This window comes from Kribbella soli, from assembly GCF_004331345.1.
In the GTDB taxonomy this organism is placed as follows: domain Bacteria; phylum Actinomycetota; class Actinomycetes; order Propionibacteriales; family Kribbellaceae; genus Kribbella; species Kribbella soli.
Genome location: NZ_SJJZ01000007.1, coordinates 1 through 57,671 on the forward strand (window position 1 = coordinate 1; position 57,671 = coordinate 57,671).

A 57,671-nucleotide genomic window follows, 5' to 3' on the forward strand; every position below is an offset into this window, starting at 1 on the left:
TGGCGTCGCAGGAGAAGTACACCGGGGACGCGTTCGTGGACGGTACGGCGGCGATGGCCGTGGTCGGTCCGTGGGCGATCGCGACGTACAAGGGCAAGGTCGACTGGGGCGTCGTACCGGTGCCGACGTCGTCCGGTAAGGACCCTTCGGAGATCCATACCTTCAGTGATGCGAAGAACGTCGCGATGTACTCCGCGTGCAAGAGCCGCGGGACCGCGGGGGACGTGCTGAAGTTCGCGACCAGCAAGGAACAGGACGGAAAGTTCCTGGCCGCGACCGGACAGATGCCGCTGCGCAAGGACGTCGCGTCGACGTACGCCGACTACTTCGCCAAGAACCCCGACTACCAGACGTTCGCGGACCAAGCCGCGCGGACAACTGACGTGCCCAATGTGCCGAACTCGATCACGATCTGGCAGACCTTCCGGGACGCCTACTCCAAGTCCGTGATCTTCGGTCGGCAGGACCCGGGCTCAGCCCTCGACGGCGCCGCCCGGACGATCGATGATCTCGCTTCGCAGCCATGAGTCTGATGATCAGAACCGCGGCCGGCAGGAGGTCTGTCGGTAGGACCGCGCGTGGCGGGCATCCCGTCAGAAGATCCCTGCTCGACCGAATCCTCGGCAACCAACCGATCGGTACTGCATTCGTCACCCCGTATCTCGCCTTCCTTGCGGCGATCTTCGCCTATCCGCTCGGCTTCGCGGTGTACATGTCGTTCCACGACTACTTCTTCGCGGCGCCGGGAGCGATCGTGGAGCGGCCGTTCGTGGGCTTCGAGAATTACACGGCGGTGCTGGCGGATCCGGCGGTACGGCGGGCGTTCGGAAACGTTCTGGTGTTTCTGGTGATCAATGTTCCGCTGACCGTCGTGCTGTCGCTGCTGCTGGCGAACGCGCTGAACGCGGCGATCCGGTGGCGGACGTTCTTCCGGGTCAGCTACTACGTGCCCTATGTCGCGGCGAGTGTCGCCGTGGTCGGGGTGTGGCTGTTCCTGTTCAACTCGAACGGACTGGTGAACTCCGTCCTCGGTCCGCTCGCGCCGGATCCGTCCTGGCTGGTGAATACGTCGCTGGCCATGCCGACGGTTGCCGTCTACGTCACCTGGAAGCAGCTCGGCTTCTTCATCCTGCTCTACCTGGCTGCGCTGCAGAATGTCTCGAAGGATCTGTACGAGGCGGCGTCGGTGGACGGTGCAGGGCGATGGAAGTCCTTCTGGAATGTCACTGTTCCCGGGGTGCGGCCCGCCAGCACCCTGGTGGTTCTCCTGGCGACTGTAACCGGCGCGAACCTCTTCACCGAGCCCTATCTGCTCACCGGTGGCGGCGGCCCTGACGGAGCGTCCGCGTCGCCGGTACTGGTGATGTACCAGCGCGGCATCGAGCAGGGCAACCCGGACGCCGGCTCGGCGATCGGCGTACTGCTCGTCATCGGAGTGCTCTTGCTCGCATTGGTCGAACGGCGTTTCGTAGGGAGGGAGGAGTCGTGAAGCTCAAGTTCGTCGGATTGCTGATCGGGGCCTTCGTCTTCCTGTTTCCCTTCTACTACATGCTGATCGGCTCGCTGCAGGCCGAGCCGGACCCATCGGTCGGCGGAGCGTTTCCGTCGCCGGGGAACCTGACCGGCCGCAACTACGGCGAGATCGACGCCGCGATCAACCTGGGCAGATCCCTGCTGAATTCGGGGATCTTCACCGGCGGGGTCATCCTCGGGACGCTCGTCTTCGGCGTACTCGCGGGCTACGCGTTGGCCCGGCTGCAGTTCCGCGGGCGGGGTGCGGTGTTCGGCCTGATGGTGCTGGTGCAAGTGATCCCGTTCCAGCTGCTGACCATCCCGCTGTACGTGCTGATTGTGCGCAGCTACGGACTGGCGGACTCGTACCTCGGAATGATCGCACCGTTCGCCATCAACTCCACTGCGGTGTTCGTCTTCCGCCAGTACTTCTTGCAACTCCCGCAGGAGCTGTTCGACGCAGCCCGGATCGACGGCGCGAACGAACTGAACATCCTCTGGCGGGTGGCGCTGCCCTTGGTCAGACCCGCCCTGCTGACCGGGGTGCTGATCACCTTCATCGGTCCGTGGAACGAGTTTCTGTGGCCGTTCCTGATCACCAAACAGCACGACCTGCAGCCTCTCGCCGTGTCCCTGTCGAACTATCTGACCACCGTGTCCGCACGGGCAGCCAACCCGTTCGGCGCGGTCCTCGCTGGGGCCTGCGTGCTGGCCGCACCCGCTGTAGGGCTGTTCGCAATCTTCCAGCGCCGCTTCATCTCCCAGGGCATCGAGTCAGGGATCAAGGGCTGACCATCCGAGAAAGGCTTTGCTGCTGTGACCATTTCCTACACGCTGACCCGTGTCGGCGTCCTGATGACGCCCGAACCCGGCAACGATCTGGAGATCGAAGGCGTGCTCAATCCGGCCACCGGCCATACGCCGGACGGCGCTCTGTATCTGCTCCCCCGGCTGGTTGCTGCCGGCAACGTCTCCCGGGTCGGGCTGGCGAAAGTCGAGCTCACTGATGGTGTACCGACCGGTGTCTCCCGCGAGGGAATCGCGCTCGCTCCCGACAAGGGCTGGGAGCGCGGCCTGAACAACGCCGGGGTCGAGGATCCACGAGTTACCTGGATCCCGTCGCAGGGCAGGCACGTGATGACGTATGTCGCGTTCGGACCGCTCGGGCCGAAGCCGGCACTCGCGGTGTCGTCGGACCTGCTGAGCTGGGAGCGGCTGGGGCCGCTGCACTTCGAGTACCAGCCTTCGTTGGATACCGACTTGAACCTGTTTCCGAACAAGGACGCGGTGTTCTTCCCCGAGCCGGTGCCCGGGCCGGACGGCGAGCCGTCGTACGCGATGCTGCACCGGCCGATGTGGGACCTCGGCTGGTTCCGCGAGGGCGAGGGCGTCCATCTGCCGGCCGATGTCACCGATGGCCGGCCGGGAATCTGGGTGTCGTTCGCACCGGTCGCTGACGTCGAGCGTGATGTGCGGAACCTGGTGCATCTGCGTAATCACCGGCTGGTGGCGATGCCGGAGTACCCGTTCGAGGAACTGAAGATCGGGGCCGGTCCCCCGCCGCTGCGGGTTCCGGAGGGGTGGCTGGTGATCCATCACGGAGTCACCGGTGAGCAGCCAGAAGGGTTCGACCCGACGACCCAGCAGGTCATCTACGCGGCCGGGGCGTTACTACTGGACGCCTCCGATGTGACCAAGGTCCTCGACCGCACCGCAGAGCCGATCCTTGTGCCGGAAACTGACGACGAACGGATCGGTACGGTCGGCAACGTGGTGTTCCCGACGGCCATCGAGCAGGTCGGCGACGTGCACTACGTGTTCTACGGCATGGCCGACTCCAAGATCGGCGTTGCCAGGCTGGACCGGTCCTCATGAGCGCCATGCGAGACCTCACAAGCCTGATCAGGGCGTACGACATCCGCGGCATCGTGCCGGACCAACTCGACGCCGACTGGCGTACCAGATCGGCGCCGCGTTCGCACACCTGAGTCGTGCGGACCTGATCGCGGTCGGACACGACATGCGAGTGTCGTCACCCGAACTGGCCGAGGCCTTCGCGGCTGGCGTCAACAGCCGCGGTATCGACGTACTCGCAATCGGGCTGGCCTCCACCGAGCTGCTGTACTTCGCCTCCGGGTCACGTGATGTTCCCGGCGCAATGATCACCGCCAGTCACAACCCACCTGCCTACAACGGCATCAAACTCTGCCGCGCCGGCGCGAGACCTGTCGGGCAGGACAACGGCCTCGCCGAGATCAGGATCCTGCTGACGACCGGACTGCCTACGTACCACGGCCCGGCCGGAACCTCGCAGTCCGAGGACTTGTTACCTTCGTACGCCAAGTACCTCCACAGCCTCGTCAGTCTCGCCGGCAGCCGCCGGTTGAAGGTCGTGGTCGATGCCGGCAACGGCATGGCCGGACACACAGCACCCGTCGTACTCGACGATCCCGCCCTCGAGATCGTGCCTCTCTACTTCGATCTCGACGGCACCTTCCCCAATCACGAGGCCAACCCGCTGAATCCGGCCAACTTGGTCGACCTGCGCGCTGCGGTCCGACTGCACGACGCCGATATCGGCCTCGCGTTCGACGGTGACGCCGATCGGTGCTTCTTCGTCGATGAGAACGGCGACACCGTCTCTCCCAACAACGTCATCAGCCTCATCGCCGCGCGAGAACTCGCCCGGCACCCCGGCTCCGCGATCGTCTACAACGTCGTCTCCAGCAAAGCTGTCGCCGAGCAGATCACCGAGCGCGGTGGCACACCCGTGCGCAGCCGAGTCGGGCACTCGTTCATCAAGCAGGAAATGGCCAACCACGACGCCGTATTTGGGGGGGAACACTCCGGCCACTACTACTTCCGCCGGTTCTGGCGCGCCGATAGCGGCATGCTGGCCGCGCTGCACGTGCTCGTCGCCGTGGGAGAAACCGATCAGCCGCTGTCGGTGCTAGCTGCCCAGTTCTCCCGATACGCCGACAGTGGCGAGATCAACCGCACTGTCGCCGATGTCCCTGCCGTTCTGGACCGAGTCGAAGCGCACTACACAGCGCGCGGCGCGACCGCAGACCGACTGGACGGCTTGACGATTACCGTGCCCGAGGGAGCGTGGTTCAATCTGCGCCCCTCCAACACCGAACCGTTACTCCGCCTGAACGTCGAGGCAGCGGACCACGGCAGGATGACCCAACTCCGTCAAGACGTAGTGACCCTCTTGGACCAATGAGCCGATCAGCGCGACCTACGCGAAAAGGCGTCTGGACGGCACTCGTCGTTCGCCTGGCCTAGTTCGTCCCCGCGCGCTCAGTGCAAGGCAACGGTGAGCAGCAGGACGGATGGCTCCGGGGCTTCGACGTCATGGCATCGCGGCGGTACGGCGACCAGATCACCTGGACCGAGCTCCACTGCCGCTCCCGGCATCTCAACGGACTCGCGAGAGTGACGAGTCCAGCTCAGCCGTCGAGCTGGATGCGTGTGGTTCAGGTGCGTGTTCGTCCTCGGACACGCACATTAACCACGCCGTCGACCGATGCATGAGCGCCTCGTCGCCAATCTGCACCACTTGATGAGGTATCAGCGAAGCCAGACGGCTGACCACTGACCGACAGTCCGCGGAGCTAGCCCGGGCACAGGCCGGAGCGCCTTCTCGGCATGAGGTCGTGGGGTTCAGGCGCTTGGTTATGCGTGGTTGCCTTCATAGGCGCGTCAGATCAGGCAGCCCACGGGGCGTCCAGACCCAGGCTTCATTCTCCGGCTGTACACCCACATGCTTCCGTCCTCGCACGAGCGGGCGCGGAAGGCGGTGGACGCCCGACTGGCCCGCCTCTTCTCCACTTTCTGTCACGGAACACGCCGCCGACCGCTCCCCCACTGCACCTTGGGAGCCCGACGGCGGAATCTATCCATATGGGCCTGGAATCAGTCTCTGACCTGCGGAAACGTCAGCGGATCCGCATGCCTGAGATGGCTCGGGCGATGACCAAACGCTGGATTTCGGAGGTGCCTTCGAAGATGGTGTAGATCTTGGCGTCTCGGTGCATTCGTTCTACTGGGTATTCGCGGGTGTAGCCGTTGCCGCCGAGAATCTGGATGGCTTCTTCGGTTACCTTGACGGCTACTTCGCCGGCCTTCAACTTCGCCATGGAGCCTTCGCCGTGGCGGTAGTCGGGGGTTTCGCCGCGCATGAGGGCGGCGGACATGTTGGCGGCTCGCCAGACCAGCAAGCGGGCGGCGTCGATCTCCATGGCCATGTCGGCGAGTTTGAAGGCGATGCCCTGGTTGTCGATGATCGGGCGGCCGAACTGTTCGCGGGTCTTGGCGTAGTCGAGGGCTACCTCGTAGGCGGCGCGGGCGATGCCGATGGCTTGGGCGCCGACGATGTGGCGGGTCATTTCGAAGGTGGCCATCGAGGCGTTGCGGCCGGCCGAGCCCGAGCCGGCAGTCCCGTTAGAGGCGGCGGTGCGGGATTCGTGGGCTCGGGCTATGCGGGCGTCTAGCTTTTCCTTGCCGCCGAGGACGTTTTCGGCGGGGATGCGGACGTTGTCGAAGAAGACGTCGGCGGTGTGGGAGGCGCGGAGGCCGTGCTTGCGGAGCTTGGTGCCCTGCTCCAGGCCGCGGACCTCCGACTTCGGTACGACGAACGCAGCCTGGCCCTTCGTACCGAGCGACGGGTCGACGGTCGCGACGACGACGTGGATGTCAGCGATACCGCCGTTCGTCGCCCACGCCTTCTGCCCGTTGATGACCCACTCGGAGGTCCGCTCGTCGAAGACAGCGCGCGTACGGATCGCGGACACATCGGACCCCGCACCGGGTTCGGACGAGCAGAACGCGGCCACGCGTACGTCGTCCGGCGTGCCGTAGCACCGCGCCATCCACTGGCTCCACTGCTCGGGCGTACCGTTCGAGAAGATCGCGGACGACGCGAGACCGGTCCCCTTCAGCGACATCGCGATGCCGGCGTCGCCCCAGAACAGCTCCTCGTGGACCAGTGGCATCAGCAGGCCGGTCGGGTCGACGAACAGGTTGATGTTCATGTCGAGGCCGTAGATACCGACCTTGGCCGCTTCCTGGATGATCGGCCAGGGGGCTTGCTCGCGTTCGTCCCATTCGGCCGCAGCGGGCCGGATGACGTCGGCGGCGAACGTGTGCGCCCAGTCCCGGATCTCGCGCTGGTCGTCGTTGATCGCCAGCGAGAAGGTGCTCCAGTCCGGCTTCGAGCGCTCGGCGCCGAGTTCGCCGGCCAGAGACATCACGTCTGCGGACACCACAGGGTCGCTCATCAGGTCCTCACAAATGCGGGGATGTTACCGACGAGTGTAACTGTCGTTTGCACCAAGAGGTACCACTGTGGCTAAGATCGATTCATGAGCTCCGCGCTGCTCGCGATCGGACGCCGCCGCACCACGGCGGAGCGTCGTCGCGACCGCGAGCGGGACATCATCCGCGCCACCCGCGAGATCTTCGACGAGCGCGGCACGATCGACGCCCAGATCGACGATATCGCCAAGCGGGTCGGGATCAACAAGGCCCTGATCTACCGGCACTTCGCCGGCAAGGAAGAACTGTTCGCGCTCACCCTGGTCGACTACCTCGGCGAGCTGGACAGTCAGCTCGAGGCAGTCGACAATCCGCGCCGGGCGCCGCTCAACCGGTTGAAGGCGCTGAGTGAGACGTTCGTCGATTTCTGCCTCACCTACCCCGCCTTCACCGACTGCGCTATGAGCCTGCTCCGAAGGACCGGCGAACAGTTGTTCGGCGAGATCACCGAGCCGGTGATGGTCAAACTAGGTACGGCGATGGCCGCGCCGCTGGACCGCATCGCGGTGATCCTCAAAGCCGGCCAGCGTGCGGGCGTGTTCGACGAGGTCGACACGGCGTACCTGGCGAACCATCTCTACACGCAGACGCTCGGATCGTTGCACATGGCAAGGGTCGGGCTGATCGTGTCGGGCAGCCAACCGGGGCACCCGGTGGTGCATCATGCCGATGTCGGCACCGTCCGGTCGACCGCGATCACCGCGACACTCGCCACCGCGGTGGGACAGAAAGCCCTGACAACCAAGAAGACCCGCTCCGCTAGAGCAGGAGACATATCGTGACCGAACCGCGCAAGGTGGCCGTGGTCGCCGGCAACCGGATCCCGTTTGCCCGGCAGGACAAGACCTACCGGCACGCCTCCAACTCCGACATGCTCACCGCCGCCCTGAACGGTCTCGTCGACCGCACCGGCCTGGGTGGCCAGGAGGTGGGTGAGGTGGTCGCCGGAGCCGTCCTCAAGCATGCCCGCGACTGGAACATGGTGCGCGAGGTGGTCCTCGGGTCCAAGCTCGCCCCGACCACCCCGGCGTACGACATCCAGCAGGCCTGCGGCACCGGTCTCGAGGCGGCCATCCTGGTCGGCAACAAGATCGCGCTCGGCCAGATCGACGCGGGTATCGCGGGTGGTGTCGACACCGCCTCCGACGCGCCGCTCGCGGTCAACGACCGCCTGCGCAACGTCCTGCTCGACCTCAACCGCGCCAAGACGTACCCGGACCGCTTGAAGGTCCTCGCCCGCGTCCGCCCGAAGGACGTCGTACCGGAGATCCCGCGCAACGCCGAGCCGCGCACCGGCAAGTCGATGGGCGACCACGCGGCGCTGACTGCGCTCGAGTGGGGTATCACCCGGGAGGCGCAGGACGAGCTCGCGTACAACTCCCACATCAACCTCGCGAAGTCGTACGACCGCGGTTTCCAGAACGACCTCATCACGCCGTACCTGGGCCTCGAGAAGGACCAGAACCTGCGCCCCGACACCACGCTCGAGAAGCTCGCCAAGCTCCGGACCGCGTACGGCAAGGGCGAGACCGCGACGATGACGGCCGGTAACTCGACCCCGCTGACCGACGGCGCGTCGGCCGTGCTGCTGTCGACCGACGAGTGGGCGCAGGAGCACGGTCTGCGACCGCTCGCCTACCTGACTCACTCGCAGACCGCCGCGGTCGACTACGTGAAGGGTGCCGAAGGTCTCCTGATGGCCCCCGCGTACGCCGTACCGCGCATGCTCGCCCGCGCCGGAATCAGCCTCCAGGACTTCGACTACTACGAGATCCACGAGGCGTTCGCGTCCCAGGTGTTGTCCACCCTGAAGGCGTGGGAGGATCCGATCTTCTGCAAGGAGCGGCTCGGCCTGGACGCGCCGCTCGGGGAGATCGACCGGGCCAAGCTGAACGTGAACGGCAGCTCGCTCGCCGCGGGTCACCCGTTCGCGGCGACCGGCGGGCGGATCGTCGCCGCGCTGGCCAAGCAACTGGACGAGAACGGTGGCGGCCGGGGCTTGATCTCGATCTGCGCCGCGGGCGGCCAGGGTGTCGTCGCCATCCTCGAGAAGTAGGAGCTGAGATGACGGATCGCTACCAGACCTTCACCACGACGCCGCTCGGCAAGACGCTGGTGAAGAACCTGGGTCTGCCCGACCCGACGCCGCTGCCCCGCTGGACCGAGGGCTCGCCGGTGATCGACGGGCCGGTCGTCTTCGGCGCGATCGGCGAGACCGACGCGGGCAAGGCGGTGCAGGCGCTGCTCCGCGACATCGGCGCCGCGTTCAGCACCGTGACCGAAGGCGTCGCGTCGAGCACGATCCGGCCGAAGGCGATCGTCTTCGACGCCACCGGCGCCACCTCGACCGCGGACCTGACCAGCCTGCAGCGCTTCTTCTCCCCCGTGGTCCGCCAATTGGCCCCGGCCGGTCGCGTCATCGTCGTCGGCCGTACGCCGGAACTCGCGAGCTCCCCCGAGCAGCACATCGCGCAGCGTGCTCTCGAGGGCTTCACGCGAAGCCTCGGCAAGGAGGTGAAACGCGGCGCCACGGTCAACCTCGTGTACGTCGCCCCGGACGCCCACGAGCAACTCGACTCGACGCTCCGTTTCTTCCTCTCCCCCAAGTCGGCGTACGTCGACGGCCAGGTCGCCCGGATCGGGACCGGTCCGCTGGTCAGCAACGACCCGAGCCGCCCGCTCGCGGGCCGTACGGCGCTCGTGACCGGCGCCGCCCGTGGTATCGGTGCCTCGATCGCCGACATCCTGGCCCGCGACGGCGCGACGATCATCGGCGTCGACGTACCGCAGAACGCGGACCCGCTGCGCAAGGTGATCTCCAAGATCGGCGGCACCGAGCTCCTCCTCGACGTCACCGCGGTCGACGCGGCGCAGCGCATCGCGGCGCACGCGCAGGAGCAGCACGGTGGGCTCGACATCATCGTCCACAACGCCGGCATCACCCGCGACCGGCGTCTCGTGAACATGCGCACCGACGCGTGGGACGCCGTACTCGACGTGAACCTGCGCGCACCGGAGCGGATCACCAAGCACCTGGTCGAATCCGGGGCGCTCCGGGACGGCGGCTCGATCATCGGGGTGTCGTCGATGGCCGGGATCGCGGGCAACAACGGCCAGACGAACTACGCGACCTCCAAGGCCGGCGTGATCGGTCTCGTGCAGGCGCTGGCGCCCGCGCTGGCCGAGCGACAGATCCGGATCAACGCGGTCGCGCCCGGGTTCATCGAGACCGAGATGACCGCGAAGATCCCGTTCACGATCCGCGAGGTCGGGCGGCGGATCAACTCGCTGCAGCAGGGTGGTCTGCCGATCGACGTGGCCGAGACGATCGCCTGGTTCGCGGATCCGGCCTCGGCCGGCGTGACCGGCAACGTGGTCCGGGTCTGCGGCCAGAGCATGCTGGGCGCCTGACATGCCGACCCGACGGTACGACGACTCCCCCGGGCTCGGCTCGCTCTACGCGCGGACCGTCCGGGCCACGCTCCGACGGGCCGACTACGAGCCGGACGCGGACGGGCTGACGCTCGAGCTGCCCCGGTCGGCGATCGACCAGGACCACCTGACCGCGTACCGCGAGGTGACCGGGTTCGCGGCAGGTCCCGCGCTGCCCCCGACGTACCCGCACGTCCTGGCCTTCCCGCTGCATCTGGACCTGATGTCCGACCCCTCGTTCCCGTACAAGCCGATGGGGATCGTGCACCTGTCCAACACGATCACCCAGAAGCAGCCGATCCCGCTGCACGCGGAGCCGGCGATCCGCGTGCACAGTACGGCGGAACGGCCGCACCCGAAGGGCACCGTCTTCGACGTGATCAGCGAGGTCTTCGTCGATCACGAGCTGGTGTGGAGCGATCTCACCACCCTGCTCAGCCGCACGTCCGGGACGGAAGGTGCGCACGCCGACCTGCTCACCGACCCGGTGCTGAGCCCGAGCGCGTGGTGGGACCTGCGCGGCAACCTCGGCCGCCGGTACGCCGCCGCGTCCGGCGACCGGAACCCGATCCACCTGTTCAAGCTGACCGCTCAGGCGTTCGGGTTCCCGCGCCAGATCGCGCACGGGATGTGGGCCAAGGCTGCCGCGCTGGCGTCGATCCAGCGGGCCGGCGCCTTGCCGGACGCCTTCACGGTCCGCGTGGACTTCCGCAAGCCGCTGCTGCTGCCGTCCCGGGTCGGGTTCGGGTTCGAGCAGTCCGGCAAGACCACCGACTTCGCCCTGTACGACGAGCAGCACGAGCTCACCCACCTGATCGGACAGCTCCAGGAACACTGACCGGTCCCACCGCCACCCGCTCGACTCCGCCGAGGAAGTGGAGGACACTCCGAACCATAGGAGGGGTGGACATGATAGGAGCATTGCTACTCGGCTTGGTCTGCGGAATTCTGGCCCGGATGCTCGTCCCAGGTGACGCCTTCCGGCACATGAGCGGGCCGAAATCCTGGCTGGTTTCGATCGGGCTCGGCCTGCTCGGCGCCCTGCTCGGCTACCTGATCTTCACGCTGGGTCTCGGCATCGGTGACGACGACATCTTCGACTGGGGCGGACTCCTGAGTGCCCTGATCGGGACCGTCATCGTGGTGCCCGTCGCAACCATGATCCTGCGACGGCGCTCCCACCATCCGACCTGACCCGTCATCTGAGGTCACCCGCACGTCGGAGCGCGGGAGACTGGCAGCTGGCCCGAAGGTCGTCGAGGACGGAGGAGATCGAGGCCGGCTCGTGCTGGCGCCCGCCGCGTTCCCGCAACGCAAGCTCGCCCGCCTCCGCCTCGCGGGAACCGATGACGGCCTGGTACGGCGCCAGCCGGTTCTCGCGGATGCGTGCGCCCAGACTGCCCTCGTCGGCGTGCGCGACCTCGACCCGGAGACCGCGATCCGATGCTCTCCGGGCGACCTCCGCGGCCAGTTTCTCCTCGTCGTCGGAGATCGGCAGTACGACGACCTGTACCGGGGCCAGCCACGCCGGGAACGCGCCGCCGTGCACCTCGATCAGCTGAGCAACCGCTCTCTCGATGCTCCCGACGATCGCCCGGTGCACCATCACCGGACGGTGCTTGTTGCCGTCGGCACCGATGTACTCGAGGCCGAACCGCTCCGGCTGGTGGAAGTCGATCTGGACGGTCGACAGACTGAACTCGCGGCCGGCCGAATCCTCCAGCTGGATGTCGATCTTCGGCCCGTAGAACGCCGCGTCGCCCGGCGCGTCCTCGTAATCGACGCCCGCGTTCTCGAGCACCTCGCGGAGCAGTTCGACGGCCTGCGCCCAGCTCGCCGCGTCACCGACGTACTTGCTCGCCGGGCTGTTGAACTCCGCATCAAGAGACGGGAGCGCGAGGACGTAGCGCGACGCGCTGATGCCCATGTCGGCGTACGCCTGGTTGATCAGCTTCAAAGCCTCGGCAGCCTCACCTGCGACCTGGTCCAGGCGGCAGAAGATGTGCGCGTCGTTGAGTTGCATCGCGCGGACCCGGCTCAGGCCGCCGATCGCTCCGGAGAGCTCGGCGCGGTACTGCCCGCCGAGCTCGGAGAAGCGGAGTGGGAGTTCGCGGTAGCTGTGTGAGCGGGATCGGAACATCAGCGCATGGTGCGGGCAGATGCTGGGGCGCAGGACCAGTTGCTCACCGCCCATGTCCATCGGCGGGTACATGTCCTCGTGGTACTTGGCCCAGTGGCCCGAGATCTCGTACAGCTCGCGCTTGCCGAGGACCGGTGAATAGACCTGCTGGTAGCCGGCTCTTCGTTCCACTTCGGCGATGTAGCTCTCCAAGGCGTGCCGGACGGCGGCACCGGCGGGCAACCAGTAGGGCAGTCCCGCTCCGATCAGCGGGTCGGAGTCGAACAGGCCGAGTTCGCGGCCGAGTTTGCGGTGGTCGTACATGATTCCTCCATGGGTTGAGGCGAGCAACCCACGGAGCACGACCAAGCCCCGGGGCACTCGCCCCGGGGCTTGGTCAGACAGTCAGATGTCAGCGCGCCAGGACGAGGTCCGGCGTCGTCGTGACTACTGCGCGCTGCAACATGTCTCCACGGTATCAGAGGAAACGGGAAAGGAAAGTACGAGTTCGCTCGTGCTGCGGATTGTCGATCACCTGCTCCGGCGTGCCCTGCTCGACGACCTGACCCGCGTCCATGAAGACGACGCGATCAGCGGCCTCACGGGCGAAACTGATCTCGTGCGTCACGACGACCATGGTCAGACCGGCGCTGGCGAGACGCTTCATGGTGGCGAGTACCTCTCCCACCAGTTCCGGGTCGAGCGCCGAGGTCGGCTCGTCGAAGAGCATCAGCTTCGGGCGCATGGCCAGCGCTCGGGCGATCGCGACGCGTTGCTGCTGGCCGCCGGACAGCTGGCGCGGATACGCCTTCTCGCGACCGGCCAACCCCACTTCGGCCAGCAGCTCGACGGCCCGTGCCGTCGCCTCCCGGCGGCCCTCCCCCAGGACCGCGATCGGCGCCTCGATGATGTTCTCGAGCGCGGTCATGTGCGGGAACAGGTTGAACTGCTGGAACACCATCCCGATGTCGCGGCGCCGGCGGGCGATCTCGTTCGGCGACAGCTCGTGCAGTCTGCCGTTGCGTACGTCGTATCCAACATCGCGACCGTCGACCGTGATGCGGCCGGCGTCCAGGGACTCGAGCAGGTTGATGCAGCGCAGGAACGTGGACTTGCCGGATCCCGACGGGCCGAGTACGACGACCGTCTCGCCGGAGGTGACATCGAGGTCGATCCCGGACAGTACTTCGGTGTGCCCGAAGCTCTTGCGGACAGCGCGCGCTTGCAGAACCGTGCTCATGCGGCCACACCCTTCGGCCGGATCCGCAGGAAGTCCCAGAAGCTCGGCGTCTGGTGACGTGCTCCCCGGCTGTAGTGCCGTTCGATGAACGACTGGACGACGTACAGGACCGAGGTGACCGCGAGGTACCACAGGCAGACCACGATCAGCATCGGGATAGTCTCGAAGGTCCGGTTGTAGATCGACTGCGCCGTGTAGAGCAGGTCGGACAGCGCGATCACGCTGACCAGCGCGGTGGCCTTCACCATGCTGATCACCTGGTTGCCGGTCGGCGGCACGATGAACCGCATCGCCTGCGGCAGGATGACCCGCTTCATGATCCGGGAGTTCTTCATCCCGAGCGCCTGCCCGGCCTCCCGCTGGCCGGGATCCACCGACAGCAACCCACCGCGGACGATCTCGGCCATGTACGCGCCCTCGTTCAGGCCAAGACCGAGGATCGCCGCGAGCAACGGTGTGATCAGAGTGTTCGTGTCGACGCTCGCGAACACCGGTCCGAACGGGATGCCGAGGTTCAGCTTCGGCAGCAGCGCCGACAGGTTGTAGAAGAAGATCAGCTGCACGAGGGTCGGCGTACCCCGGAAGAACCAGATGTACAGGCCGGCCGCGCCGCGCAGCAGCGGGTTGGCCGAGATCCGGCAGACCGCGAGCAGTACGCCGAGAACGACGCCGATCACCATCGCGACCACGGTGAGCATCAGCGTGATGCCGAGACCGCGGACGATCGACTCGGCCCGCAGCCAGCTCCAGACCACGTCCCAGCCGAAGTTCTCGTTCGTGACCAGCATCTTCACCAGTTGCGCGGCGAACACCAGCACGATGAACGCCGATAGCCAGCGCCATGGGTGCTTGCGGTGTGCCGCGTTGCGAACGTCAAGCTCCAGACCGGCGGCCGGAGCGTCCCGCACCGTGGTTGCCATGGTCAGCTCTTCCCGAGGTTGAGGCCGGGTTTGGCCAGTTTGTTCTTCTCCAGCCCCCACTTCGCCATGATCGCGTCATAGGTGCCGTTGGCATGCAGTTTCTCGAGCGCACCGAGCAGTACGTCGGCCAGCGGCGACCCGATCGGCACGAGCGCACCCTGGAACAGGTCGTCGAAACCGTTGCCCTTGCCAACGCCGGCCAGTTCCAGCTTGCCACCGGACTGCGCGACGAAGTAGGTCAGCGGCGCCTGCGACGAGAAGAACGCGTCGGCACGGTCGGACTGCACCGCGAGGATCGACGACGGCTGATCCTTGTACGACTGCACCTCGACCGCGGGCTTCCCGCCGGCCACGCACTTCGTCGACTGCGCCTTGATCACCTTCTCCGCCGATCCCGCTGCCTGTACGGCGATCCGCTTGCCGCAGGCGGTGTCCAGACCGTCGATGCCCTTCGGATTCCCCTTGTGCACGGCGAAGACGACGTACTCCTGGACGTAGTCGATGAAGGTCGCCTGCTTCTGCCGTTCGACGAAGTCACCGGTCGGGCCCAGGTCAAGGTCGTACCGCTTCGCCTGCATCCCGGACAGGACGCTGGCCAGTCCGTCCACGGTGGTGTGCTCGATCTGGATGCCGAGCAGCTGGCTGATCGCCTGGGACAGGTCGGCGGTCGCGCCCTCGATGGACGTGTCCTTGTCGGTGCCGACGATCACGTACGGCGGGAACGAGCCGTTGTTGACGGCAACGATCTTGCCGGCGGTCTTGATCTTTTCCGGCAACTGGTCGTGCAGGGTCTGGTCGACCTGCTGCTGCGGGATCGCGGCGGCCGGCGCCTTCGCGTTGGCATTGGTGCTGGTGTCGACCGGGTCTGCGGTGCAGGCGGTCACGCCGAGCAGACTTGCGGCCAGTACGGCGAGAGTGGTGCTGCGGGGGATGGACACGACTACTCCTACGGCTTCAGCTGGTGGAGACGGCTTCGACCGGTCGAGGGGTGGGGCTGACGGAGAAGCGCCGGTTGGTCAGGACCGGCAGGCGGCGGCGGGCGTCGGTCAGACGCTGCGTGGAGACGACGGCCGTGATGGTGGCCGGTTCCTCTGCTGCTTGGGCGAGCGGGACACCGAGCGGGTCGACGATGAGGCTCTGGCCGATGTTGCGCTGACCGCATTCACCACTCGCGACGACGTACACGGTGTTCTCGAGCGCGCGGGCGGTGACGAGAGTCTGCCAGTGGTGTTCCTTGAGCGGACCTTTCACCCAGGCGGCCGGCAGCACGAGTACGTCGGCGCCGTCGAGGGCGAGGAGGCGGGACAGTTCGGGGAATCGGACGTCGTAGCAGGTCATCAGGCCGACCTTGAAACCGTTGACGTCGATAAGCTCGGGGACGACGTCGGCCGGGGTCACGTTGTCGGACTCCAGTTGGCTGAACGCGTCGTACAGGTGCAGTTTGCGGTAGAGGCCGGTGATATCGCCGTCCTTGAGGACGACGAGCGTGTTGAACGGCTTGTCGTTGTCCGACTTCTCGTGGATGCCTACGACAACGGTCAGCTCGAGGCCTTCAGTGGCTTTGCGGAGGCCGGTGACGAAGGGTCCGTCGAGCGGCTGGGCGTGCTCGCGGATGCGTTCGCGTTCTTCGATGAAGCGCGCGAGCACACCTTCGGGCAGCACGAGCAGGTCGATGCCGTCGGCATCCGCCTGCTTGATCAGCTGAGTCGCCGTGTCGAGGTTCTCCTGCCAGTCGATGCTCGCGACGAACTGCGCGGCCGCGACCTTCAGCGTACTCATGCGGTCTTCTCCAAAGGGTCGATCTGATACGGGAAGAGGTCGTCGGCGGGGACCGGATGGTCGAGCAGTTCCTGAGCGACGAGTTGTTCCTGGAACGCGGCGACCATGCGGCGGTCGGCGGAGACGCCGTACGGCATCCAGTCGGGGCCGAAGATCCTGCTGGTGATGCCGACCTCCTCGTTGTGCCAGGGCGTGATGTCCATCAGCTTGTTCCGGCGCTGGAAGCTGAGCTGCTTCGCCTGCTCGAACCGGTCGATGAGTTGCTGAGCGATCTCGGGGCGTTCCTGGAGCACCTCCTTGCGGAGGGCAAGGAGATGGATGCCGGGGACGAAACCGTGGCGGCCGTAGTACTCGCGCTCCTCGGCGCGGGTGTCGCGGAAGAGCGTGCGGTACGGCGAGTCCTGGTCGTGGAAGCCGGGTGGCATGAAGGGGGTCATCACGGCGTCGAGCTCCCTGGCCAACAGCAGATCGACGAGCCGTGCACCGTCGGTGGTGTGGCGGATGTTGTTGCTGACAGCAACGCCGCCTATGCGGTCCACGACCGGGTGGGCCTGCGTGAGCGGGCCGACCTGCCAGTCGGCGTCGTGGATGCCGACGCCCGCCTCGGCGAGGATTGCCCGAGTCCAGGTGTTTCCGCTGTCCGGCCAGCCGGTCAGGCCGATGCGCGCGCCCTTCAGGTCAGCGGCCGTCTCCGCGGCCGAGTCCCGGCGCACGATGATGCAGCGGTGCCGGAAGCCCCGCATCAGGAAGATCGGCAGTGCGACCACGCGATCATCACCTGCCGCCCGGGCCCGAACGTAGCGGCTGAACGAGGTCTCGCCGCCGTCGTACTCCGGTGAGCCCCACAGATCTGGTGTCGCCTCCAACCGGCTGACGGTCGGTCCGGGTACGTCGCCGAGAGCCAGCGGGATCACGTGATCCCAATGACGAACGCCGAGGTGAAGCTTCACGCGCTGAGGTTCCTTCGCTGCCGGGACGCTCTCGTGGGGTCCGGGTCGGTCCGCGACGTCGCTGTCGCGAGCTGGAATACGCGGTAGCCTATGTTCAGCGCAATGCCCGAACAATGATCTCGAATGTTACTGATCAAAAACTGGGGAATCGCATGACCGAAGACGTCCCGCCGCAGGACGGGCCGGCTGTGTCGTCCGCCTGGCTTGCCGAGCAGATCGCCGAGTCCAGTGCGGCCGGTATCGCAGCGGCAATCGCCCGGCTGGTGCGGCATGGTGAGCTCGCGCCACAGACCCGGCTGCCGACGGTCCGGGCGCTGGCTCCGCGGCTCGACGTGAGCCCGGCGACCGTGTCCGCAGCCTGGGCCACACTGCGCAAGCAACGCGTGGTCGCCGGCGGCGGACGGCAGGGCACCTGGGTCCTCGGCGGCCTCGCGGTCCCCCGACCGGCCCGCTACGAGAACATCTCCCGCTTCTGGCCCGACCAGACGCTCAACCTCTCGCGCGCGGTCCCGGATCCGGCACTGCTGCCGAGCATGACCGACGCGTTCGTCCACGCGCTCCGCGATCCGGAAGTCCACTCCTACGAGGTGGTGTCGATCAGCAACCCCCTGCGCGAGGCCGTCGGACAGACCTGGCCCTTCAAGACCGACAACTGGATGTGCGTGAACGGCGGCTACGAAGGTCTCCTGCTGCTGATGCGTACGACGGTCGTCCCCGGCGAACACGTGGCCATCGAAGAGCCCGCGACCCCTCGCCTGCTGGACATCCTCGACAACGTGGGCGCGCGGCCGGTGCCCGTCGCGACCGACGCGGAGGGCCCGATCCCGGCGTCGCTGCGGGAAGCGCTCCAGCATGATCCCGTCGCGTTCGTGTACGAGCCGCGCAGCAGTTCGCATCTCGGCGCCTCGGTCACGCCATCACGCCGCGACGAATTGGCGGCCCTGCTGGCCGGCACCGACACGCTCGTGGTCGAGGACGACGGTCTCGGTGACCTGAGTTCGTTCGACTACCACGGGGTCGCGGAGGTCTTGCCTGATCAGAGCGTGCTCGTCCGGAGCTATTCCAAGTCCCACTCCCCCGATCTGCGCCTCGCCGTCATGGCCGGAGCCGCGGAGCCGATCGAGCGAGTGCGGGTTTATCGCCAGTTCGGCTCGGGGTGGACCAGTCGTCTCCTGCAGAACGCGCTCGCATGGCTGCTCCAGGACGAGCTCTCGACGTCCACAGTCGCCACTGCGCGTACGACGTACCGCGAACGCCGCGAGGACCTCACCGGACTGCTGGCCGCCCGCGGCCTTGAGGCGACCGGTGTCGACGGCCTCGCGGTGTGGATCCCGGTCCGGAGCGAACACGAGGCGCTCCTCGTCCTCGCGTCACACGGCATCGCCGTCGCCGGCGCAAGCGCCAGCTGGACGAAACCCGGCCCACCCGCCATCCGCATCGCCACCGGCCTGCCCATCCCCGAGCCCGAGCGAGTAGCCGACGCGGTCGCCCGCGCCGTACAGGCCCGATGACCCCGATCGGCTGGGACTAGTAGATCAGGACGCTATTGATCCTGCGGTTCGGCCAGATCGAGGCCGACCGGACGGATCAGGCCCTCCTGAGCGACGGAGGCGACCAGGCTGCCGGCCTCGTTGTAGAGGCGGCCGGTGGCGAAGCCGCGGGCTCCGGAGGCGGACGGCGAGGACTGGTCGTACAGCAACCACTCGTCGGCGCGGAACGGCCGGTGGAACCAGAGCGCGTGATCGAGCGAGGCCGGCTGGATGCGGCGGTCGCCGATCACGATGCCGTGCGGGAGGAGGCTGGCCCCGAGCAGCGTCAGATCGCTGGCGTAGGCGAGAACGCAAGCATGTAAGGCGGGATCGTCGGGAAGCTTGCCGGCGGCCCTTATCCAGAACTGCCGGCCGGTGACTCCGGCCAGGCGTACGTCGAGGGCGGCCCACTCCCTGTCCCAGTCGTTGGCCGGCCGGCCCGACCGCGCCTCGAGGACGGTCGCGAGTCGCGGCGCCTCCTCCGGCGGTACGACGTCGTCCGGCATCGGATCCTGGTGATCCAGACCCGCTTCAGGACGCTGGAACGACGCGGACATGTAGAAGATCGGCTTCCCGTTCTGCGACGCGACCACGCGCCGGCTGCTGAACGAGCCACCGTCCCGGGTCGGCTCCGGGCGATACACGATCGGTACGGACGTGTCGCCGGCGCGCAGGAAGTAGCCGTGCAGCGAGTGCACCACCCGCTCCGGGTCGACGGTGCGGCTCGCGGCGGCCAGTGCTTGTCCTAACACCTGACCGCCGAACACCCGTTGCATCGAGGTCTGCGGCTGCCGGCCCCGGAACAGGTCGACGTCGATCATCTCCAGGTCGAGCAGCTCGACCAGATCCTCCAGCGACTCAGGCATGCCTCATCCTGACAGCCCCGGCCGCCGCGCAACGACGTACCCACTGTGGAAACCGTCACGTACGCCCATCGCCCCGTCCCAATTTGCCTGGCAGACCCATCAAATGGGGGGTTCCTGACCCTGGCTAAGGGTCACAAACCCCTCATTTGATGGGTCCACCAGGCAAATTGGTGGGTCTGCCAGGCAAATGGGTGGTGTGACACGGCGACTGCGGGTTGAAGTGTCGGCGTGGCCCGCCCCGGGGGGCGGAGGCGGGGGCGGGGGGCGGAGGCGGGGGGCGGGGGGCGGGGGCTAGCTAGTCGTTGTCTTCGCGGTTGAGTTCGGCGAGGAATTGTTCTACTTCCGCGCCGAGCTCGTCTGCGGAGGGGGTGGAGTCGGCGAGGAGGCTCTTGCGGGTGAGGGAGCCTTCGGCGGCGTCGTACTGCGTTTCCAGCGCCTTGACGACTGCGCTGGCGTCATCGGAAGCCTCGACCTGCTCGTCGACCAGCCGGCCGGTGACGGCAGCCTCGTCGAGCAGGGCCTTGCTAGGGAGCAGCAGACCGGTCGCGGCCGAAATCGCGTGCACGAGGGCCAGTGCGGCACCCGGGAAGCGGTTCTCGGCGAGATAGTGCGGCACGTGGACCGCGAAGCCCATCGCATCCTTGCCCGCCTCGCCGAGACGGACCTGCAGCATCGTCCCCGCGCTCGCGGGCAGCCGCATCTCGCCGTCCCAGATGTTCGAGCGGGTGACCAGCTCGGGTCGCGTCGCGTGCGCCGTCAGGCCGAGCGGCCGCGTGTGCGGCACACCCATCGGGATGCCGTGCACACCGACCGTCAGCGTCACGTTGTAGAGGTCGTTGAGCTGCCGGATCGCCCCGGCGAACCGGTCCCAGTGGTTGTCCGGCTCGGCGCCCTCGAGCAGCAGGAAGTCGACGCCCGCGTCGTCGGTCACCAGATGCAGGCTCAGGTGCGGCGGGTCGTAGTCGGTGAACCGGTCCTCGGCGAACGTCACCTCGGGCCGCCGGGCCCGGTAGTCGTGCAGAAGGTCGATGTCGAACCGCGCCAGCAGCCGGTGGTCCAGCACCTCGAGCAGGTGGTCCGCGGTCACGCGCCCGGCCTGGCCGGCGTCCATGAATCCGTCCAGCGAGTGCACCAGGACCTTCGGCGTCGCCGCCGGGCCGGTCGCCACCGACTCGTCGACGATCTCGTAGAGGTCGTCCGGTCGCAGCATCCTCGTCTCCTTCGCAACTTCCAACACAGCTGACAGGCAGTTCTACCTGAACCAACGCCGGGACGTCGCGGACAAATTCCGGGCCCGGGGAAGTTGCCGGAAAGATTCAGGATGTTCCAAGACTCGGCGGTCGGCGCGACAGCGGTGGAAAGCGCTTGCTAGGTTGTCGTCGTGAGCCGCGAACCAGATTCCGCCTTGACCGTCATGCTGGCGATGAACGACGCCAGCCGGGAGCGCGTCCTCGTGCCGCGGGTCCGGCAGCGCCTGGACGCGATCGCCACCGTGCTGCTGGTCGGACCCGGAACCAGTTTCCTCGCCGACCCCGCCGTACGGGCGGCGCTCCCGGACGTCGACGTACTGCTCACCGGCTGGGGCTGCCCGCGGATCGGGCCGGAGGTTCTCGAGGCGGCGCCGAAGCTGCAGGCGATCCTGCACGCGGCCGGCTCGGTCAAGGCGATCGTCGATCCGGCCGCGTTCGACCGCGGGATCCAGGTCTCGTCCGCGGCCACGGCGAACGCGCAGCCGGTGGCCGAGTTCACGGTCGCGGCGATCGTGCTGGCCGGGAAGCGGGCGTTCCGGCTCGCAGCGCAGTACCGGCTGGAGCGGCGCAAGGCCGACCCGCACGGGATGCCGGGCAGCTACGGTACGACGGTCGGCCTGCTGGGGGCGTCGCGGATCGCGAAGATGGTCGCGGAGCGGTTGCGCGGGTTCGACCTGGAAGTGCTGATCAGCGACCCGTACCTGACCACTGACCAGGCGGCGGCGCTCGGTGCGGAGCTGGTCGACAACGACACGCTCTTCCGCCGCAGTGACATCCTCAGCGTGCACGCGCCGCTGCTCCCGGAGACGGTCGGCCTGGTGGACGCGCGGCTCCTCGGACTGCTGAAGGACGGCTCGTCGCTGATCAACACGGCCCGCGGCAAGATCATCGACTCCGACGCCCTGATCCGCGAGTGCGCGACCGGCCGGATCGACGCGATTCTCGATGTCACCGACCCGGAGCCGCTGCCGCCGGACTCGCCGCTGCTCGACCTTCCGAACGTCTTCGTCACCCCGCACGTCGCCGGTGCCGTCGGCAACGAGATCGCCCGCCTCGGCGAACTCGCCGTCAGCGAACTCGAACGCCTGGCCGCCGGCCAACCCCTCGAACACGCCATCAGCCCCGCCGAGATCGGGAGACTCGCATGACCCGCTTGATCCTGCCGGACACCGACCGTGAGCTGTCCCGTCAGACCGGATGGGTGCGGGCGCACTGGGAGGCGCTGGCGGACCATCTGCTCGACTCCCTCGTTCCGTACTTCTCCCCCGGCGCCTCCCTGGTCGAGCTCCCGGGCCGGCCGAGCCGGTCGGGTACGGCGTCCGACGCGCTGGAGGGATTCGCCCGGTCGTTCATGCTCGCCGCGTTCCGGATCGCCGGCGTCCAGGGCAAGGGCTGCGAGGAGCTGATCGAGCGGTACGCGCGGGGCGTCGCGAACGGCGCCAACCCGGACCACCCCGAGGCGTGGCTGCGGCTCACCCCGAGGTCGCAGCAGATGGTGGAGGCCGCGGCGATCGCGGTGTCGCTGCACGAGACCCGCGAATGGATCTGGGACCGCCTCGACACGCGGGCGCAGGAACACGTCGCGGAGTGGCTCGGCGGTTTCAACGGGTCGACGACGCACGACAACAACTGGCGGCTGTTCCAGGTCGTCAGCGAGCAGTTCCTCGCATCGGTCGGAGCGCCGTACTCGCAGGAGGACATCGACGGCGGTCTCGACCGGATCGAGGACTGGTACGTCGGCAACGGCTGGTACTCCGACGGCGACGGGCAGAACTTCGACAACTACATCGGCTGGGCAATGCACCTGTACCCGGGCCTGTGGGCGCGGATGGCGGCCGCGACGCCGGGAGCGCAGTACGAGGACCGGCTGAAGCTCTACAAGGAGCGGATCAAGCTCTTCCTCGAGGACGCCGTACACCTGGTCGGGAACGACGGGGCGCCGATCTACCAGGGGCGGTCGCTGACGTACCGGATGGCTGCCGCGGCGCCGTACTGGATGGGCGCGCTGCTCGACTCGACGCCGTTGACGCCAGGTGAGACGCGACGGCTGTGCTCGGGGATCGCGCGGCATTTCGTGCAGCACGGGGTGCCGGACGAGCGTGGCGTGCTGACGCTCGGGTGGTACGACACGTTCCTGCCGACCACGCAGCAGTACTCCGGTCCGGGCTCGCCGTACTGGGCCTCGAAGGGGTTCGTTGGGTTGATCCTGCCGCCGGAGCACCCGGTGTGGGCGGACCCGGAGGACTCGATTCCGCTGGACAACGCGGATCAGCTCCGAGCGATGCCGGAGCCGGGGTGGATCGTGCACGGGAGCCGTCACGACCAGGTGGTGCAGCTGGTGAACCACGGCGCCGACCATGCGCCGGTGGCCGAGCCGCAGGGCGTGGAGCCGGCGGGTGATCCGCACTACAACCGGCTGGCGTACGCGAACCATGCAGGCCCGGACCTGTCCGATCACGAGCCGCACGTCGACAACCTGATCTCGATGGTCTCCCCCGAGGGCCTGGCCAGCGGGCGCGGGCGGATCCGTCGGCTCGGCGTCGACGGCAGTACGGCGTCCTCGTGGCACAACGCCTGGCTCGGCTCGGAAGGACCGTGGGCGATGGAGATCACGTCGCTGGTGCACAGCGGCTGGGAGATCCGGTGTGCCCTGGTAGAAGGGCCCGCCGGAGCGTTGGTGCGTAGTGGTGGGTTCGCGGTCGCGGGCGATTCCTTGCCGGAGGCAACAGTCAACGAAGGAGCCGCCTCGGCACGCAATGCCGACGGGTTGGTGTCGGCGGTGGTCGGCCTGCACGGGTACGACGAAGCGGGTGTGCATCGCGGGCTGGGAGTGAACCCGTACGGCGCGCACTCGGCGACGCCGTACCTGACGGCTCCGCACCACGGGGAGCCGCTGGTGCTCGTGAACGCCGTACTGCTGACCCGGGACGCGCTCCGGCCGGAGGCGCTTGCCGAGGGCATCGATGTTGCCGTGGACGGTACGACGGTGCGGATCAGCCTGCCCGGAGGCGGTGCCGAGGTGGTCGAACTGGGACGGAATCGAGCCGGTTAGGTCAGGCTCGCCAAGGGTGTGGATTCGGCGGATGGCCGTTAGATTGACGGAATGAGCACGTACGAGAAACTCCTGCAGGAACAGATCCGTAACGAATTCACGGCCGCCCAGCAGTACGTGGCAGTTGCTGTCTGGTTCGACGACCAGGACCTGCCGCAGCTGGCCGCGCACTTCTACAAGCAGTCGCTGGAAGAGCGCAACCACGCGATGATGATGATCCAGTACCTGCTCGACAAGGACATCCGGCCGCACATCCCGTCGGTCGGCGAGGTCGAGTCGGACTTCAAGACCGCGCTGGAGCCGCTCGAGCTCGCGCTGGCGCAGGAGGTCACGGTCACCAAGCAGATCGAGATGCTCGCGCGCACGGCACGTGACGAGAGCGACTACATCGGTGAGCAGTTCATGCAGTGGTTCCTCAAGGAGCAGGTCGAGGAGGTCGCGGCCATGAACACCCTGGTCAACGTCGCCAAGCGCGCCGGCGACAACCTCTTCCACCTCGAGGACTTCCTGGCCCGCGAGACCGTCGGCGACGTCGGCACCGACCCCACGGCTCCCACCGCCGCGGGTGGAGTGGTCTGAGCGACCACCTCCCCCTACCAGCTGCCCCCGCCACCGCCGCCTCCTCCGCCGCCTGAGGACGACGAGGACGAGCTGCTGGAGGAGAACCCGGAGGACGAGCCTCCTCCGGTGGACGGCGAGGGCGGCTCGGCGAACGTGCTGGAGACCGTCGTGGAGATGCTTGCGGCGGTCCAGCCGGAGTCGTAGTACGAGCTCGAGCCGGAGTACCAGGCCGGAGCGGCCGTCAGGCGGCCGGCGTCGACGAGCTGGCGGCAGACCTGTTGCCAGCGGTCGGCCAGGCCGAGGACCAGAGCCCACGGCAGATACTTGCTGAAGATGTCCTCACCATCCTCGAAGCGCAGCTGATCCGCCTCGGCGGTGGTGAGGTACTGACGGAACCCGATCACCTGGTCGGTGATCGCGCGCCCGAGCGCATCGCGCCGCCCCTTACGATTCTGAAGAATCAGGTCGACGACGGCGTTCAGCACCGCCAGAACGGGCAACGCGACGGCGATCGTCGGCCCCAGCCAATACGGCGCGCCGAACTTCACCATCCACACGATCAAGCTGATCAGCCCGACTAGCACTGCTAGGAAAACCCCGCAGCCCAGCGGCACCCAGCCGTACCCCGACGACTCCACCACCTTCGGGCGCCGCGGCATCCGCACGTACCACTTCCGCTCCTCGGCACGCTGCCACAGCGCTTCGCCCACCCCCTCCGCTGCCCGTTGCGGCAGCGTGTCCCCGACCGCCGGCGCCACCAGCCGCACCTCGGCACCGGGTTGCTGCTTGGGAAACAGCCCCTTCAGCAACGCATTCTCATGCGTCGCCGTGGCAAGCTCGGCGTCGACCAGCACAGCTGTCCGTACGTCGTTCTCGCCCTCGATCCGGATCGCCCCGCGAACGGCCAGGTCCACCAGGGTCGCCGCGACCTCGGTCGTGTCCACCTTGCCGTCAAGCAACAGACCACCTTCCGCGGCGGTGATGTCCGGCGGCGCGAACGCGACCGGGATCTCCTTCTCCGCCAGGCGATCGCGCACGGTCGGCACCGTCAGACCTTCGGGCGGCACGGTTCCCGGCGGCATCCCGTCGTACCGGCGGTCTCGCCGGGACCGCACCAGGACCTTGCCGCCGGCGATCACCAAGGCGGTCAGGATGACCGAGACGATCGCGGCCGGCCAGCTGACGCCGTACCGGGCGAGAAAGCCCGGTGGGTCCACGACGATCGGCAGGTCGTTGCTCACGGCACCGGACTTGAGGCCCGCGACGATCGTCATGCCCTCGTCGCGGACGACGTCGGTCTCCTGCGTGAAGATCGCCTTGCCGCCGACGATCTGCTTCTCGTTGCAGCTCTCTGTCGACCCGGGCGGGCCCTCGTTGCACGCGACCCTGGTCACGCCTTGCGGCACCGTGACCGTGATGGTCACGTGGTCCAGCGGCGCCTCCCAGCTCGACCCGGTCGCGTCCCAGTACAGCTCGCTGTGGTCCGGGAAGTGCCGCAGCGCGCCGCGGACGTCGTAGCTGATCCGGTACGTCGCGTCCTGGCCGGGAACCGTGTCGCCCGACGATCCGATCTTGATCCGCAGCACCTGGTTGCGGGCCTTGTTCGTCTTCGTCGTCGACAGGTCGAACTCGGACGGGGCCGTCGGCGACGACACCTGGACGTTCGTCACGTCGTACCGCTGGTCCTTCGACGGATCGTCGGCGTACGGCTCCCGGACGACGAGATCGCGGAAGATCCCGTGCCGGTCGGTGTCGCCGAAGTGGTACTCGATCGTCTCGGTGACGTGCAGTACGCCGTCCGCGCTGACGTCGTAGGCGATCGCCATGGACCGCACCCGGTCCCCGATCGCGGCGGACGCGGGTACGGCGTACCCGGCCAGCGCGATCCCGACGGCGAGCATGCTGACCAACACCCCGAGCGCACGACGCATGCGCGCGACATTACCGAGCGTAGAGGTCGTGACTACCAGCTGCCGCCGCCACCGCCGCCTCCACCGCCGCCCGACGAGCCCGAGGACGACGAGGAGGAACCGCTGTACGAGCTGAAGCCGGACGAGCTACCGCCACCGGATCCGGGAGCGGGCGCAGGAGGTGGTGGCGGCACGAACGTGCTCTGGACCGCGGTGCTGATCGAGCTCGCCGACCAGTTGGAGTGGTAGTACGACGGGCCGACGTACCAGGTCGGATCGGGCGTCAGCCGGCCCGCCTCCACCAGCTCCGCGCAGACCCGCTGCCAGCGGGAGGCGAGACGGAAGGCGATCGCCCAGGGCAAGTACTTCGAGAAGATGTCCTCGCCCTCCTCGAAGCGCAGCTGGTCCGCCTCGGCGGTCGCGAGGTACTGCTGGAACCCGATGACCTGGTCCGTGATCGCGCGACCTTCCGCGCTCCGCTGCCCGCGCCGCTTCCTCCCGATCCACATCCACAGCAGCGTCAGCAGAGCGCTGCCGGGGATGATGATCGCGATCACGCGGCCCGCGGTGGCCGGGCCGGACCCGATCTGTGCGGCGCCGAAGCAGAGGATGGCGAGGGCGAACGTGAGCATCCAGCCGAGGGCGGTCGAACCGTCGCCGTTTCCGGACGAGGCCGGCAGGCTGAGGTACCACTTCTGCTGCTTGATGCGGGTCCACACGGCGTCGTACATCTTGTCCGCGGCCTGCACCAGCGTGTAGTCGCCGACCTCTGCTCGTTCGAGCAGCCGCTCCTCGCCCGGCTCCTGCTTCGGGAACAACCCCTTGAGCAGCACCTTCTCGTGCTGCGCCGTCGCGACCTTCGGATCGACCAGCACGGCCTTGCGCGCGCCGTCGTCCGAGTTGTCGAGGCGGATCGCGCCGCGGACGGCGAGGTGAACCAGCGTGGCCGCGACCGCGGTGGACTTGTCGGCCGCATCCGCCATCACGGCGCCCTCGGCGACCGTGACCTCGGGCGGCGCGAACGCCACCGGGATCTGGTCCGCGGCGAGCCGATCCTTCCCGATCTGCGCGCTCTCGCCCGCGGGCGGGGCGGTCCCCGGCGGCATGCCGACGTACCGCAGATCGCGGAGGCCGTGCCGGTTGTAGAGGAACGCGGCGACGATGCCGGCCGCGGTCGCCAGCACGGACCCGGCGAGCGCGAGCCAGGACAGCCCGCTGCGCTCCAGCCAGTTCGGCGGGTCGACCACGATCGGTGTGTCGTTCTGCACGGCGCCGGCCTTGATCCCGGCAACGATCGTCAGCTGGCTCCCGCTGAGGAGCTTGGAGTCGGTGAAAAGCCCGATGCCCCCGGCAACGGACTTTTTCTCGCAGGGGCTCGTGGAGCCGGCCTTGCCGCTGTAGCACTCGACCTGCTGCACGCCCTCCGGTGCCTGGACGCTCACGGTGACCTTCGTGATGTGCGCGTCCCACGCCGAGCCGGTGGCGTCCCAGTACAGCTCGCTGTGGTCGTCGAAGTGCCGGAGCGCGCCGCGGACGTCGTACGAGATCACGTACTTCGCGCTGTCCGACCAGATCGTCTGGTCCTTCGAGCCGATCTTGATCCGCAGCGTCTGGTCCCGGTCGAGGTTGTACTTCGCCGTCTCGGTCGTGAACTGGTCCGGCGCGGTCGGCGACGACACCAGAATGTTCGAGACCTCGTACTTCTGGTCCTTCGTCTCGTCGTCGGCGTACGGCTCGCGGATCACCAGGTCGCGGTAGATCCCGTGCCGTCCGGACTCCGCGAAGGTGTAGTCGATCGTCTCCGTGACATGCAGTACGCCGTCCTCGGAGACCGTGTAGGCGATCGTGAACGACTCGATCTCGTCGCCGTACGCCACGGTCGCAGCCTCGGCCGGTACGGCGAAACCTGCCACCGCGAGAACGGTGAACAGTGTGCTGATGACGATCCCGAGCGCCCGACGCATAGCCGGAATGTAGCCGCCCCGAAGGCCACTACTACCAGCTGCCGCCGCCTCCACCGCCGCCACCGCCGCCGGAGGAGCCGCCGCTGAATCCGGACGAGCTGCCGCCGCCACCGCCTGAGCTGGACGGCGTGGGCGGCGGGTCGAAGGTGTTCGTCAAGGTGGCGGTGACCGCGCCCGCGGTCCAGCCCGAGGCGTAGTACGACGGCCCGGAGTACCAGTACGGGTCGGGCGTGATGCGGCCGGCGGCGACGAGCTGCTCGCACACCTTCTGCCAGCGGTCCGCGAGACCGAAGGCGATGGCCCAGGGCAGGTACTTCGAGAAGATGTCCTCGCCCTCCTCGAAGCGCAGCTGGTCCGCCTCGGCCGTGGCCAGGTACTTCCGGAAGCCGATCAGCTGGTCGGCCACCGCGCGGCCGGCCGGGTTCCGTTGCCCGCGGCCCCGGATCGCGATCCAGATGCCGATGGCAACGATGACCGCGATCACCGGCACCGCGACGACGACCGCCCGGCCGAACCCGCCGGTCGCGGCGCTGATCACGGTACCCATCAGGCCGGCACCGACGACCCAGATCCCGATCATCGCCATGCAGGCGCAGCCGAAGCCGTTCTTGAACGCCGAGCCGCCACCGGCCCGCGGCATCCGCAGGTACCACTGCCGAGCCTTCACCTGGTCACGGAGTGCCTTGATCATCTCGTTGTGCGCGTGCCGCATGGTGTTGTCACCCACCGCACCGCGCTCCAGCAGCACCTCCGTGCCCGGCTGCAACCCCGGGTACAGGCCGAGCATCAGCGCCTGCTCGTGCGGTGCGGTCGCGGCCGCCGGGTTCAGCAGCACCGCCTTCTGCGAGGTGCCGTCGTTGTCGATCCGTACGCCGCCGCGCACCGCCAGGTCGATCAGCGTCGCGGCCGTCTCGGTCGTGTTCGCCTTCGCGTCGATCAGCAGCCCGCCCTCGGCGACCGGGATCCGCGGCGGCGCGAACGCGACCGGGATCTGGTCCTCGGTGAGGTCGTCCTTCACCGGCTGCGCGGCGACCCCGTCCGGCGGGAACGCGCCCGGCGGCATCCCGGCGTACCGCTGATCCTTGTTGCCGAACTTCGCGTAGAGCGCGGCGAGGACGACGGCTGCCACGGTCGCGATGCCGGAGCCGATCAGCTGGAGCCAGGACACCCCGTTGCGCTCGAGCCAGCTCGGCGGGTCGACGAGGATCGGGGTGTCGTTCTGCACGGCGCCGGCGGTGATTCCGGCGACGATCGTCAACTGCTCGCTGCTGTCGAGGTTGGAGGCGCCGAACACACCCTTCTCGCCGACCACCGACTTCTGCGGGCACGTCCGGTTCGATCCGGCGGTGCCCATGAAGCACTCGGTCTTGGTCACGCCCTGCGGTACGTCGACGTTGACCGTGACCTGCTGGATCACCGCGCCCCACGCGCTGCCGGTCGCGTCCCAGTACAGCTCGCTGTGGTCGTCGAAGTGCCGGAGCGCGCCGCGGACGTCGTACGAGATCTTGTACGTCGCCTCGGTGCCGGGGATCGTCTCGTTCGCGGAGCCGATCTTGACCTGCAGTTCCCCGTAGCGGCCCTTGTTCCCCTCGTAGGTGTCGACGGTGAACTCGTCCGGGGCGCCGGTCGGGGACGACACCTCGATGTTCGAGACCTGGTACTCCTGGTCCTTCGAGTCGTCGTCCTTGTAGGGCTCGCGGGTGACCAGGTCCCGGTAGATCCCGTGCCGCCCCGACTCCCCGAAGTGGTAGTCGATCGTCTCCTCGACGTGCAGCACGCCCTCGGCGGACACCGTGTAGTCGATCCTGAAGTTCCTGATCGCGTCACCGGCCTCCGCCGTACCCGCGCCGGCCGGTACGGCGAAACCGGCCAACGCGAGGACGGCGAACAACAGACTGATGACTACCCCGAGTGCCCTACGCATGCCCGTGACCCTATCCAGAGCCAGGGTCCGGGGGTTGCGGGGCCGACACGAATCCGCGAGCTGAGGGGCCTTGTGCGAAGTGTCGGTTAGGGGAATCGTGGGTGGACCAGGAGGAACGTCATGGCAGACAAGACGAACGCTTCCCAAGGCACCGGAGCCGCGCCCGCTGTGGACAGTCCGGCAGCCATCCGCAACGTGGTGCTGGTCGGCCCTTCGGGCTCCGGCAAGACCACCCTCGTCGAGGCCTTGCTGGTGGCCTCCGGAGTCCTGAACAGACCCGGCACCGTCCTGGACGGAACCACGGTGTGCGACTTCGACGACGCCGAGATCCGGCAGCAGCGCTCGGTCGGCCTGTCGCTCGCCTCCCTGCAGCACGACGGCGGCCAGGGAAAAGTCAAGGTGAACCTGATCGACACACCCGGGTACGCCGACTTCGTCGGTGAGCTGCGGGCCGGACTCCGCGCCGCCGACTGCGCGCTGTTCGTGATCTCGGCGAACGAGGGCGTCGACGAGCCGACCCGGACGCTCTGGCAGGAGTGCGACCAGGTGGGGATGCCGCGCGCGGTCGTGATCACCAAGCTCGACCACGCCCGGGCGAACTACCAGAACGCGCTCTCCACGGCGCAGAACGCCTTCGGCGACAAGGTGCTGCCGCTCTATCTGCCCGCTGGTGACGGGCTGATCGGGCTGCTGTCCCAGTCGTACTTCGAGTACGCCGATGGCAAACGTTCGACCGGGGAGCCGGACCCGTCGTACGCCGGCGAGATCGAGGAGCTGCGCGGCACGCTGATCGAGGGAATCATCGAGGAGTCCGAGGACGAGTCGTTGATGGACCGCTACCTCGGCGGCGAGGAGATCGACCAGAAGGTGCTGATCGAGGATCTCGAGCGCGCGGTCGCACGCGGCTCGTTCTTCCCGGTGGTCCCGGTCTGCAGCGCCTCCGGGGTCGGCACAGTGGAGCTGCTCGAGGTGATCACCAGCGGTTTCCCGTCGCCCCCCGAGCACAAGCTCCCGGACGTGTTCACCCCGCACGGGGTCGCCCGCCAGGGCCTCGCGTGCGACGTCTCCGGACCGTTGCTCGCCGAGGTGGTGAAGACGACGTCGGACCCGTACGTCGGCAGGGTCAGCCTGGTGCGGGTGTTCTCCGGCACCATCAGGCCCGACGCGACGGTTCACGTGTCGGGCCATTTCACGTCCTTCTTCGGTGACCACAACGGTGCGTCGCACGGACACGAGGACCATGACGAGGACGAGCGGATCGGCACGTTGTCGTTCCCGCTCGGCAAGACGCAGCGCCCGGCCGGGCAGGTGATCGCCGGTGACCTGTGCGCGATCGGCCGGCTGACCCGGGCAGAAACCGGTGACACGCTCTCCGACAAGACGGATCCGCTGCTGCTGAGGCCGTGGACCATGCCGGAGCCGTTGTTGCCGATCGCCGTCCAGGCGCATGCGAAGACCGACGAGGACAAACTCGGGGCCGGGCTGCAGCGGCTGGCGGCCGAGGATCCGACGCTGCGGATCGAGCAGAACCCGGAGACGCACCAGATCGTCCTGTGGTGCATGGGCGAGGCGCACTCGGACGTCGTACTGGACGCGCTGTCGAACCGGTACGGCGTGACCGTGGACACCGTCGAGCTGCGAGTGCCGCTGCGGGAGACGTTCGGCGGGCCGGCCAAGGGCCACGGGCGGCACGTGAAGCAGTCCGGCGGGCATGGTCAGTACGCCGTGTGCGACATCGAGGTCGAGCCGCTGCCGGGAGGGTCGGGCTTCGAGTTCGTCGACAAGGTGGTCGGCGGTGCGGTGCCGCGGCAGTTCATCCCGAGCGTCGAGAAGGGCGTCCGGGCGCAGATGGAGAAGGGCGTCGGGGCCGGGTACCCGATGGTCGACATCCGGGTCACGTTGCGCGACGGGAAGGCGCACAGCGTCGACTCGTCCGACATGGCGTTCCAGATGGCCGGCGGGCTGGCCCTCCGCGAGGCGGCGGCCGCGACCCGGGTCGCGATGCTGGAACCTGTCGACCTGGTGTCGGTGCTGGTGCCCGACGATCTCGTCGGCGCAGTGATGAGCGACCTGTCCGGGCGCCGCGGGCGGCTGCTCGGGACCGACAAGGTCGGCGAGAACAGGACCCTGGTGAAGGCCGAAGTACCGCAGGTGGAGATCACCCGCTACTCCATCGACCTCCGCTCGCTGTCCCACGGCTCGGCGTCGTTCAGCCGCGAGTTCTCCCGCTACGAGGCGATGCCGGACTCGGTCGCGTCGAGGCTGAAATGACCTAGGGCTTGGAGTCGCGGCTGAGGCGGCGGCGTACGTCGCGGGACTTGAGGTACGCCGCCACGTCGTCGTACCGCTCGCTCTGGTTGGCGAACTCGATGTATGAGCGCACGCGGTGCAGCCAGTCGAGCGTCGACGGCTTCACCGCGGTCAGCGCGTCAGTGAGATGCTGCATCGCGAGCGGCGGCTCGCCACCGCTCGAGAGCGCGTCGTCGATCACCTTGTCGACGCCGCGCTCGATCAGCGCGCGCAGGTCGGCGCCGCTGAACATCGCCGTCTGCGCGGCCAGCGCCTTCAGGTCGAGGCCGTCGGCCGGGACCTCCTTCGTCAGCACGGACAGGATGTCGGCGCGGGCCGGTTCGTCCGGCGGCGGCACGAAGATCACCCGGTCGAAACGGCCGGGGCGCAGCATCGCCTCGTCGACATCCCACGGCGCGTTCGTCGCGGCGAGCACCAGCAGGCCCTCGTTCTCGGAGCCGATCGCGTCCAGTTCCTGCAGCAGTACGTCGACCAGCCGGCGCGCCTCGGACCCGCCGTGCTTGTGTCGCGCGAACGCCAGCGCGTCCAGCTCGTCGAGGAACAGCACGCACGGCGCGTTGGCGCGGGCACGCTCGAACGCGGCGTGCAGGTTGCGCTCGGAGACCCCGAGGTACGGGTCCATCACGTCCTCGATCCGGACGTTGATGAACGGCAGCCCGCACTCCCCCGCGGTCGCCCGGGCGAGCAGCGTCTTCCCGCAGCCGGGCGGACCGTAGAGCATCACGCCGCCGCCGGACTTCCGCCCGTACTTCTCGTACAGCTCCGGCCGGCTGAGTGGGAGGATCACCATCCGGTGGATGACCCGCTTGATGTCCTCCATCCCACCGACCTGGTCGAAGGTGGTGGTCTCCTTGGGCGTATCCGGGATCAGCGGGTCCTGCTCGTCCTCCGGCCCGACCTTGATCCGTACGCCGCTGCGCTCGGCGATCATGCCGTCCACGAGCTGCTGCAGCCGCCCGGTCCCCTCGACGACGCCCCGCTGGCGAGCCGCTTCGAGCAGGTTCCGCAGCAGGGCGAGCCGCCCGTTCGCCGCGGCCAGTTCACCGACCGGCACGAACTGGTCGTCCGGCAGCCCGTGCTGATCCAGCAGTACGACGTACTGGTCGAGCGCCTCCTCGGTCTCACCGGCCGTCGCCAGCGACTCCGCGAGAACGAGCCGCAGCAGTACGTCGTCCGGGGCCGCGTCGACCGCTTTCCGCAGCGCCTCGATCCGGTCGTTACTCATGATCCCCATTTCCGGTTGATCCAGCGGCGGACCAGCGGTGGGACCACCCAGGAGTAGACGCAGAACCCCAGCCACACCATGGCGAAGGCGAAGGACAACGGCGCGAGGCCGGCCGCGCGGAGTCCGTAGATGACCGCGACCGCACCGACCCAGACGACCAGCGGATTGATGCGGGCGAACGGGCGCAGCGGAACCATCAGCGGGTGGTTGAACAGCTTCGCCTCGCGGGCGGCGGCCCGCAGGTCGGCGTCACCCGGTTGCGAGGCGGCGGCGGACCGCAGCGAGTTGTATCCGGCTCGCGAGTCGCCGGTCAGCATCGACGCCGTACCGTGCAACGCCCGCGCGTTCGGGTCCTCGGGGTCGTACGCCAACGCCTCGGTGCTGTGCCGGTGCATGTCGCGGTCCTTGCCGAGCGCGAACGCCACCTGCGCACGGGCAGCCGAGACCGCCACGCTCTCCGGCGCGTGCGACGCGGCACGCTCGACCAGGGCGCTCGCCTTCTCGGCCTGCCCGGCCGCCAGACAGACGTGGGCGTACCCGAGCAGCAGATCCGGATCGTTCGGGTCGAGGCTCAGGCCCTGCAGGAACGCGGCCTCGGCCTCGGGCAGACGGCCCTCCGAACGCAGCGCAGACCCGAGAACGTGAAGCATCGCGGGGAACGGGCCGTGCTGGGCGAGGCCGTCCCGCAGTACGTCGACCGCCTCGGCGTCCCGGTCCAGCGCGTGCAGCGCAGCGCCGCGGAACAGGAACGCGCGGTAGTCCACGGCCGCCTCGCCGGACAGCCCCTGCAGCTCGTCGAGCACACGCTCGGGGCGGCCGATCTGCAGCCAGTGCGCGGCCATCCGCAGCCGTGCCTCACTCGGTTCGTTCACAGCACCACCGTCACCAGGAAGAGGATCAACGCCTCGGCGATCGCGCCGCCGATCGTCACCGCGATCCCCCAGCCCCACAGGGATCCGTAGTCCGCGCCGCGCAATTGGAACGCGCGGTCCATCGGACGCTGCAGCCGGAGCTGGACCATGCAGCACAGTACGGCGACAACGCGGATGCTCACGCGGAGACCCGACGTGACGCCGGCGTCGTCGTACAGCAGGACGAACACGCCGATCACCGCGAGCATGCCGACCAGTCCGGTCAGCAGGATCAGCCGGCGTTTGGCAGCGTCGACACCGAGCCGGCCCGCGTTGAGGAAAGCCACGGTCGTGGACGCGAGCACGCCGCCGAAGAACGCGACGTACGTCTGGGACATCAGGCGCCACGGGCGCGCCGACATGTCCACGCCGGCGCCGACGGTCGGGCGCAGGAGTTCGTCCGGCATCGGGCTCCAGGTGCAGATGGGCAGAGGTTCGGCTCGCGCAGTGTATAGCCTGGGCCGATGAGCGAGAACTGCATCTTCTGCGGGATCGTGGCCGGCGCCATTCCCTCCACGCGGGTCGCCGAGACCGACCGGGCGATCGCGTTCATGGACATCAACCCCGGCACGCCCGGACACCTGCTGGTGGTGCCGCGCGAACACTCGACCGATCTCCGCGAGGCCGCTCCCGAGGACCTCACCGCGGCGACGCTGCTCGCCCAGTCGCTGGTCTCCCGGGTGATCGACCGCCTGGACGCCGACGGCGCCAACCTGCTGAGCTGCATCGGCGCCGAGGCGTGGCAATCCGTGTTCCACACCCACCTGCACGTCATCCCCCGCTACAAGGACGATCCCCTCCAGCTCCCCTGGCACCCGACGCCTGGAGACCTGGAGGAGATCAACGCAACGGCCGCCAAGCTCACCTGAGCGAGGAGAAGAACTCGCGGAGGTCCTGAGCGAGCAGGTCCGGCGCGTCCTGGGTGGCCCAGTGGCTGCCGCGGTCGAACTCGTGCCAGGACACGATGTTCGCGTGGTCCCGCTCAGCGAACCGACGGAGCGGCCGGAAGTCGAACGCGAAGCTGGCCAGCGCGGTCGGCGCGGTGGTCGGCTCCTTCGGGTGATCGGCGTGCTTGTCCTCGTAGTAGAAGCGCGCGGACGACGCGGCGGTGTTCGTCAGCCAGTAGATCGTCGCGTTGGTCAGGACGTGCTCGTCGGCGCAGCTGCTGAGCAGCTGCGCGATCCACGCGAGCTGACCGGTCGGCGAGTCTGCCAGCGCGTGGGCGATGTTCTGCGGCGCCTGCTCCTGCAGCTTGGCGTACGCGCCCAGGTTCTCGTTGAAGAACTGCAGGAAGTGCAGGTACCCCTGCTCCTCCTCGGTGAGGTTCTCCAGCTCCGCCGGGTCCCCGCTCGGGAACGAGAACAGCTGGGTCACGTGTACGCCGATCACATGCTCCGGATCGACCCGTCCGACCTCCGGGGACACGTAGGACCCGCCGTCGTTGCCATGAGCGCCGTACCGCTCGTAGCCGAGCCGGCGCATCAGCTCGGCCCACGCCGCCGCCACCCGGTACCTGTTCCAGCCGCGGTCCTTCGTGGGACCGGAGAAGCCGAAACCTGGGACGGTCGGGATGACCAGATGGAACGCCTGCCCGCCGTTCTGCGGGTTGGTCAGCGGCTCGATCAGGTCGACGTACTCGAGCGACGTGTTCGGCCAGCCGTGGGTGAGGATCAGCGGGATCGCGTCCGGGTCGGCCGAGCGGAGGTGGAAGAAGTGCACGTTCTGACCGTCGATCTCGGTCACGAACTGCGGGTAAGAGTTCAGCCGCTCCTCCCACTTCCGCCAGTCGTACGACGTCAGCCACTGCTCGGTCAGGCGCCGCACGTAGGACAGCGGCACGCCGTACTCCCACTCGGGAGGCAGCGGTCCGGTCTGGACGGCGCCGGTGTAGTCGATGTCGAGCTCGCTCGCCCACCGGGTGCGGGTGAGGCGGTCACGCAGGTCGTCCAGCTCGGCCTGCGGAACGTCGATGCGGAAGGGCCGGATCTCGGTGTTGTTCGTCATGTCTTCACGCTAGAAGCCCATTAGGCGAGTTAGCTTCCTAATGATCTGCCAGACTTTCGGACATGATCGAGACCTCGGCGAGGCTCCTGAAACTGCTCACGTTGTTGCAGTCGCCGCGCGACTGGACCGGCGCCGAGCTGGCAGCGAAGTTGCAGGTCAGCCCCCGGACCGTGCGGACTGATGTCGAGCGGCTGCGGTCGCTCGGCTACCCGGTTGACGCCACCCGCGGCTCCGTAGGTGGTTATCGGCTGGGAGCGGGGGCTGCACTGCCGCCGTTGCTGCTGGACGATGACGAGGCCGTGGCGGTGGTAGTCGGGCTCCGGAAGGCGGCCGGCGTTGCTGGAGTGGAGGAGATCTCGCTGCGTGCGTTGAGCAAGCTGGAGCAGGTCCTGCCATCGCGGCTGCGTCGGCGGGTCAACACCCTCGCGAGCTACACAGTGCAGGTGCCGCCGGATCAGGTGGGTCCACAGGTCGATCCAGAGCTGCTGACGCAACTGGCTGCACTCTGTCGGGACCGGGAGCAGTTGAGATTCGACTACCTGGCGCATGGCGGGTCGGAGACGCTCCGGCGCGTCGAGCCGCACCGGCTGGTCAACTGGGGCCGGCGCTGGTACCTGGTCGCGTTCGACCTGGAGAGAAACGATTGGCGGACGTTTCGGGTGGATCGGGTGCGGCCGCGGATTCCGACCGGTCCGCGGTTCGCTCCACGCGAGCTACCCGAGGATGGTGACGTGGCGGCCTACGTGTCTCGGCGGGTGTCTGCTGCGGCCTGGCGGTACCGGGCATCCGTGGAGGTCGCCGTACCTGCGTCGATGCTTGCTGAGCAGCTCACGGCTGCCGTTGGGGTGGTCGAGCCGATCGATGCGGGGCGGTGTCTGCTGCAGACAGGTGCTGACAGTGTGCAGACTCTCGCGGTGCACCTCAGTCTGCTCGACGCGGACTTTGTCGTGCTCGAAGGTCCTCCGGAGCTGACGGCGTACCTGGAGCGGCTGGCCGAGCGCTACCGGCGCGCAACGAGCTCGTAGACGGACAGCAGTTCCGGCAGCAGGACGGACCAGTCGTACTTCGGTACGGCGGCCAGCCCTACGGACCGGAGCTGCTCGCGCTCATCGGGCCGACGCAGCAGCCGGAGAGCACGAGCCGCCAGCTCCCCCGCGTTCCCGGGCTCGAACAACTCCCCCAGCTGCCGGCCCTCCAGCACGTGCCGGAACGCGGGCAGGTCACTCGCCAGCACCGGCGCGCCCGCAGCCATCGCCTCCAGCAACACGATGCCGAAGCTCTCGCCGCCGAGATGCGGGGCGACGTACAGATCCGAGCCGGCGAGCATGTCCGCGCGAGCCTCGTCGTCGATCGCGCCCAGGAACAGCACGTTGTCGTGATACCGCCGCCGCAACGCCTCGTCAGCTTGACCTGATCCGGCGACCAGGACCTTCAACCGTGGACGCTCGGCGATCAACGCCGGTACGGCGTCCAGCAGCACGCCGAGGCCCTTGCGCGGCTCGTCGAGCCGGCCCAGGAAGCTGATCGTGCCGTCCTCGCCCATCCACTCCGGACGCGGGCTGCCTTTGAACCGGGCGGTGTAGAGCCCGTTCGGGATCACTACAGCCTCGCCGCCGATGTGCTGCACCATCATCGACCGGGCGTTCTCGGAGACCGCGATCCGGGCGTCGATCTTCTCCAGCGCCGGCCGGAGCAGGCTGGACGCGACGCTCATCGCCCGGGACCGGACCTGCCAGGTGTGGAACGTGGCGACGAAGGGCCCGTCGGCGGACCACAGCGCAATGATCGACGCACTCGGGGTGGTCGGCTCGTGGACGTGGACCACGTCGAAGTTCCCGTCGGCGAGCCAGCTCTTCACACGCGCCGCCGTCCGCGGACCGAACGTCACGCGGGCGACCGACCCGTTGTACGGCACGCCGACGGCCCGTCCGGACGAGACGACGTACGGCGGGATCGCGCTGTCCGGCGACGCGTCGTCGACCGGGGCCAGGACCGACACCTCGTGCCCGAGGGCGAGCAGCGCTTCGGCGAGGTCGCGGACGTGGTTCTGCACCCCGCCGGGCGTGCCCAGCGAGTACGGGCAGACCACGCCGATCCTCATAAACCCGATTCTCGCGCTAGTCCATGAAGATGCGCTGCAGCATGTGCCAGTCCTGCGGGTGCTCGGCTATGCCGATCGCGAAGGCGTCGGCGCAGCGCTGGGTCATCGACGCCGCGCCGCCGTCGGGCTCGACCACGTCATGGAAGGTGATGACGAGATCCGGGCCGTCGTAGTGCAGCGTCGCCGGAATCAGCGGGGCGCCGGTCTTCAGACTCAATGCGGCCGGTCCGGCCGGCATCCGCGACGGCCGGCCGAAGAACGTCACCGGGACACCGCGCTCGGACAGGTCCCGGTCGGCGACCAGGCACACGAATCCCCCGGCCCGCAGGCGATCCGCGAGTACGCCGGTGACGTCGTCGTCACCGCCCGTCAGCGGCAGCACCTCCATACCGAGTTTCTTCCGGTACGCGATGAAGCGGTCGAACAGCGACTCCGGCTGCAGGCGTTCCGCGACCGTCGACACCGGCATCCCGGTCAGCCCTGCCCAGGCACCCGCGTGGTCGTAGTTCGCCAGGTGCGGCAGCGCGCAGATCACGCCCTGCCCCGCGGCGTACGCGTCCCGCAGCACCTTCTCGTTGACCGTCCGGACCCGGCCGACGATCTGCTCGTCGGACCACTCGGGCAGGCGGAACGCTTCCTGCCAGTAGCGCAGGTACGACCGCAACCCGGCGTGCGTGAGCTCGTCGACCTCGGCCTCGCCGGCTTCCGGGCGTACTGCGGCCAGGTTGCCGCGCAGTCGCCGTACGCCGCGGCCGTTGCGGCGGAACGTGCGATCCGCCGCCTGCCGGAACAGCCACACGACGGTCCGCTCGGGCAGGCGTCGTACCAAGGTCCAGGCGAGTGCGAAGGCCAGATCGACCGCCCGTTGCCGCAGACCGTCCATCGTCAGTCGGTCTTCGGCTCCGCCGGCGGGGACGGCGGGGTGTCCAGCCCCGAGTTGGCCGGGTCGGCCAGGACCTGCTTGCGCACCGAGAGCGACCGCTGGACAACGGTGATCGTGCTCGCCGCGGCGAGGTACCAGATCACGATCTCCAGCAGGATCGGCAGATCGAAGACGTCGGAGAAGAACGCCAGGACCAGCGTGAGCACCAGGCGGTCCGCGCGCTCGGCGAGGCCACCGCTCGCCTTCAGGCCCAGGCTTTCGGCCTTGGCCCGCGCGTACGACGTGACCGCGCCCATCACCAGCGCCCACAGCGTCACGGCCGCCATCAGCGTCGAGTCGCCGGCCCGCGAGTTCGCGTAGTACATCACCAGGCCGCCATAGACCGCGCCGTCGGCGATCCGGTCCAGCGTCGAGTCGAGGAACGAGCCCCACTTCGACGACGTACCCGACGTCCGGGCCATGTGGCCGTCGATCAGGTCCGAGAACACGAAACAGGTGATGACCACCGTGCCGATCCACAGCTGGCCGCGCGGGAAGAAGATCAGCGCCCCGGCGGACACACCGATGGTGCCGACCAGCGTGACCACGTCGGCGCTCACGCCGAGCTTGAGCAAGAGGGTGGCGATCGGCGTGATCACCTTGGTCCAGAACTGCCGGAATCTGTTAAGCATGGCGACGCGATCGTAGTTCACCCGGCCGGCGCACCGGTGACAAGGCACGGGTTTCGGCCTGCGCGGAGCCTTCGCACGGGGGATGCTGGTGGGTGAGGAGGTGACCGCCATGCGTCGCAGACAGCTCGCGGGCGCGCTCGTCCTCCTCCTGGCGGCTGGTGGTTGCTCGGTCGCCCAGCGCGCGAACGGCACGGCTCCGGCTCCCCTGCCACCCTCGGTGATCATCCCGACCGCCATCGCTCCCCCGCAGCCCGAGGGGCTGGACGGTACGTCGGGAGCGCGCGGGCCACAGGTGTGTACGGCGATCACGCGGCCGCTGACCACGAAGTTCCGCGGCCCGGTGACGGCCAAGCCGAACGCCTGGAACGACGGTGGTCTTCCGGCGTTGGACCTCTGCACCCTGCTGCTCGGAGACCTGCCGGTCACCATCGGCGTGAGCGCGCTGCCGATCCAGCCCGACACACTCAGCCGGCTCGTGGAGAATCCCGGGGCGGTCGAGCCGCTGCCGGAGCTCGGGCCGGAAGCGACCGTCAGCGAGTCGCGGATCGTCTTCCGGGTCGCAGACCGTGCGGTGCGGATCAGCCCGGCCGGCGGCATCGACCGCGATCCCGCGGACGGGATCGAGAAGGCACGAGCGATCGCGATCGCGCTGGCCGCGCGGGACGCCGTACCCCGTACCCTGCGGCCGGCCCGGCAGGCGGACGAGACGTGTCAGCTGTCGACCTCGGCGGCCGAGCGGTTCATCCGGCTGCAGGTGCAGCTGCGGCGGGACTATCGGGTGAAGGGCGCGCTGACCTGCATCTGGGGAACGTACGACGCGACCGTGTCGATCGTGGAGGCGTTCGACCAGCCGACGATCCCGGAAGCGCAGCGGGTGCCACCACCACGGTTCGCACCGATCGGGCAGCCCGGCTACTACATCCCCGAGGCCGGCGAGCTCGTGTTCCGCCAGGGTCGCCGGGTCGTCCGCGTCACCGCGCTCACGAACCCCCCGCGCGAGGTCACGCTCGCGACGCTCACCAACCTGGTCGACCCGATGCTCCCGCTCTTCTTGCGCTGAACTTTCCGGTCCAGACCAGCGTCCAACCACCATCTGTCAGTAATGGGGGTGGTGGAAATGCGCACACTTCTCAGGTACGGCGGGTTGATGGCCGCCGCGACGCTCACCACGGGACTGCTCACGGCCGGCACGGCGACGGCGGAGCAGAGCGCGACGACGGCGCCGTGCAGGATCTCAGTCGGCTCGGTGACGGCCGGCGGAGATCACCGGATGCAGACCTTCGCGGCGACCGCGCCGGTCACGAAGGTCACCGACAAGATCGTCGCGAAGGACGTCTACGCGGACGGCCAGACGCGGCTCAGCGCGGCCGTCAGGTACGGCCCGGGCGAGGGCTCCGAGCTGCACACCGGCCAGGTGGTGCTGGGATCGGTGCTGTACGACTTCTCGTACCGGACGCCGACCGGCGGCGGGACGGTGTCGCAGAAGGTGCTCACGCGAGTCGGGCCGGGCTGGCAGAACTACCGGAGCCTTGACCGCTCGACGGTAGGGGCACTCTCGGTCGAATGGTCGCTGACCAACGACGGGGCGGAGCTGGAACGCCGCACCGTCAAGACCGAGAACGGGCGGATCTACCGTCACATGGACGGTTGGGCGTCCAACTTCCGCGGCGTGAAAGGGATGGCGTTGATCAGCCAGACCTCGACGTACGACACGTTCCTGATGACGCACAGCACCGGCCGGCTGTACACCGCCCGCCTCCCGCGCGTCAGCGGGCACATCATCCAGCCGGTAGTGAAGCCGATCCGGATGTCGACCTGGGGGGTGTTCGAGACGCTGGTGGCCGCACCGTGCGGTCAAGGCACGATCGTCCTCGGCATCGACCGCGACACCGGCAACGGCTACCTGTACTCCGTTGGCCACGCCAACGGACTCTCGACGGTCATCAAGGGCCTCGGCAAGGCTCCCGGCACGTTCAAGGACCCGGTGTACTTCAGCTGGACCAAGTTTGGCGACCCGCTGCTCTTCGGCGAGTGACCTGGGGGACAAATGAACAACTGGACGAAATACGGCGCGGTTCTGGCCGCGGGGGTTCTCAGCGCTGGTCTCCTGACCGGACCGGCGTCAGCGCAACCCAGCAGCACCGCCCGTGAATGCGGGCTCAATCTCGGATCGGTGACGGCCGGCGGCGATCACCGAGAGCAGGTCATCACGGCCGACGGTGATGTGGCCGACAACCGGATCGTCGCCAAGGACCTATTTCCCGACGTGCAGGTCCGTCTGCACGCGACGCTCCGGTACGGCGCCGCAGAGGTCGGCGGCACGGCGCACCAGGGCCCGGTCATCATGGGCTCGACGATGTACGACAGCAGTTACCTGACGGCGGACGGCTCGGGGGCCGTGACGGAGAGGCAGCTCACCCGGGTCGGGCCCGGCTGGCAGGTCTACCGGAGTCTCGACCGGTCGACGTACGTCACCGCGACCACGCAGCGGGACACGGAGTACTCGCTGCACAACGACGGCACGCTGTACCGCCGGAACGTCACCTACAAGAACGGTGTCGCGAGCCGGCAGATCACCGGATGGCAGTCCGGCTACCGGGGCGTGAAGGCGATGACGCTGATCAGCCAGACCTCGACGTACGACACGTTCCTGATGACCCTGACCTCCGGCAAGCTGTACACGGCCCGGCTGCCGTTGGCCGGCGGGCACATCATCCCCGGGGTGGTGAAGCAGGTCCGGGGCTCGACGTGGCAGGGGTTCGAGACGCTGGTGGCGGCCGCGTGCGACAACGGCGTACTCCTGCTCGGCATCGACAAGGACACCGGGTCCGCCTACCTGTACAACGTTGGGCACGCCAACGGTACCGCGACCTCGATCAAGATGATCCGCAAGGTGCCCGGCTCGTTCAAGGAGCCGGTCTACTTCCACTGGCAGCTGTTCACCGGCGAGCGACTGGCCGGCGACTGATCCTCAGCAACAGCGACTGGTTCAAGGGTTCGGCCCGGCTCTTCGGAGCCGGGCCGAACTTTTTCGGTCATGACCGTTCCGGTGACCATGGGGCACGCCACTCCTGGCACTCGACACGGACAGCCGACCCTAAGTGCGGACAATCTCACCTGCATCGGTCTGCTCTACGCGGAATCCCAGGCCGACTACAGCCACCCTCAGCTTCCCACCGAAATCTGCCTTGAACTCCTTGTAGCCTGTTGGCCCCAAGATGTCCTGCAGAGCCTCGCCGAGTGTCAGCAGCGGAAGCTCTACCTCCGCTGACGCTGCCGCCTCGATCAACTCCTCGACCACCCGCCTGCGGTCGCCGTTGTGTCCCCGACTGCTGCGCAGTGCCGCGAGCAACGCGGGATCGATCCGGAACCTGCGTGCCTTGGGCGAAGGTTCCGGAGCGGGCTCGCTCTCGTCCACTGCATCCTCCGGCTCTTCCACCGGAGGCGCTTGGACCGTCGCGGCCACGCGATCAACCGGCCTGGTCACCCGGTCCAGATCCGCTCCCTTCAAGGCATCCGGCTCTTCGCCGGGGTAGGTCGGTTCCCATGCTCTGAGACCTTCGTAGCTGAAACCGAGGTAGAACTCGATCGACGCGTTGACGTCGCGCGACTGGCGAAACTTGTTTCGCGGCGTGAAGAACGCCCGAAGCTTGCCGTTCGAGACGCGGACCAGGCCCGCCTGCGGACTGCGAATCTCCTCGATGATTCCAGACACCCGGCCGAGTTCATGCGGCCTGTTCCAGAAGGCCACCGGGCCGCGCCTCAGAGTTCCGAGTTCGCTGTAATGAACGAGAGGATGACTCCGCCCTTCGACACCGAGCCATTCGAAACTCCACTGTCGCCGTTCCTGCTTGCCCAGGCGGCTGCATTCTTCGAGGAAGAAGCGTATGCGATTCTGATCGCGGGCATCGCCGCGATACCACGTCAAGAAATGCAATATGTACATGTAGTAGTTGGCATCAAGGCTCTTCTTCTCGGTCGCGTACCACCCGAGTCGTTCCATCGCATCGGCGTCGGTGTACTCCGGGAGCCGGCGGTACGACTGGAACCACAACCTCAGATCCGCATCGCTCGCCCGGCCGTCGCGAACTCTGCCTTCCGCCATCTGGGCGATGGTCCGCATGTCGTCCGCGGACACCAGCGACCAGTCACGGTGCGCACTCGAGTACAGGGTCCGCGCGATCGCCAGATCGATATCCGGCGAGTCGGACCGCTCCTCCCGCATCCGGCGCCACTCCTCGACAAGACGCTCGACGTCGCCGTAGAGCAGATCCAGCTGCTGGTTCAGCTTCTTGTAGTAGTCGTCCTCGCTGTCGAGATCGCGAAGGTTGCTGAGCAGGCTTTCGGCGAGCGCGATCTGCTTGGTTGCCCACAGGCTCGCCGGACTGTTCAGTGCGACAAAATCGACGAGGCTGCCCTCTCCCGACGATCGCCAGAGCTTCTCCACCACGGTCGCGATCAACTGAATCGGCGTCACCCACGCGTACTCGCTCCCGCGCCGCCTGCCAGCCTCACCGAACGCCTCGATCGCGAGATCGAAGAGCGGCGAGATGTCGGAGAGAATCGCCTCGGGCGTGTACTTGCCCTGATCGCTGCGCAGTAGTTCGTCGATCCGGTTCTCGACCCAGAATCGGCGGACCATGCCGAGCGTATGGAAATGCGTCGAATCGCTGCCGTGCGACTTCTCGACGGCTTTCTGCACATACTCCTCGGCGCGACGGAAGTCGCCACGCACGCGGTAGATATGGTAGCGGCCACGGTGGTTCCAGAAATGTGGATTGTTCGGGCACCGGTCGGTCAGTTCCTTGAAGACCATCTCGGCGGCTTCCATCGGCATGGCCTGAATCAGTTCAGAAAAGCTGTCCCCCCGCCTGCCGTCGGACGACCAACTGGTGCGCCTGATGAACAGTTCCCCGAGCAGCCGCGCTGCGGTGTCGCTGTCCGGTCCGACCACACTCGTGACCTTGCGGATGAAATTCACAGATATCTGACCGAGACCGGGCTGCTCGCCGCCGGCGATCCCGTCCAGGACCTGTTCAGCGATCAAGGGATGGAGCAATCGGAGCGAGCTGTTCTCAACCACGACCAAGTGCCGTAGGTCCGGACCGAGCAACTCGGTCAACGCGTCGTCGGATTCCTCGCCGACCGGCCGGCTCGACGGCGAGAGCCACACTCTCACCAGGGCGAGAGGGAGTCCACGACCTTGGCCGTAGCGCGTGATCAAGGCCAGGTGTCGTGCCACCTCGCGCTGACCCGATGTGAGCCGTTGCAGATGATTCCGAACGTACGGGACGAGGCCCTCGAACTGCTCGTCGTACACGAGCAGGCCCAGATAGAACGGAGACAGCTTCGATGCTGGAACCAGCTCGCCGGATTCGCCCACCCGGAGTTCGTCCAGCGCGTGCCTCGCCCGGTCGGTCTCGGCCCGTTGCCTGTACTCACGAATGAAACGCGCCAGCTCGTTTCCTTGGAGTGGATCCATCAGGCTGTGCCGGCGACCGCGGCTCACGTTCGTGCGATTGATCCACAGGAATACTGCGCGGGAGTTCCGCTGTCTCAGATCCTGGAGCAGGTCCTCTCTGTCCGATTCCGACAGAATTGCCGCCTCCGCAACGATGAAGGCGGACAGACCGGTCTCTTGATAGATCTCGTCGATCCGGTCCGCCGTCGTCGTCGAGTATCCGCGCAGGATGGCGGTCGGATGCGAGAGATGGAGGTCCCAAGCTACTCGCCGAGTCAGCGATGTTCCGCCCGCGCCCGGCGAGTGGTCGAGTGTGACGATGCTGAGCTGATGGGTGTCGAGCCGGTCGGCGATATCCCGGGTCAACGGCAGCAGCGCATCGCGACGAATGTCGATCGCGGCAGCGAGCTCCGCCCAGGTGGGCGTGCGCCCGCGCCAGAATTCGTCGGTCAACGGCTCGATACTCGACTCGGCCTCTTCGATGACCTCTGAATGCAGGAGCTCCAGATCGACGCCAAGACGATTGAGATCCACCCGGGACAGCCGCCAGCTCCCGTTCAGCCCAGGCAGCGTTACTTGCGGTCCGACAATCGGCGGCAGCGACTCGGCAATGGTCTTGGTGAAGACATCGAGATCGAAGCCGTCGAAGGCCGGCGCCTGTGCGAGATCCACCCTGAGTGCGATTCCGCCATAAACCTCGTCGATGTAGTCGACGACCTGATCGATATGCGGGCTGTGCTGTCCGGAGCGCAGACACATCACACCGACCGACTGGTTCGGAGTGCCGTTGTAGGTCGCGTCGACCAGGGCGCGGACCCTGTGGAGAGAGCGCTTCCGGCGCCAGTCCTCAATCGACACTGAGCCTTCCTCGTTGTGGGACTTCCAGCCGTTGGCCATGCACCAGTTCGTGGCAAGGACGGGCGAGACAGGCTGTTCGTTCGCTCCGAACAGACTCACGTGCCGCTGGTTCCGCAGCTTCGCAAGCATCACGTGGGCGAGCCCTGTGGAGTCGCTGTCCGGATCGAGGTCGATCACGTTCGTCCAGCGCCCTCGCGCCAACGCCGCCAGCTCCGGAGCGGCTGACACACGATCGGCGATCAGGATCAGGTCCATCGAACTATGAGCGTCACGGAACGGCGTCCACAGCTTTACTGCCTCCGCCGCCGTCAGGACCTTCGCATCTGGCGTCTGCCGCGAATCGGCCGCACTCATCCCCCCCGCGACCGCCAGCCACAGGGGCGGGTAGAACTCGCGGAGCAGCAGCCGCAATGCCCAGGCTGCACTGATGATGCATGCGCGCCGCACGTCTGCCGAGTCGAGAGGTTTCGCAGCCCAATCCAGACCGGCCGCCACTCGCGCCAGCAGATACTGACGCCGCCAGACGTCAGGACGCTTCGGTTCCAGCTCTTCGAGGGTTGCGGTCGCCGCTTCTCTGACGCTCCTCAGCTGTCGTACCAGTCCGCTGTCGGCACCGTCCAGGTCGACCTGGATCACCGCTTGTGCGGAGTCGAGACGAGACAGGACGGGAACGATCCGTCCAGCGCTCAGAGTGTTCATGCCGTGCACCAGAAGCGACAGCTCGAGATAGGCGTGGTCGAACAGCAACGGCGTCGGATCGACCTTGTCGACATCGATCAGCCAGTACCGCAGATCATTGGTCAGCGCCGATCCGCACACCAGGATGTTCCGCAGGTGAAGGTCGCCGTGCACCGCTCCCTCGAAGCAGGCGAGTTCGCCGTCGCGGAAATCCATGCGGCTCAGGACCTTCAACGGATTCGGGAGCAACTCCCCCTCGTAGGTAAAAGCCGAGTCCGACCAGCCTTGTTCAGCCAGGAGTGCGGCGATCCTCGCACCCCTACGATTTGACGGAAAGCCGGATCCCAGCCACTGATGCATCACCTCGTGCAGCAACAGCCGATAGTTCGGCGGCCCTGCGGTTGCTATCTGGTCACGCAGCAGATCGCCTGCGGCCCGCCCGCAGATCTCGGTCCTGTCCTCGAAATCGACACGTTCCGCCGAGCGAGCGCTCTCGAGTGAGTAGCCGGCCACGTCATAGACATCGACCGAGATCCCCGCGTCAGCTACCGAGTAGATCAGGCTCGGCACGTGGTCGCTCGCGAACGTCTCGAGCCCGGCGACAAATGCTTGATGTGCGTTTGCCTGGCTCTTCCCCGTCGAGTGCGCGACCTTGAGGACAAACTGGCCGTCCAGTTGGTGACCATCGAGATCACCGACCCCGTCGATATCGCAGAGGCTGACCTCTGCGTCCGTGTATCCGCCCCCCAGGGCTTTCAGTAGTGTCACTCTCGCCGATGCGGGGAGGCGGCTGTTCAGCAACCTCAATCCCTCATCGAGCAGATCCTGACTTGTGCTTATGCTCTTATCCGATAGGTCCCCACCCATGTGGCGTAGGTTACATGGATGGTTGCGGAGAGGTACATATCCAGCCTCTACTCAGCCCGATGTCTGCGCCAACTCGTTACGGCCAGGACTTCGCGAGGAGCGCGCGGGTGTCCGGGAGGAGTTGGGGCAGGACCTTGGTGTGGGCGATGGCGGGCATGAAGTTGGTGTCGCCGGCCCACCTCGGGACCACGTGCTGGTGCAGGTGGGCGGCGATGCCGGCGCCGGCGATCTCGCCCTGGTTCATGCCGATGTTGAAGCCCTGCGCCCCCGACACCGTGCGGATCGCCTGCATCGCCTGCCGGGTCAGCGTGGAGACGTCGGCGACCTCCGCGTCGGTCAGCTCGGTGTAGTCCGCGACGTGCCGGTACGGCACGACCATCAGGTGGCCCGGGTTGTACGGGTACAGATTCAGGACGGCGTACGCCGCCTCACCGCGGTGCACGATCAACGCGTCCGCGTCCGGCAGCCCCGGCAGCCGGCAGAACGGGCAGCCCGCGCCGGCCTCGGAGCTCGTCGGCTTGTTCTCCCCCTCGATGTACGCCATCCGATGCGGTGTCCACAACCGCATGAACGGATCGGGGGCCCCGACCCCATCCTGCCGCACCAGTTCTTCAGGTGTGTACGGCGAGTCGGGGTTGTCCGTCATACCTGGACGCGCTTCTGCACGGACTCGACGATCTCGGCCACGGCGTCGGCGATCGGTACGCCGTTCTTCTGCGTGCCGTCGCGGTACCGGAAGGAGACCGATCCGGCCGACATGTCGTCGTCGCCGGCGATCAGCATGTACGGCACCTTGGCCTTCTGGGCGTTCCGGATCTTCTTCTGCATCCGGTCGTCGGACGCGTCGACCTCGATCCGGATCCCCTGCGCCTTCAGCTGCTTGGCGATCTCGAACAGGTAGTCCACGTGCCCGTCGGTGATCGGGATGCCGATCACCTGGACCGGGGCCAGCCAGGGCGGGAACACACCGGCGTAGTGCTCGGTCAGCACCGCGACGAACCGCTCGATCGAGCCGAAGAGCGCACGGTGGATCATCACCGGCCGCTGCCGGGAGCCGTCCGGCGCGGTGTACTCCAGCCCGAATCGCTCCGGCAGGTTGAAGTCCAGCTGGATCGTCGACATCTGCCAGGTCCGGCCGATCGCGTCCCGGGTCTGGACGGAGATCTTCGGGCCGTAGAACGCGGCGCCGCCCGGGTCCGGGACCAGCTCGAGACCGGAGCCCTCGGCAACTTCCCGGAGCGTCTCGGTGGCCTCCTCCCAGACCTCGTCGGAGCCGACGAACTTGTCCGGGTTCTTGGTGGAGAGCTCGAGGTAGAAGTCGTCCAGGCCGTAGTCGGCGAGCAGGCCGAGCACGAACGTCAGCAGCTTGCGCAGCTCGTCGCGCATCTGCTCACGGGTGCAGTAGATGTGCGCGTCGTCCTGGGTGAAGCCGCGGGCCCGGGTCATGCCGTGCACGACGCCGGACTTCTCCAGCCGGTAGACCGTGCCGAACTCGAACAGCCGCAGCGGCAGCTCCCGGTACGACCGGCCGCGGGCGGCGAAGATCAGGTTGTGCATCGGGCAGTTCATCGGCTTCAGGTAGTAGTCCTGGCCCTGCTTGCGGATCTGCCCGTCCGCGCCACGCTCCTCGTCCAGGTGCATGGGCGGGTACATGCCGTCGGCGTACCAGTCCAGGTGACCGGAGGTCTCGAACAGCTGGCCCTTGGTGATGTGCGGCGAGTAGACGAACTCGTAGTCGTCCTCGACGTGCCGCTGGCGGGAGTAGTCCTCCATCACCTTCCGCAGCACGCCGCCCTTGGGGTGGAACACCGCGAGACCGGAGCCGATCTCGTCCGGGAAGCTGAACAGGTCGAGCTCGGTGCCGAGCTTGCGGTGGTCGCGCTTGGCGGCCTCCTCGAGCCTTGTCAGGTACGCCTTCAGCTCGTCGCGGGACTCCCAGGCGGTGCCGTAGATCCGCTGCAGCTGCGGGTTCTTCTCGCTCCCCCGCCAGTACGCCGCCGCCGTACGCATCAGCTTGAAGTTGCCGAGGTAGCCGGTGGCCGGGACGTGCGGGCCGCGGCACAGGTCCTTCCAGGCGACGCTGTCGTCGCGCCGGACGTTGTCATAGATCGTCAGCTCACCGCCACCGACCTCCACCGAAGCGCCCTCGGCCGCGTCGGCCGCGGAGCCCTTGATGCCGATCAGCTCGAGCTTGTACGGCTCGGTCGCGAGCTCGTCGCGGGCGTCGTCGTCGGAGACCACCCGGCGGCTGAACCGCTGCCGCTCCTTGATGATCTGCTGCATCTTCTTCTCGAGCTTGGTCAGGTCCTCCGGCGTGAACGGCGTCGGTACGTCGAAGTCGTAGTAGAACCCGTTCTCCACCGGCGGGCCGATGCCGAGCTTGGCCTCCGGGAACAGGTCCTGCACCGCCTGCGCGAGGACGTGCGCGGTCGAGTGCCGGATGATCGCCCGGCCGTCCTCCGACGCCGCCTTGACCGGCTCGATCTCGTCGCCGTCGGCGACCACCCGGGACAGGTCCCGCAGCTCACCGTTGACCCGGGCGGCGATGGCGGAGCGGTCCTGGCCGAAGATTCCGGCGAACAGCTCCCCGATCGTCGTCGTCTCGGTCACACTCCGCTCAGCCTCGCCCTCGACGCCGATCAGATGGACCTTGACTTCCGACACGTTCACTCCTCGGGTCTCGACCAGCCGATTACCGGTCACGCCACAGATGGTATCGACATCGCGGCGACCGCCTGACGCCGTATCCACAGGTCCGCCGATCTGACGAAAGTAGGGGGCAGCACCAGCCGATGGTCCGATGTGACCGGGAGCCGGAATTCCTAGGTTCGAAGAACCACAACGAGCCAGGAAGGGCCCCGGCGTGATCACGCTCGAAGGACTCACCAAGAGGTACGGCGCGACCACCGCGGTGGACTCGCTCGACCTCACCATCTCCCCCGGCCGGGTCACCGGCTTCCTCGGGCCGAACGGCGCCGGCAAGTCGACCACGATGCGGATGATCCTCGGTCTCGACAGCCCGTCCGACGGCACCGCACTGGTCGACGGACGCCCGTACGCCGAGTGGCCGAGGCCGCTGACCAAGGTCGGTGCCCTGCTCGACGCCAAGGCCCTGCACCCCCGCCGGTCCGCCCGCGGCCACCTGGTCGCGATGGCCCGCAGCAACGGCGTCCCGGTCAGTCGCGTCGACGAGGTGCTGTCGATCGTCGGCCTCGATGCGGTGACCAGAAAACGCGCCGGGCAGTTCTCCCTCGGGATGGGCCAGCGCCTCGGCATCGCCGGCGCGCTGCTCGGCGATCCCGAGGTGCTGATGTTCGACGAGCCGGTGAACGGCCTCGACCCGGACGGTGTTCGCTGGGTCCGTGAGCTGATGCGCTCGCTCGCGGCCGAGGGCCGCACGGTCTTCGTCTCCAGCCACCTGATGAGCGAGATGCAGCTGACCGCCGATCAGCTGGTCGTGATCGGTCGCGGCCGCCTCATCGCGGACGCCGCGGTCGGCGACGTGATCGCGGGGTCGTCCAGGACCACGATCGTCGTCCGGGTCCCCGATCCAGCGCAGCTCGCCGTACTGCGGGATCGGCTGACGGCTGAGGCGGAGCGGGTGGAGACGGCTGACGAGCGGCTCGTGGTGACCGGCGTACCGGCCGAACGAGTCGGCGATCTCGCGCACGCACTCGGCGTACGGCTGCACGAGCTGGCGACGGAGCGTGCTTCGCTCGAGGAGGCCTACATGGAGCTCACGGCGGACAGTGTCGAGTACGGCGTGGCGGTGGCGTCATGAGCGACGCGATCCTGCACTTCGCGAACGAGTTGATGTCGTCATGGTGGATCTACCTTGCGTTGTGGGGATTCGCCGCGCTCGACGGGTTCTTCCCTGCCATCCCCTCGGAAACCCTCGTGGTGACGGCGGGGGTGTTCGCTGCGGCCAGTGGTGAGCCCAACCTGTACGCCGTGATTGTGGTGGCTGCCGTCGGCGCCTTCATCGGCGATCACGTCTCCTACGCGCTCGGCCGCGGCGCCGGCGGGCGGTTGCTCGACCGGATGAGGCCGGGGACCAAGCGGTACGCCGCGGTGCTCTGGGCGCGACAGACTCTCGCCGAGCGCGGCGGACTGGTCCTCGTGGTCGCTCGGTACGTACCGGGCGGACGCACTGCGGTCACGCTGACGATGGGATCGGTGCGCTACCCACTCCGGCAGTTCTCGGCGTACGCCGCGCTGGCAGCGATCAGCTGGGGCATCTACTGCACTCTGGTCGGCTACATCGGCGGGAAGGCGTTCGAGGACAACCCACTGAAAGGCGTGGTCCTCGGCATCGGACTGGCGCTCGCAGTCACGCTGATCGTCGAGGTCGTCCGGCATCGACTCAAGAAACGGCGTCAAGCTCAGCTCGAGCCTGAACGCGAACTCGTGGAAGCAGGTGACCGGTGAGCGCAGCAGTGATCACCCCAAGGATCATCGGCGGGCTGCCGAATGCGGTGCGATCGGAGTGGACCAAGCTCTGGACGGTCCGGTCCAGCTGGTTGAACCTCGCGGCCGGCGTACTGCTGAGCACCCTGCTCGGGATGCAGTACGGCTGGGGACTCGCCTACGACAACAGCCACCTCGGGCCGGGAGAGGTGGCGGAGAAGCAGCCGATCGGTCACTTCGGCGCATCGGTCATCCTGATCGTGCAGGTGGTCATCGCCGCGTTCGCACTGCTCACAGTCACCTCGGAGTACGCGACCGGCAGCATCCGCTCGACCTTGCAGTGGACTCCAGTGCGGCGGTACGTCGTACTGGCCAAGGCCGCCGTGCTGGCGCCGGTCCTGTTCGGCTACGGAGTCGTGGTGGCAGCCCTCGCGTCCGTGGCGGGCGGTCTGACCGCCGGCTCCTGGGCTGACTGGGAGGCGGCGGGATTCGTGACCGATCTGCTGTCTGTCGGCTTCTACGCGACTGCTGCGGGACTCTTCAGCGCCGGGATCGCCTGGGCGGTCCGGAGCACTGCCGGCACGCTGACTGTGGCCTTTCTACTGCTCCTGGTGGTCCCGCTGATGATGGGACAGAGCTCATTGCGCGCACTGGTGTGGACCTCGGCCCTGCTGCCAGGCGGCGCCGGCCAGAACTACCTGACGGGCGCGACAGACCCGCTGTCCCCCGTGCTGAGCGCAGTGGTCCTGATCGCCTGGGCGGTCGGCGGGCTCGCCCTTGGCGCGGGTGTCCTCAAGCGACGCGACGCCTGAACAGCAACGAGGCGGTCCGGAGGTTCTCCGGACCGCCTCGTAGGTCGAGCTCAGCGGGGGGTGTTGAGGGCGGTGGTGATCTGTTCGGAGACCCGGGCGGCCAGGTCCAGGGCGGCGCGGCGGGTGGCGGGCTGTAGGGCGTTGTGGTCGAGCGGACCTTCCGCCGCGACGTGCATGTCGGTCGGGATGTCGATGACGGCGGCCGCGCGGGACTCGAAGTACGGGCGGAGCTGCTTCTCAACCTCCTTGTTCACGTCACCGGGGCCGTTGGAGACCGCGATGATCGCGCGGCGGATCAACCGCTGCGCCTCCGGGCCTTGGTTGTCGAGCTCCTCGAGCATCTGCACGGCGGCCGCGCAGGACAGGCTCTTCCACTTGATCGGGATGACGAGGGCGTCGGCCGCCTTCATCGCCTCGCGCCAGTTGCTGGAGCCCTCGTTGTTCCCGGTGTCGATCACGAGCACCTTGTAGAACCGGCTCAGCAGGCGGTGGATCTGGTCGAAGTCCTTGGCCTCGATCTGCGCGTACGTCGTGGTCGCCGACGTGAGGACGTCGTACTGACCGGCGACCTGGTGCCGCAGGTACGCCGCGACGTCGCCGAGCCGGGCGTCCGGCTGGGTCAGCATCGGCATCGCCTGCAGCATGTCCGTGACGGTCGACCGCGAGTTCGTGTCGTGGGTCCGCAGGTGCATGTTGCCGCGCAGCTCGTTGTTGTCCCAGGCGACGACACCGCCGCCACGGGCCTGACCGAGCGCACCGGCCAGCATCAGGGTGGTCGGCGTCTTGCCCGAGCCGCCCTTCGGGTTCGCCACGACGATCGTCACCGGACGGCGGAAGGCCGTCGCGGCGGTCGCCCGCGCGATCCGCTCGGAACGCTCGGAGCTACCAGGACGCAGCTTCAGCATGCTCCGCATGCCGCGCTCGGCCGGAGCCTCCCGCGGCAGCGGCAGTGCCTGGATCAGCTCGTCGGCGCGGTACGACAGGTTCTGCGGCGGCTGCTGCGCCTGCTGACCGGGGACGCCCTGCGGGAAGAAGTGCTGAGCGGCCGGCGACAGCGGCTGACCACCCTGACCCGGCTGGGGCGCCGGAGCGGGCTGCGGAGGCTGGGCAGGCGGGAACTGGGTTCCTTGCGGCTGTGCGGCCTGCTCCGTTCCGGAGCCGTGGAACGACGAACCGCCGAACACAGGGCCGCTCTGACCGGCATCCTGAGCGGGAGTGGCAGTGTCGTCGGCAGCTGCGGGCTCGGCCTCGAGACCGGCCTCGTCGTCCTGCTCTTCCGGCTGACTCCACGACGCAGCGCCGGACGCGGCCGCCGGCTGCGTCCACGACGGGCTCGGCGCACTCGGCTGCGGCTGGGTCCACGGCGCCGGCTGGTCGACGGGCTTGGTGGCCGGTCCGGACCACGCGTCGCCAGGGAAGTCCTGCGACAGCGCGTCCGACTGCTCTTCGGTCTCCTCGACGGGTTCGGCGTCGGGCGTCTGGCTGGGGTCCGGCTGAGACCAGGAGGGGGTCGGCTGCCACATTCTCCGGACCTCGGCCGCCGCCGCTTCCCGGTCCTTGTGCTGTCCGGAGTTGTGCGAGTCGGTCACGACCTGGATCCCCGATTCTGTACGAGGGGGCGGGTGGCCCCTGGAGGCTTGCTGGGTAGTCCGGAGAGGTGAGGTCTCCGGGAGGGTCCACTATCCCATGACCCGGTGTCCTCACCACGTCACCACCCGGAGCGTTCGATGACGGTTCGACAACCAGTATCCAGGCTCGCGCCGACCATGCATCCCGGTGACCCGAAGCGGCCAGATCGGCCCTGTCAGCCCGTGACCAGACCCGCTTCGTAGGCGACGATCGCCGCCTGGACCCGGTTCTTCACGCCGAGCCGCAGCAGCACCGCGCTGACGTACGCCTTCACGGTCCCCTCGACCAGGTACAGCCGGCCCGCGATCTCGGCGTTCGACAGGCCGGCACCGACCAGTCCGAGCACCTCCAGCTCCCGGGGAGTCAGTACGGCGACCTGCTCCTTGGCGGCCGCGGCACGCGCCATCGCACCGCCGCCGGACCCGGCACTCAGCTCGGCGATCACCCGCTGGGCGACCTTCGGGGACAGGTAGGCGGCACCGTCGGCTACTGCCTTCAGCCCCGCGATCAGCTCCCGCGGGTCGCCGGACTTCAGCAGGAAGCCGCTCGCGCCGTCGCCGAGCGCACGCGCGATGTAGGCGTCCTCCGAGAAGGTCGTGAGGATGACGACCGCCGTGTCCGGGACGGTCCGCCGGATCTCTGCGCCGGCAGCCAGTCCGTCCATCCGCGGCATCCGGATGTCCAGTACGGCGACGTCCGGCCGGTGCCGTCGTACCGCTTCGACGGCTTCGACGCCGTCGGCTGCCTCGGCAACGACCTCGATCTCGTCGTCGGTGCCGAGGATCGCGCGGACACCGGCCCGCACCATCGCCTCGTCGTCGGCGAGCATCACCCTGATCATCCGTTGCCTTCCGGGGTCGGTGGAACAGAACCGCTCTGTACGACGGCCTTGGCGACCAGTGCGCCGTTCGCGAAGCACAGGCGGTACACGTAGTTGCTGGAGAACGGAGCGGCCGGCCGGTAGTACCGGCAACCCCAGCCGGCCGGTGGTTGGTAGCCCTCCCCCGGCGGGTCGATCATCTGCATCCGCGGTAGTACCTTCGCCACGTCCGCCTCGGACTGGCCGATGACGAGTCCGTCGTACTGCGCGGGTCGCAGGATCGCGCTGTAGCCGGCGACGAGGTAGTAGCCAAGGGCAACCGCACCGACTACCGCACCTAGTAGTACCGGCGCGGCAATGGCAGTGATCAGGCCGCGCTGCGCACTCCGCCGTACCGTGGCTCGCTCCACCGCGGCAGTCGGCGGCTCCGGTCGGCCGCCTGCGCGCGGCATCGTGGCACTGACCTGGAAACCACCACCTGGTCGTGGAGCTGCAGTGAACGAGCCGCCAGCGAGCCGGACGCGTTCACGCAGGCCGTCGAGACCACGCCCACCTGACGGCGCAGCCACAGGTTGACGCGCTCCGGTGTCGACAACCTCCACTTGTACGTCGTCCTCGTGTGTCGTCACGCTGACGGTCACGGGGGCGCCAGGGGCGTGTTTGCTCGCATTCGTCAACGACTCCTGCACCACGCGGTGCACAGCACGGTCCACCATCGGCGCCAGTACGCCGTCAACGTCCTCAGTCAGCTGCACCGCCAGACCGGACGCAGCGGCCCGGTCCACCAACGCACGCACGGTTTCGTCATGCGGCACGATCGGTGCGTCCTGGTCACGCAGTACGCCGACGATCTCGCCGAGCCGCTCCGTCGCCGTGGCGGCTGACTCGCGTAGCTCACCCGCAGCCCGTCGGTGCTCCTCCGGCAGGGACGGGTCGAGTTCGAGGGCCGCGGCGCGCAGTGCGATCAGGCTGAGCTCGTGACCGACCGAATCGTGCATGTCCTCGGCGATCCGGGACCTCTCGCGCAGGCGCTCCTGGTCGATCTCCATCTGCTGCTCGCGCTCGATCCGCTCAGCGCGCTCCCAGCCCGCGGTCGCCAGCAGGGCCTGCTGTGCTCGGTAGCGGCCCATCAGCCACGGCAGCACGACCAGGAGTAGCGCGAGCAGAAGCAGCATGAGCCACGTCAGCACCGCCTCTGTCGCCAGCGCTCCCCCGCGCACCGTCAGGGCGAGGAGGAGCATCCCGAGCAGCGACCAACTGCACAGCAGGACGAAGTGCTTGAGCTGCGTCTCCCGTCGCCCGGCCAGGTAGCTCAGCAGGCTGATCGCCGGTACCAGGGCAATCTGCACACCGTTCGTCGTACCGAGCGCGAAGGCGAGGACGACGATCTCTGTCCACGCCACGACGCTCAGAGCCACCAGAGGCCACCTGCGTCGCCCGAAGACAGCAAACGCGAGTACGGCGAGGCAGACAGCGCGGAACCAGTACGGGTCGTGCCGTGCACCGCTCTCTGCGAGCACCAAGAAGCTCAGCGCGGCCCACAGACCCACGTCCCCCAGGCGCCGCCACTTCATGACGTAGACGCTACACAGTCGCACCGCGCGCGCCGTACTGCCGAAAGTCAGGTCTGCGCGTCAATGAGCTCGAACGGCACGAGGGACAGGTTCGGAACGGGCTCACCGCGCAACTGCGCGAGTAGTAGGTCCA

49 protein-coding genes (1 of these 49 running past the window's edge) are annotated in these 57,671 nt (G+C 67.9%); 23 read left to right on the forward strand and 26 right to left on the reverse strand.

Features of this window, described 5'->3' with window-relative positions:
* The 5 genes from E0H45_RS41755 to E0H45_RS41775 all read left to right on the forward strand — a co-directional run.
* Positions 1–527 (forward strand): extracellular solute-binding protein (locus tag E0H45_RS41755; protein ID WP_131348349.1); only part of this gene is annotated, 527 nt, incomplete at its 5' end.
* Positions 524–1,489 (forward strand): carbohydrate ABC transporter permease, encoded by a 966-nt coding sequence (locus E0H45_RS41760; protein ID WP_238155712.1) that lies wholly within the window; start codon positions 524–526, stop codon positions 1,487–1,489. The genes E0H45_RS41755 and E0H45_RS41760, both read left to right, overlap by 4 nt.
* On the forward strand, positions 1,486–2,304 hold the full coding sequence (locus E0H45_RS41765; protein ID WP_238155713.1) for a carbohydrate ABC transporter permease: 819 nt from the start codon (positions 1,486–1,488) through the stop codon (positions 2,302–2,304). The genes E0H45_RS41760 and E0H45_RS41765 overlap by 4 nt, the downstream gene beginning before the upstream one ends.
* A gap of 24 nt (positions 2,305–2,328) precedes the next feature.
* Positions 2,329–3,387 (forward strand): glycoside hydrolase family 130 protein, encoded by a 1,059-nt coding sequence (locus tag E0H45_RS41770; RefSeq protein WP_238155714.1) that lies wholly within the window; start codon positions 2,329–2,331, stop codon positions 3,385–3,387.
* Between the two features lie 109 nt (positions 3,388–3,496).
* Entirely contained in the window at positions 3,497–4,738 is a 1,242-nt protein-coding gene (locus E0H45_RS41775; protein WP_337590438.1) for a phosphomannomutase/phosphoglucomutase, read from the forward strand.
* A 715-nt stretch (positions 4,739–5,453) separates the two neighbouring features.
* On the opposite strand, the gene E0H45_RS41780 is transcribed toward E0H45_RS41775, so the two are convergent.
* Positions 5,454–6,794 (reverse strand): acyl-CoA dehydrogenase family protein, encoded by a 1,341-nt coding sequence (locus E0H45_RS41780; RefSeq protein WP_238155715.1) that lies wholly within the window; start codon positions 6,792–6,794, stop codon positions 5,454–5,456.
* A gap of 84 nt (positions 6,795–6,878) precedes the next feature.
* Between E0H45_RS41780 and E0H45_RS41785 the strand changes: the two genes are divergently transcribed.
* The 5 genes from E0H45_RS41785 (at position 6,879) to E0H45_RS41805 (ending at position 11,457) form a co-directional block, all read left to right on the forward strand.
* Positions 6,879–7,613 (forward strand): TetR/AcrR family transcriptional regulator, encoded by a 735-nt coding sequence (locus E0H45_RS41785; RefSeq protein ID WP_131348351.1) that lies wholly within the window; start codon positions 6,879–6,881, stop codon positions 7,611–7,613.
* Complete coding sequence (locus E0H45_RS41790) at positions 7,610–8,887, forward strand: acetyl-CoA C-acetyltransferase (protein WP_131348353.1); 1,278 nt, start codon at positions 7,610–7,612, stop codon at positions 8,885–8,887. The genes E0H45_RS41785 and E0H45_RS41790 overlap by 4 nt, the downstream gene beginning before the upstream one ends.
* Positions 8,888–8,895: 8 nt before the next feature.
* On the forward strand, positions 8,896–10,242 hold the full coding sequence (locus E0H45_RS41795) for a 3-oxoacyl-ACP reductase (RefSeq protein ID WP_131348355.1): 1,347 nt from the start codon (positions 8,896–8,898) through the stop codon (positions 10,240–10,242).
* Between the two features lies 1 nt (position 10,243).
* A complete protein-coding gene (locus E0H45_RS41800; protein ID WP_131348357.1) occupies positions 10,244–11,101 on the forward strand; it encodes a MaoC/PaaZ C-terminal domain-containing protein in 858 nt (285 codons plus the stop codon).
* 71 nt (positions 11,102–11,172) lie between these two features.
* Positions 11,173–11,457 (forward strand): GlsB/YeaQ/YmgE family stress response membrane protein, encoded by a 285-nt coding sequence (locus tag E0H45_RS41805; protein ID WP_131348359.1) that lies wholly within the window; start codon positions 11,173–11,175, stop codon positions 11,455–11,457.
* 4 nt (positions 11,458–11,461) lie between these two features.
* On the opposite strand, the gene thrS (E0H45_RS41810) is transcribed toward E0H45_RS41805, so the two are convergent.
* The 6 genes from thrS (E0H45_RS41810) to E0H45_RS41835 form a co-directional block, all read right to left on the reverse strand.
* Entirely contained in the window at positions 11,462–12,706 is a 1,245-nt protein-coding gene (gene thrS / locus E0H45_RS41810) for a threonine--tRNA ligase (protein ID WP_131348361.1), read from the reverse strand.
* A 154-nt stretch (positions 12,707–12,860) separates the two neighbouring features.
* On the reverse strand, positions 12,861–13,622 hold the full coding sequence (locus E0H45_RS41815) for an amino acid ABC transporter ATP-binding protein (protein ID WP_131348363.1): 762 nt from the start codon (positions 13,620–13,622) through the stop codon (positions 12,861–12,863).
* Positions 13,619–14,542, reverse strand: coding sequence for an amino acid ABC transporter permease (locus E0H45_RS41820; RefSeq protein WP_131348365.1), 924 nt, complete (start codon positions 14,540–14,542; stop codon positions 13,619–13,621). The genes E0H45_RS41815 and E0H45_RS41820 overlap by 4 nt, the downstream gene beginning before the upstream one ends.
* A 2-nt stretch (positions 14,543–14,544) precedes the next feature.
* Entirely contained in the window at positions 14,545–15,480 is a 936-nt protein-coding gene (locus tag E0H45_RS41825; RefSeq protein ID WP_131348367.1) for an ABC transporter substrate-binding protein, read from the reverse strand.
* Positions 15,481–15,496: 16 nt separating this feature from the next.
* Complete coding sequence (locus E0H45_RS41830; RefSeq protein ID WP_202872778.1) at positions 15,497–16,321, reverse strand: deaminated glutathione amidase; 825 nt, start codon at positions 16,319–16,321, stop codon at positions 15,497–15,499.
* The gene (locus E0H45_RS41835) at positions 16,318–17,271 is read right to left on the reverse strand and encodes a substrate-binding domain-containing protein (protein ID WP_131348369.1); all 954 of its coding nucleotides are present in this window, start codon (positions 17,269–17,271) and stop codon (positions 16,318–16,320) included. Before E0H45_RS41835 ends, E0H45_RS41830 begins: the two co-directional genes overlap by 4 nt.
* A 152-nt stretch (positions 17,272–17,423) precedes the next feature.
* Here E0H45_RS41835 and E0H45_RS41840 point away from each other — a divergent pair, with 152 nt between their 5' ends.
* On the forward strand, positions 17,424–18,782 hold the full coding sequence (locus tag E0H45_RS41840; RefSeq protein WP_165546802.1) for an aminotransferase class I/II-fold pyridoxal phosphate-dependent enzyme: 1,359 nt from the start codon (positions 17,424–17,426) through the stop codon (positions 18,780–18,782).
* 32 nt (positions 18,783–18,814) lie between these two features.
* Here E0H45_RS41840 and E0H45_RS41845 read toward each other — a convergent pair whose 3' ends face one another.
* Both E0H45_RS41845 and E0H45_RS41850 read right to left on the reverse strand, forming a co-directional pair.
* Positions 18,815–19,666, reverse strand: a complete 852-nt coding sequence (locus tag E0H45_RS41845) for an acyl-CoA thioesterase (RefSeq protein ID WP_131348373.1) — start codon at positions 19,664–19,666, stop codon at positions 18,815–18,817.
* A 295-nt stretch (positions 19,667–19,961) separates the two neighbouring features.
* The gene (locus E0H45_RS41850) at positions 19,962–20,876 is read right to left on the reverse strand and encodes a proteasome assembly chaperone family protein (protein ID WP_131348375.1); all 915 of its coding nucleotides are present in this window, start codon (positions 20,874–20,876) and stop codon (positions 19,962–19,964) included.
* A gap of 171 nt (positions 20,877–21,047) precedes the next feature.
* On the opposite strand from E0H45_RS41850, the gene E0H45_RS41855 reads away from it, so the two are divergent.
* From E0H45_RS41855 to E0H45_RS41865, 3 genes are read left to right on the forward strand one after another with little or no spacing between them, the layout of a single operon-like run.
* Positions 21,048–22,064 carry a hydroxyacid dehydrogenase gene (locus E0H45_RS41855; RefSeq protein WP_238155716.1) on the forward strand — a complete coding sequence of 339 codons (1,017 nt, stop codon included), beginning with the start codon at positions 21,048–21,050 and terminating at the stop codon, positions 22,062–22,064.
* Positions 22,061–23,968 (forward strand): DUF2264 domain-containing protein, encoded by a 1,908-nt coding sequence (locus E0H45_RS41860; protein ID WP_131348376.1) that lies wholly within the window; start codon positions 22,061–22,063, stop codon positions 23,966–23,968. Before E0H45_RS41855 ends, E0H45_RS41860 begins: the two co-directional genes overlap by 4 nt.
* 51 nt (positions 23,969–24,019) lie before the next feature.
* On the forward strand, positions 24,020–24,547 hold the full coding sequence (locus tag E0H45_RS41865) for a ferritin (RefSeq protein ID WP_131348378.1): 528 nt from the start codon (positions 24,020–24,022) through the stop codon (positions 24,545–24,547).
* A gap of 14 nt (positions 24,548–24,561) precedes the next feature.
* Here the strand turns inward: E0H45_RS41865 and E0H45_RS41870 are convergent, their stop codons facing one another.
* The 3 genes from E0H45_RS41870 to E0H45_RS41880 are packed head-to-tail and all read right to left on the reverse strand — an operon-like array spanning position 24,562 to position 30,327.
* Entirely contained in the window at positions 24,562–26,460 is a 1,899-nt protein-coding gene (locus E0H45_RS41870) for a DUF2207 domain-containing protein (RefSeq protein WP_131348380.1), read from the reverse strand.
* Positions 26,461–26,492: 32 nt separating this feature from the next.
* Entirely contained in the window at positions 26,493–28,403 is a 1,911-nt protein-coding gene (locus E0H45_RS41875; RefSeq protein WP_131348382.1) for a DUF2207 domain-containing protein, read from the reverse strand.
* Positions 28,404–28,434: 31 nt separating this feature from the next.
* Positions 28,435–30,327, reverse strand: coding sequence for a DUF2207 domain-containing protein (locus tag E0H45_RS41880; protein WP_131348384.1), 1,893 nt, complete (start codon positions 30,325–30,327; stop codon positions 28,435–28,437).
* A gap of 120 nt (positions 30,328–30,447) precedes the next feature.
* On the opposite strand from E0H45_RS41880, the gene E0H45_RS41885 reads away from it, so the two are divergent.
* Positions 30,448–32,598, forward strand: a complete 2,151-nt coding sequence (locus E0H45_RS41885) for an elongation factor G-like protein EF-G2 (protein WP_131348386.1) — start codon at positions 30,448–30,450, stop codon at positions 32,596–32,598.
* A gap of 1 nt (position 32,599) precedes the next feature.
* On the opposite strand, the gene E0H45_RS41890 is transcribed toward E0H45_RS41885, so the two are convergent.
* Genes E0H45_RS41890 through E0H45_RS41900 form a run of 3 tightly spaced genes read right to left on the reverse strand, consistent with a single transcriptional unit; the run spans position 32,600 to position 35,180 of the window.
* The gene (locus E0H45_RS41890) at positions 32,600–33,862 is read right to left on the reverse strand and encodes a tetratricopeptide repeat protein (RefSeq protein WP_131348388.1); all 1,263 of its coding nucleotides are present in this window, start codon (positions 33,860–33,862) and stop codon (positions 32,600–32,602) included.
* Positions 33,859–34,734: a tetratricopeptide repeat protein gene (locus tag E0H45_RS41895; protein WP_131348390.1), complete on the reverse strand. Its 876-nt coding sequence runs from the start codon at positions 34,732–34,734 to the stop codon at positions 33,859–33,861. Before E0H45_RS41895 ends, E0H45_RS41890 begins: the two co-directional genes overlap by 4 nt.
* Complete coding sequence (locus E0H45_RS41900) at positions 34,731–35,180, reverse strand: hypothetical protein (RefSeq protein WP_131348392.1); 450 nt, start codon at positions 35,178–35,180, stop codon at positions 34,731–34,733. The genes E0H45_RS41895 and E0H45_RS41900 overlap by 4 nt, the downstream gene beginning before the upstream one ends.
* 57 nt (positions 35,181–35,237) lie before the next feature.
* On the opposite strand from E0H45_RS41900, the gene E0H45_RS41905 reads away from it, so the two are divergent.
* The gene (locus tag E0H45_RS41905) at positions 35,238–35,642 is read left to right on the forward strand and encodes an HIT family protein (protein WP_131348394.1); all 405 of its coding nucleotides are present in this window, start codon (positions 35,238–35,240) and stop codon (positions 35,640–35,642) included.
* On the opposite strand, the gene E0H45_RS41910 is transcribed toward E0H45_RS41905, so the two are convergent.
* Positions 35,635–36,777 carry an epoxide hydrolase family protein gene (locus E0H45_RS41910; RefSeq protein ID WP_131348396.1) on the reverse strand — a complete coding sequence of 381 codons (1,143 nt, stop codon included), beginning with the start codon at positions 36,775–36,777 and terminating at the stop codon, positions 35,635–35,637. The genes E0H45_RS41905 and E0H45_RS41910 overlap by 8 nt on opposite strands.
* A gap of 62 nt (positions 36,778–36,839) precedes the next feature.
* Here E0H45_RS41910 and E0H45_RS41915 point away from each other — a divergent pair, with 62 nt between their 5' ends.
* Entirely contained in the window at positions 36,840–37,802 is a 963-nt protein-coding gene (locus E0H45_RS41915; protein WP_131348398.1) for a helix-turn-helix transcriptional regulator, read from the forward strand.
* Here E0H45_RS41915 and E0H45_RS41920 read toward each other — a convergent pair.
* From E0H45_RS41920 to pgsA, 3 genes are read right to left on the reverse strand one after another with little or no spacing between them, the layout of a single operon-like run.
* Positions 37,778–38,878 (reverse strand): glycosyltransferase family 4 protein, encoded by a 1,101-nt coding sequence (locus E0H45_RS41920; protein ID WP_131348400.1) that lies wholly within the window; start codon positions 38,876–38,878, stop codon positions 37,778–37,780. The genes E0H45_RS41915 and E0H45_RS41920 overlap by 25 nt on opposite strands.
* A 16-nt stretch (positions 38,879–38,894) precedes the next feature.
* Entirely contained in the window at positions 38,895–39,761 is an 867-nt protein-coding gene (locus E0H45_RS41925) for a phosphatidylinositol mannoside acyltransferase (protein WP_131348402.1), read from the reverse strand.
* Positions 39,762–39,763: 2 nt separating this feature from the next.
* Positions 39,764–40,432: a phosphatidylinositol phosphate synthase gene (gene pgsA, locus E0H45_RS41930; protein WP_131348403.1), complete on the reverse strand. Its 669-nt coding sequence runs from the start codon at positions 40,430–40,432 to the stop codon at positions 39,764–39,766.
* Between the two features lie 109 nt (positions 40,433–40,541).
* Between pgsA and E0H45_RS41935 the strand changes: the two genes are divergently transcribed.
* The 3 genes from E0H45_RS41935 to E0H45_RS41945 are packed head-to-tail and all read left to right on the forward strand — an operon-like array spanning position 40,542 to position 43,400.
* A complete protein-coding gene (locus E0H45_RS41935) occupies positions 40,542–41,492 on the forward strand; it encodes a hypothetical protein (RefSeq protein ID WP_238155717.1) in 951 nt (316 codons plus the stop codon).
* A 57-nt stretch (positions 41,493–41,549) separates the two neighbouring features.
* Positions 41,550–42,467: a hypothetical protein gene (locus E0H45_RS41940; RefSeq protein ID WP_238155718.1), complete on the forward strand. Its 918-nt coding sequence runs from the start codon at positions 41,550–41,552 to the stop codon at positions 42,465–42,467.
* Between the two features lie 12 nt (positions 42,468–42,479).
* Positions 42,480–43,400 (forward strand): hypothetical protein, encoded by a 921-nt coding sequence (locus E0H45_RS41945; protein ID WP_131348405.1) that lies wholly within the window; start codon positions 42,480–42,482, stop codon positions 43,398–43,400.
* A 129-nt stretch (positions 43,401–43,529) separates the two neighbouring features.
* Here E0H45_RS41945 and E0H45_RS41950 read toward each other — a convergent pair whose 3' ends face one another.
* The 3 genes from E0H45_RS41950 to thrS (E0H45_RS41960) all read right to left on the reverse strand — a co-directional run bounded on the left by E0H45_RS41950 (position 43,530) and on the right by thrS (E0H45_RS41960) (position 50,960).
* A complete protein-coding gene (locus tag E0H45_RS41950; RefSeq protein WP_131348407.1) occupies positions 43,530–48,230 on the reverse strand; it encodes a P-loop NTPase in 4,701 nt (1,566 codons plus the stop codon).
* Positions 48,231–48,372: 142 nt separating this feature from the next.
* Positions 48,373–48,942 (reverse strand): HIT family protein, encoded by a 570-nt coding sequence (locus E0H45_RS41955; RefSeq protein ID WP_131348409.1) that lies wholly within the window; start codon positions 48,940–48,942, stop codon positions 48,373–48,375.
* The gene (thrS, locus tag E0H45_RS41960) at positions 48,939–50,960 is read right to left on the reverse strand and encodes a threonine--tRNA ligase (protein WP_131348495.1); all 2,022 of its coding nucleotides are present in this window, start codon (positions 50,958–50,960) and stop codon (positions 48,939–48,941) included. Before thrS (E0H45_RS41960) ends, E0H45_RS41955 begins: the two co-directional genes overlap by 4 nt.
* Before the next feature lie 199 nt (positions 50,961–51,159).
* On the opposite strand from thrS (E0H45_RS41960), the gene E0H45_RS41965 reads away from it, so the two are divergent.
* The 3 genes from E0H45_RS41965 to E0H45_RS41975 are packed head-to-tail and all read left to right on the forward strand — an operon-like array spanning position 51,160 to position 53,515.
* A complete protein-coding gene (locus E0H45_RS41965) occupies positions 51,160–52,077 on the forward strand; it encodes an ATP-binding cassette domain-containing protein (protein WP_131348411.1) in 918 nt (305 codons plus the stop codon).
* Positions 52,074–52,724, forward strand: coding sequence for a DedA family protein (locus E0H45_RS41970; protein WP_131348413.1), 651 nt, complete (start codon positions 52,074–52,076; stop codon positions 52,722–52,724). The genes E0H45_RS41965 and E0H45_RS41970 overlap by 4 nt, the downstream gene beginning before the upstream one ends.
* Positions 52,721–53,515, forward strand: a complete 795-nt coding sequence (locus E0H45_RS41975) for an ABC transporter permease (RefSeq protein WP_131348415.1) — start codon at positions 52,721–52,723, stop codon at positions 53,513–53,515. The genes E0H45_RS41970 and E0H45_RS41975 overlap by 4 nt, the downstream gene beginning before the upstream one ends.
* 50 nt (positions 53,516–53,565) lie before the next feature.
* Here the strand turns inward: E0H45_RS41975 and E0H45_RS41980 are convergent, their stop codons facing one another.
* The 4 genes from E0H45_RS41980 to E0H45_RS41995 form a co-directional block, all read right to left on the reverse strand.
* Positions 53,566–55,104, reverse strand: a complete 1,539-nt coding sequence (locus tag E0H45_RS41980; protein ID WP_131348417.1) for a MinD/ParA family ATP-binding protein — start codon at positions 55,102–55,104, stop codon at positions 53,566–53,568.
* A 215-nt stretch (positions 55,105–55,319) separates the two neighbouring features.
* Entirely contained in the window at positions 55,320–55,985 is a 666-nt protein-coding gene (locus E0H45_RS41985) for a response regulator transcription factor (protein ID WP_131348419.1), read from the reverse strand.
* Complete coding sequence (locus tag E0H45_RS41990; protein ID WP_131348421.1) at positions 55,982–57,538, reverse strand: sensor histidine kinase; 1,557 nt, start codon at positions 57,536–57,538, stop codon at positions 55,982–55,984. The genes E0H45_RS41985 and E0H45_RS41990 overlap by 4 nt, the downstream gene beginning before the upstream one ends.
* Before the next feature lie 47 nt (positions 57,539–57,585).
* Positions 57,586–57,671: the 3' end of a GntR family transcriptional regulator gene (locus E0H45_RS41995; protein ID WP_131348423.1), read on the reverse strand. 988 nt of this gene lie beyond the right edge of the window; the window shows 86 of its 1,074 coding nt (coding positions 989–1,074); its start codon lies off the right edge, out of view — the gene reads right to left on this strand; its stop codon occupies positions 57,586–57,588.

Excerpts from the sequence above, each read along its gene's own strand:
- E0H45_RS41945 (WP_131348405.1), top strand. The coding sequence starts at position 42,480 with ATGAACAACTGGACGAAATACGGCGCGGTTCTGGCCGCGGGGGTTCTC.
- pgsA (WP_131348403.1), bottom strand. The coding sequence starts at position 40,432 with ATGCTTAACAGATTCCGGCAGTTCTGGACCAAGGTGATCACGCCGATC.
- E0H45_RS41795 (WP_131348355.1), top strand. The coding sequence starts at position 8,896 with ATGACGGATCGCTACCAGACCTTCACCACGACGCCGCTCGGCAAGACG.
- E0H45_RS41970 (WP_131348413.1), top strand. The coding sequence starts at position 52,074 with ATGAGCGACGCGATCCTGCACTTCGCGAACGAGTTGATGTCGTCATGG.
- E0H45_RS41990 (WP_131348421.1), bottom strand. The coding sequence starts at position 57,538 with ATGAAGTGGCGGCGCCTGGGGGACGTGGGTCTGTGGGCCGCGCTGAGC.
- E0H45_RS41955 (WP_131348409.1), bottom strand. The coding sequence starts at position 48,942 with ATGACGGACAACCCCGACTCGCCGTACACACCTGAAGAACTGGTGCGG.
- E0H45_RS41800 (WP_131348357.1), top strand. The coding sequence starts at position 10,244 with ATGCCGACCCGACGGTACGACGACTCCCCCGGGCTCGGCTCGCTCTAC.
- E0H45_RS41860 (WP_131348376.1), top strand. The coding sequence starts at position 22,061 with ATGACCCGCTTGATCCTGCCGGACACCGACCGTGAGCTGTCCCGTCAG.
- E0H45_RS41830 (WP_202872778.1), bottom strand. The coding sequence starts at position 16,321 with ATGAGTACGCTGAAGGTCGCGGCCGCGCAGTTCGTCGCGAGCATCGAC.
- E0H45_RS41865 (WP_131348378.1), top strand. The coding sequence starts at position 24,020 with ATGAGCACGTACGAGAAACTCCTGCAGGAACAGATCCGTAACGAATTC.
- E0H45_RS41940 (WP_238155718.1), top strand. The coding sequence starts at position 41,550 with ATGCGCACACTTCTCAGGTACGGCGGGTTGATGGCCGCCGCGACGCTC.
- E0H45_RS41785 (WP_131348351.1), top strand. The coding sequence starts at position 6,879 with ATGAGCTCCGCGCTGCTCGCGATCGGACGCCGCCGCACCACGGCGGAG.
- E0H45_RS41875 (WP_131348382.1), bottom strand. The coding sequence starts at position 28,403 with ATGCGTCGGGCGCTCGGGATCGTCATCAGCACACTGTTCACCGTTCTC.
- E0H45_RS41840 (WP_165546802.1), top strand. The coding sequence starts at position 17,424 with ATGACCGAAGACGTCCCGCCGCAGGACGGGCCGGCTGTGTCGTCCGCC.
- E0H45_RS41910 (WP_131348396.1), bottom strand. The coding sequence starts at position 36,777 with ATGACGAACAACACCGAGATCCGGCCCTTCCGCATCGACGTTCCGCAG.
- E0H45_RS41805 (WP_131348359.1), top strand. The coding sequence starts at position 11,173 with ATGATAGGAGCATTGCTACTCGGCTTGGTCTGCGGAATTCTGGCCCGG.
- E0H45_RS41920 (WP_131348400.1), bottom strand. The coding sequence starts at position 38,878 with ATGAGGATCGGCGTGGTCTGCCCGTACTCGCTGGGCACGCCCGGCGGG.
- E0H45_RS41820 (WP_131348365.1), bottom strand. The coding sequence starts at position 14,542 with ATGGCAACCACGGTGCGGGACGCTCCGGCCGCCGGTCTGGAGCTTGAC.
- E0H45_RS41780 (WP_238155715.1), bottom strand. The coding sequence starts at position 6,794 with ATGAGCGACCCTGTGGTGTCCGCAGACGTGATGTCTCTGGCCGGCGAA.
- E0H45_RS41815 (WP_131348363.1), bottom strand. The coding sequence starts at position 13,622 with ATGAGCACGGTTCTGCAAGCGCGCGCTGTCCGCAAGAGCTTCGGGCAC.
- E0H45_RS41900 (WP_131348392.1), bottom strand. The coding sequence starts at position 35,180 with ATGCCGGACGAACTCCTGCGCCCGACCGTCGGCGCCGGCGTGGACATG.
- E0H45_RS41915 (WP_131348398.1), top strand. The coding sequence starts at position 36,840 with ATGATCGAGACCTCGGCGAGGCTCCTGAAACTGCTCACGTTGTTGCAG.
- E0H45_RS41885 (WP_131348386.1), top strand. The coding sequence starts at position 30,448 with ATGGCAGACAAGACGAACGCTTCCCAAGGCACCGGAGCCGCGCCCGCT.
- E0H45_RS41760 (WP_238155712.1), top strand. The coding sequence starts at position 524 with ATGAGTCTGATGATCAGAACCGCGGCCGGCAGGAGGTCTGTCGGTAGG.
- E0H45_RS41850 (WP_131348375.1), bottom strand. The coding sequence starts at position 20,876 with ATGCTGCGACCGGACGACCTCTACGAGATCGTCGACGAGTCGGTGGCG.
- E0H45_RS41925 (WP_131348402.1), bottom strand. The coding sequence starts at position 39,761 with ATGGACGGTCTGCGGCAACGGGCGGTCGATCTGGCCTTCGCACTCGCC.
- E0H45_RS41880 (WP_131348384.1), bottom strand. The coding sequence starts at position 30,327 with ATGCGTAGGGCACTCGGGGTAGTCATCAGTCTGTTGTTCGCCGTCCTC.
- E0H45_RS41890 (WP_131348388.1), bottom strand. The coding sequence starts at position 33,862 with ATGAGTAACGACCGGATCGAGGCGCTGCGGAAAGCGGTCGACGCGGCC.
- E0H45_RS41985 (WP_131348419.1), bottom strand. The coding sequence starts at position 55,985 with ATGATCAGGGTGATGCTCGCCGACGACGAGGCGATGGTGCGGGCCGGT.
- E0H45_RS41905 (WP_131348394.1), top strand. The coding sequence starts at position 35,238 with ATGAGCGAGAACTGCATCTTCTGCGGGATCGTGGCCGGCGCCATTCCC.
- thrS (WP_131348361.1), bottom strand. The coding sequence starts at position 12,706 with ATGTACGACCACCGCAAACTCGGCCGCGAACTCGGCCTGTTCGACTCC.
- E0H45_RS41845 (WP_131348373.1), bottom strand. The coding sequence starts at position 19,666 with ATGCCTGAGTCGCTGGAGGATCTGGTCGAGCTGCTCGACCTGGAGATG.
- E0H45_RS41870 (WP_131348380.1), bottom strand. The coding sequence starts at position 26,460 with ATGCGTCGTGCGCTCGGGGTGTTGGTCAGCATGCTCGCCGTCGGGATC.
- E0H45_RS41935 (WP_238155717.1), top strand. The coding sequence starts at position 40,542 with ATGCGTCGCAGACAGCTCGCGGGCGCGCTCGTCCTCCTCCTGGCGGCT.